The sequence below is a fragment of the Faecalibacterium sp. OM04-11BH genome (assembly GCF_003482185.1).
In the GTDB taxonomy this organism is placed as follows: Bacteria; Bacillota; Clostridia; order Oscillospirales; family Ruminococcaceae; genus Faecalibacterium; species Faecalibacterium tardum.
In genome coordinates, this window is record NZ_QULS01000017.1 from 1 (window position 1) to 53,983 (window position 53,983).

Here is a 53,983-nt window from a genome sequence, read left to right on the forward strand (position 1 = left end):
CTGCGCCTGCCGCTGCCACGATGACGACCGCACCGCCGCCGTCACCGCCGCCGGTAGAGCCGCCGGGGGTGGTGCCGCCCGGGATAGAGCCGCCGGGGGTAGAGCCGCCGGGGGTAGAGCCGCCCGGGGTCAGACTGCGGACATAGCCGCAGACGTTGCAGGTGGTATCCTTGTCGTTATCGTAGACATGGGCTTCGGTGTCCTGCACCGTATGGCAGATGGGACACTCCATCCAGTGACTGTACTCGTCGTGGGTCATTTCCATCGTGTGGTCGTGCTCAAATCCGCCCGGATTCAGCGACACCGAATAATGCTTTATTGCGCAATATTCCGTATCATCGTTCTGGGTCCAGCTGAACTCTGTTTCCCGTCCGTTCACTGTACAGACGGTATCCTTGCTAAACTTATATCCGGGTTTTGCGTACAGACCCACCTGAAGGGTGTACCGTTTGCCCGGTCTGAAGGTGCCGGTGATCGGCTTGCCGCCTACGCCGTCGCCCTCGACCCAGTAGATCTTGGCGTCACAAACGTCTGCTCCGTTGTCCAGAATAACAACGGTCTCGTCCGGCATTTCGTTCTTTTTGGGGGTGTTTACACGGAGATTCACCTGCTTGATTCTGGTTATGGTCAGCACCTGCAGACTGAATACACTGGTCAGTCCATTGCCGCAATCGTAGGTGTAAGTTACCCGGTCTGCACCCGGGTTCACCTTCAGGGTGTTGCCGCTCACAGTGCCGCCAGCCCATTCACTGGTCTTATTTACGTCAAATCCAGCAGGGAGGGTACTCAAGTCAAACGTACGTTCGGTCTCATCAATGGTAATGGGGTACTTGTTTCCAGAGCACTCGAAGTTTTCTGGCGTTAGCTTGGTGTTGTAGCTTAGGTTCAAAGATGTCAGCTGGTTATTGGAGCAATACAGCTTCTTCAAGTTGCGAAAACACGTAATGCCCCACAGGCTGGTAATATTTTTGTTGCGGACATCGATCGTAGTGACAGCTCTCCATTCGCCTGGCTCCAGAATTCCATTCGGTTCTCCATCCTCCGATCCTCCTTTGTCAAACGTCGTTCTGATATATTCCAGGAACGTTTTGTCCGGAAAGTTTTCGCTGTGCAGGGGAACCCAGAAATCGACTTCATCGTCCGCAAAGGCGCTGAAGGGCAGGAAGGTGAATACCATTGCCAGCGTCAAAAGGGCACTGACAAGGCGCGTTCGGGTTGAGAATCGTTGTTTCATGGGGTGCTCCTTTCTGTTGTAAAAATTTTTTTCAGGGCCCCATTCGGGAGAAGCTGACGCTTCCCCCGAAAAAAGGGCACCCTTTTTCAAAAAGCGGTCATTGCCCGGCAGGGGGCAGAATGATCCTTCGGTTGTCAGCCTCCTGCCAGCTTGCGGTAGGCGTTCAGCACCTGATAGGCCGGGATGCTGCTGCCCGGGGCAAATTTGCCGTTCAGGCGGCGCTTCATCAGGCCCTGCTCCACGCACCACTGGGCTGCCTTGGCGGTATCCGGGTCTGCTACGTCTGCAAAGGCCGGAGCCTCGGCAGGCTCGGGACGGCCTGCGGTGTTCCACAGCAGCAGCGCGGTCTGGGCGCGGTTCTCGGGTGCAGCCACGCCTTCCGGCAGCAGGGCTTGCAGCTTCTGGCCGGAAACATAGTTGTACACGCCGTAGCCTACAACGCCAGCCGCCACTGCGCCTGCCGCTGCCACGATGACGACCGCACCGCCGCCGGTAGAGCCGCCCGGGGTAGAACCACCCGGGGTAGAACCGCCGCCCGGGTTATCGCCGCCGGAGGGAGGCGTTACCGGGGGAACCGTGCCGCCGGTGCCAGTCACATCCAGTGTGAAACTTACGTCCAACATGTTACTTCTGCACTGATAACCGTAGTACACTACGTTTGTGCCTTCATTGACCGTCAGAATGTTCCCTTTGACTGTGCCATTGACCCATCCAGTAACCCGGTTTATATCAAAGTTCCCGGGCAGAGTGTTCAGGTCAAACGTACGGTCAGGGTTCAGGGTAACGGTGTAAACATTATTAAAATCGGAATGGTAAACATCCGTATAAGTGAAATCGAGATGCGGATTGCTATCCAGATTCAGGCTGGTGAGATGGTTATTCTTAAGCACCAATGTAGTCAAGTTTGGACTGCTGCTGACGTCCAACGCGGTCAGCTGGTTGTTGGCGCAGTTCAGTTCCGTCAAGGAAATCATATTGTTCAGGTTTAGCTGAGTCAGCTGGTTGTTGGCACAATTCAGTTTCCTCAGCATTTTGTTCTCGTCCAGAATCAGCGATGTCAGCTGGTTGTTTTGGCATTCTACCCTTACCAGATTGGGTTTATGGGTCACATCTACGTCCAGCACTGTCAACTCATTCTTGGAACAGTCGAGTTCTCTCAGCCACTTACTATTTTTGACATCCAGTTGCTCCAGATCATTGTGCGAGCAATAGAGATACTCCAACTTCAGATGCGACACGTCCAGCTGTTCCAACTGGTTCTCGGAACAATTCAGATAGTCGATATCCGGGTTCTTGCTCAGGTCCAGCTGGGTCAGTTGATTCTTATTGCATTTCAACGTTATCAGCATTGGATTCTGTCTCAGGTCTAATTTCTGGATAGAATTGTTTCCGCAATCCAATTCGGTCAGGTTAGGGAACGCCTCAATGCCTTTTAAGTCACTGATATCCTTTTTATTGATATTGATTATTTTGACTTTGCTTCGTTCTTCCACCGTGAGGACATCTCTGCCACCTGCTATGTTGCCCTTGATGTACTTTCTAAAGTTAGCGTCGGGGAAATTTTTCTCATTGATGGGCAGACTGGTTTCAAAGATGAATGTGGGCTTTACTCCATTGCCGCAATTGTATTGGTAGCTCACCTCATCCTTGCCATTTTCCACTGTCAGAATCGAGCCAGAAACAGAGCCGCCGTTCCAGTTGGTTGCCTTTCCCACGTCAAAGCCGGGCAGGGTGTTCAGGTCAAACGTTCCGTCTGTACGGACAGCAATGGGACGCCTGTTGCCATTAGCCGTTATCGTACCGCCGCTGATTCCAGTAACGTCCAAACAAGCCAACCGATTCTTTGCACAATTCAGGTTATCCAAACTGTAATTTCGGCTCAGGTCCAGCGTTGTCAGCTGATTATCATTGCATATCAAAGATGTCAAGCCGCCATTCTGTTTCACGTTCAGTTCTGTCAATTTATTTTTGCTACAATCCAGCTGTTTCAGCTGCGTCTGGTTCTCGACATCCAACTCCATCAATTGATTTCCAGAGCAATTCAGTTCTTTCAGCTTGAAGCATTGGCTGACATCCAACGCCATCAGGTCGTTGTTGGAACAATCAAATTTGACCAGTTCCCCCACGCTATCCATTACGATATTCCTTATTTCGTTATTGGAGCAATTCACCTCTTCAAGATTCAGCCCATAGAGAATGCCCAGATTCATGTAGGTCAGTTTATTATTGGAGCAATTCAGTTTTTTCAGTCCGCTTGAAAGAATAGGATAAGACTCTTTCAGTTGATTATCGGAACAATCCAGCTCCTTCAGTTTGAAATTTTTGCCAACATTAAGTGTTGTCAAGCCGATACCGTGGCAATCCAGCTTTTCGAGATCTTCAAAGAAACGGATTCCTTCAAGACTTTTGATTGCATAACTGGTTGGAATCGTCATATTCTTGATATCCACATCGAGCTTGCCATCGCCGTTTTTGTCACAGCATTCTTTGAGAAAGCGCCGAAATTCCTCATCCGGGAAATTAAGCTTAAAATCCGGCGAATTAAAATCAATTTCTGTGTTCGCCGCAAAGGCACTGAAGGGCAAAAAGGTAAACACCATTGCCAGCGTCAACAAGGCGCTGACAAGACGCGTTCGTTTTGAGAATCGCTGTTTCATGGGGTGCTCCTTTCGTTTTTCGTGTTGTTATTGCTGTGCGGTAAAGGGGTTCAGCCGGTCTGCGCGGTAGAGGGCAGGATGGTCATTCTGCCGTCCACGGCGGCATCCAGCATCTCGTGCTCCCGGAAATACTCCATCAGGATATCCTGACAGGAGGTTGCCACGCTGCGGGGCTTCTGGAGCTTGCAAAGGGTGTCGTAGGAGATGTTGAAAAAGCTTTCGATGTTTTTAAAGTGGTAGTTCTGCAAGCCCACGGTAAACAGGGCGTCATCGCCGATCTCCTTGCCCACCTCCCTGCCACAGTAGGTAAAGTAATCAAAGTCGCCCTTGCGGCGGTCGTACCGCAGGCGCAGGGTGGAGGGCAGCTGGTAGAACTCCGTATGGCCGGTGTAGGCTTCCTCCCGCAGCATGTAATGGAGCATCTGGCGCAGCTGCTGGCCGGTCACCTTGAACATGAATACGCCGTCATCGTAGGGGAAGCCCTCGATAAGGTCGCCGTAGGTAACGATGGGGCCCAGCTTTTCGGCCCGGATGCTGCCGGAGCCGATCAGCATCACATCCACCCCAAGGCTGCGGGTAAAGATATCGGCAAACAGGTTGCCAAGCTCGGTCTCCTGCGTGCGCTGGGGGTGGGTAAGCTCCCGGCGGAAGCGCCCTACGATGTGGCTGTACTTTTCGTCCACCTGACTGGTGAAGCGGTGCAGCACCTGCTCCATGGCGGGATTGCGGGGGCAGGTCTCGGCGCAGATGGGCACGGTGCGCCATGTGTAGGAATCGATGCAGTTGTTGTCCGTGTCCACGATGATGTCAAAGCGCCCGATCTGGTCGGTGCCGGTGCCCGCCTGCGCAATGACCACGCCGTTTTCCTCCACCGCGTGCTCCGGCAGAGTGTGGCTGTGCCCGCCGATGATCAGATCCACTCCCCACGCCGGGTCCAGCTGGCGCGCCAGATGCTTATCCTCCTCAAAGCCGATGTGGGTCAGCAGCACGGTAAAATCAATATCGATGCTGTTGTGGGCGTTGCAGATCTTGCCCACCTCGGCGGCAGCTGCGGCGGTGTCCACAAAGGACCCTACCAGAGATTCGGACTTGGTCTGGTTGATCACGTCCTGCGTGATGATACCGATGAACAGGATGTTCATGCCGTCCATCCGCAGGATCTTGTAGGGTGTGAACAGCCGTGTGGGGGTGTTTTTGATGTAGAGGTTTGCGTTGATGATGGGAAAGCGCGCGCATTTTTCGATGAACAGCAGATGCGCGATGCCGTAGTCCACCTCGTGGTTGCCTATGGTGACCACGTCCGGGGCAAGGGCGTTCATGATCTCGATGGTGGAAAGCCCCTTGTATTCGGAATCAATGACCGAGCCCCGGAACATATCACCTGCAATGGCGTAGATGGTGTTGGGCTGTTCTGCCCGCACCTTTTCGATGTAGCCGGACAGCATGGAAACGCCGCCCACCAGTTTTTCGTCCACCTGCTCTGCCAGAAAGTCTCCGTGCAGATCATTGGAGTGGAGGATGGTGATCTTTTTGGTTTGTTTCATGGTACATTCCTCCCGGTGTTGGGGTGCGCGCCGGTCAACCCATGGCCTCCTGCCGTGCAAAGTAGACGGTATTGACAAGGCTCAGATAGCTTTCCTGGCCGTCCAGATAGACCTTCAGGGCAAGGGTGTCCTCGTCCTCCAGCGTGATGGCGTAGCGGTCGCCGTGGGTCCCGGTAAAGGTGGCGTACCACTCCTGATTGGAGCGGAAGGGTACCTCCGGGGTGCCCTCCTGATAGAACAGGTCGGCTTCCTCCACGTTCAGCTCCGGGTAGGGGGTGATGTAGCTGGCGGTCAGGGGCAGCTGGCTGCCCTCGGTGTCGGCGTCTGTGGGCAAAAAGCACATCCGGTCGGCGTCTGCGGGGTCGGTGTCAAAATAGCCCTCGTCGGTGTCGCGGCCGGTCTCCAGCCAGTTGCCTTCCAGCGACCATGGGCTGGTGGTGGTCTCCCAGTCGTCCCCCTCCGGGTAGATGGTAAAATCGCACACGCCCTCGGCTTCCACCACATGACCGTTCTCGCCGGAAAGGAAGGGGCTGAATACCAGCTCTTCGCCGGTGCTGGGGTACAGTTCCACCTCGGTGTTGGGGGCGATATCGCTGATGTTGCACAGCAGCAGGATGGGCTGGCCGTCCTCGCTATAATAAAGCTGCTTGCCGCGCTGGAGCGGGTTTTCGGCATCGTCTGTCAGGCTCGTCTCGTAGACGAACAGGGTGGCATCCGGGTCCTGCGGGAAGATGCAGTACAAATCGCACCCGCCATCCGGTGCCACGACCCAGTGATCCTGCGGGATGTCGTAGACAAAGCCCCACAGATCCCGCAGATTGGTCTGGCTGTCCAGCACCTTCTGCACATCGGTTGTCACCTCGTAGGAGCCGCCCAGATACAGCACACAGGCGCGGTATTCGTCCTCCCCTGCCAGAAGGCGCATGTAGGTCACGTCCTCCGGCTCGGTGTACTCCTGTTTGGCGGAGGACGATGCGATCATGTTGTCTCCGTCCAGCATTTTTTCGGGCTTGGAGCTGGACGCGCTGCTGCCCTTGGACGACCCGCCGCAGCCTGCAAGGCCGATGGTCAGCGCCAGCAGGGCTGCCAGAAGTTTCAGGTTTTTCATAAGTTCTCCTTTCTCATGCCCTGCCGGGGCGCACCTCAGGGGGCAGCGCCGGGCGTTGGGTGTTGGGAAAAATCGTCTACGCCCTCCACCGGCACAGGGCGGCCGGTCTCGGCGGAAAGTTGCGGGTTCCAGTCCAGTGAGCGACCGGTGCTGCAATAGACCGTTACCATGGTGTCGGGGGCATCCCTGCTGCCGTTGCACAGCAGCAGAATAGGCTGGCCACCCTGCCTGCCGTAAAGTTCTTTCCCCAGCTGCGCGGGATACGCGGGATCCTGCTTTTCATAGACAAAAAGCGTATCCTCCCTGCGCACGGCAAAGATGCAGTACAGCTCCCGCCCGCCGCCCGGCGCTGCGACCCAGCGTTCTGCCGGGACGTCCGCAACGAACTGCCACGGCTGTTCCGGTAAGCTGTCCAGCACGGCATGCACATCGGTGGTGCGCTCCGGAACGCTGCCCAGATAGAGCACCCCGGCAAGGTCTCCGTTTTCCCCGGCCAGCTGCCGCATTGCGGCAAGCTGCTCCGGCTCAGCGGAATCTGCACCGGAAGCCGCTATGCTGCTGCCCTGCCCGGCGCTGCCGGGAGCGGGGCGGACGGGGTCGCCGTCCACCGCACCGCACCCTGCCAGACTGAAAGCCAGTGCAAGCAGTGCTGCAAAAGTTTTCATGGCTTTCATGTCAGCCCCTTTGTTTTATGCCCACGGGTCGGCAGACGCCGGGATGCGGATGCCGGTCATCAGATACTGCTCCCACAAGAACCACTGCCCGTCACCCTTGCGGCGCAGCTTGATGGGGCGGGGGCTGTCGGCGCCGCCGCAGGGGATGAACAGCTTGCAGTAGCCCTCCTCGGTGTTGGAGGTGTGGTTGCTGCCCACCAGCAGGGTGAAGGGCTGGCGGGGGGTATAGCCGTTTTCCGGCGATGCACCCACAAAGTAGGAGAACGGGATATAGCTTTTGCCGTCCCGGAAGCGGTCGTTCAGGAAGGAGATTTCCTGCCCGTTCATGGGGCGGGGGCCCCGCAGCCAGTTGAGCATCTCCAGCCCGATGTTTTTATCGGCACCGTAGGCGCACAGTGCGCAGACGGTGAGAGCTGCGGTCTTAAAAGGGGTGTCCAGACTGGCCTCCGGCAGTGCCTGCATCTGGGCAAGGCTTTCCGGCAGAGCCTGAAAGGTAAAGGTGACGGTCTGGTTGCCGGAAACATTTGCGGTGGCCTGCTTCATCTTATCAAAAAGTCCCATGAAAATACTCCTTTCTGTTTCAGCTGTGAGGGTTCAGCTCCGGTTCGGGTCATGGCGGGGCACGGTCCGCCTGCGGACGATCTTCTGGTTCAGATCCAGACTGAGGTTTACAAAATAACCGTTTTCAAAATACCATGCAAGGTCCTTTGTGTCCATGCCAACGCTGTTGCACAGCCACCGCAGGGGCACCTCCGGCCCGGAGTAGCTCTCCACCCTGCGGGCGATGGTCCTTGCATGGTAGCGGCGTTTTTCGTTGCGTGCGAACAGAACAAGGGGCACTGCGCCCACCACGATCCAGAACACATACCCGACAACGTGGGAGGTGTCCTTAGCCTGCAGATCCAGGCAGAGGGTATACAGCCCGCCGACAGAGCAGAACACGCAGAAGGCAAGCCCCGCGTTCCGCAGCCATTTGAGGACACGGGGAATCTCGCCGCGGGCTTTTTCCGAAAGATAAGGGTTCATAAACATACTCCTTTCAGAACGAGCCGCCTCCACCGCCGTGGGTGGTGCCGCTGGAAGAGGTGTGGGTGGAGCTGCCGCCGGAATCGCTGGAGCTGGACTCCTTCGGCCGCTCGGTGCGGTGCACGTCACGGTACAGGAACAGCTCCCGGCTGTTGGTCAGATTCATGCTGCCCTCCCGCACATAGCTGGCGGCATTCTCCTGGAACGCCACGCTGCGCAGCTGGCTTTTCATCACATGGACGACGACCCATGCCAGCACAAGGCCGATGCCCAGCGCAAGGAACAGGTACATGAGAGACAGCGGCTCCCGGGGCAGGTTATTCACATCGTAGGGGTGGCCCGCCCGGGCAGCATCGATGTAAGTATCCGACCACTGGACAAAAGTGCGGAAGGCACCGGCGTAGTCTCCATCGGCCATGAAGGGGGTCATCTGCTCGCCAAGGTACTGGATGCCGGCATCCGTAAAGGCGGTGATGCCGTAGCCGCAGGTGGAGATGTGCCATTTGCGGTCGCCCACGCTCACCAGCAGAAGCACGCCGTCCATATCGGAGCCGTAGCCGAACTGGCAGAAGTCATACAAGTCATCAGCATAGGCCTCCATGCTGTCGTAGTCCACGCTTTCCAGCGACTCGATGGTGGCAATGACCACATCAAAGCTCTGGCGGACGCTCAGCTCCTCCAGCGAAGCCTCCAGTTCATTATCCTCGTCCTCGGTCAGAACTTCTGCGCTGTCGTTCATGCGGTAGTACAGGTCGGCAAAGCCGCCCTCCACCGCAAAGGCCGGAACAGCCAGCGCCGCCGCAAGAATCAGTGCTGCCAGCGCCGCAAAGAGGGAGTGCAGTCGGTTGGAAGTCTTTTTCATCGTTCGTCCCTCCTTTACAGGATCCGTGCCAGCCACAGCAGCCACATCACGCCGTAGGACGCGGCGGAAAGGGCAGCCGTAAGGCCCAGCATCCACTTGCGGGCAGCGCCCTTGTCCACGGGCAGGTCACCCACGAATTTGCCGGTCTGACCGTTCATGGCAAACAGGTAGTTTTCACCCCGCCAGCTGGTGCTCAGCAGCCAGACCGGGAACAGAGCGTACTTTGCCTTGCCGCCGTGCAGCTGGATGCTGCTGTTATCCACCTTGACCGAATCGTAGCCAGTAACGGTCTGCTGGAATGTCTCCTCAGTGGAGCGGCGGATGCGCTTGTTGGCCCGCTCGATGCTGTCCTCGGCGCTCACATCGTATTTATCCGCCACATAGCCCGCCAGATAGGCCGTCTGGAACGGGATGGCGTCCTGCATGGCAAAGGGCTCGATGGATTCCATCAGGTCGTCCTCGATCTTGGACGAGCCGTCCACCGGCACGGCATCAAAACCCAAGGTGCCGTCCCGCCGGACGGAGTAGTAGTTGGTCTCGGTATAGTCGTATTTGCTGTCCGACCAGCAGCGGGTCCGGGTGGCGGTAAAGCGCAGCTGGGCGTCGGCGTCGCTGTCAAAGAGCCAGAAGGGCACATACACGCCCTTGATCTCATCGATGTGGTTCTGGCTGCGGAACACCCGGGGCAGCAGAGTCTTGCCCTTGAGGTGCTCCTGCAGCTTTGCCTTGGCGGCCTTTTTGTCCAGCTTGAAGGGGATGATGAGGTCGGGCCGCAGGGCCCCGGCAAACTGTCCTGTGAGGACGATGGGGTTGCCGCAGAAGGGGCAGGCGGACGCGGCCATGGTGTCGTCGCCCACGATCTCGCCGCCGCAGCTCTTGCAGCTGTAAGTATGCAGACCGGCGGTCTCCCCTTCTGCCCAGCTGCCGCCGGGGGTGGTCCACTCCATCTCGCTGGGCTTTTCGTCCTTCAGCTCCTCGTCATAGCCCTTGAGGGTATCCACGTCGAACTCGGTGTCGCAGTAGGGGCATTTCATCTTCTGGGTGGCGCTGTCAAATTGGATGGCGCCATCGCAGCAGGGGCACTTGTATTCCAGCATTCCTGCCATAGCGTTTCCTCCTGTTGTTCCAAAGGGGGCCGAGGGCTTTTCCCCGGCCCCGCTGTTTTTGCGTTGGTCTTCCCGTCGAAGCGGTCGGCTCAGAAATCCGTAGTGATGCGGAACACCACCGGCTCGGTGGCTTTGCCGTGGTGGCCCACTGCCAGGAAAGCGTTTTCTTCCAGCGGCAGGAAAACATCAAAGGTGCAGAAGTCGCCGCACAGCTGGCACAGGGTCTCGCGCTCACCCACGGGGAGGGACTTTTCCAAAAAAGTGCCGTCCGGCGCGTACAGCTCCCACATATAGCCCGTGTCCAGCAGATAGCCGTTGGGGCGCTTCATCATCACGGCGTCAAAGCTGCCCACCGGCTGCGAGCTGCGGGCCAGCTCATTGCCGTCCAGATCAAAGGCGGCAAAGTAGTAGTCTCCGCTGGAGTCCGGCTCGCCCACCGTCAGCAGCTCGTCTCCGCTGAGGTTCAGGGAGGGCATGCTGCAGAAGGGGCCGATCTCGTTGTCGCCCTCCAGCGTCAGCTCGGTGTACTCGCCGTCCTGCACCAGCACCGGCGCGGAGTCGGTCCAGTAGATCACGGTCAGATCCCGGTCCTTGGAGGAATAGCAGCTGCCCGAGTAGTCCAGTGCGTCGCTGGGCTCCTCCGGGTCGCTGCTGTTCAGATCGTAGCAGTAGACATCAAAGTTGTCCATGGCGTACAGGATGCCATTGCGGTCGATGCTGAGGGCGTTGCTGCCGTCAATGTTGTACTCTGCCACCGGGGTCAGCCGGTCGTCCTTGATGGCATACTCGAAGATCTTGGCAGACTGCTCTTCATCGTCCTCGTTGTAGAAGCTGAAGAAGTAATTGCCCCGGTAGCTGTCCGCATGGATGCAGTGATGCGCTCCGTCCAGTTCCCGGCGGACGTCAAAGGGGATGTACTGTGCCTTGAAGGTGTAGTCGCCGATGGTCAGCTCCCCGGTCTGGAACTGGGTCACAGGGGCCCCTGCAGGGGCGGCTTTGTCCACTGCTGATTCCGGCTGTGCCGAAGCGGACGGGGCACTGCTGCTGGAAGCCGGTGCACTGGAAACGCTGGATGCGCTGGCGGCACCGGAGCCGCCGCAGGCGGTCAGCCCGAGGGCGGCGGTGGCAAGGCCCATGGCCTTGAGGAAATCTCTGCGCTGGATCTTTCTCATATCCGTTCCTCCTTTTGGGGTCACTGCACTTTTGCAAAGGCTTCGTCAGCACGGCGGCTGTACAATGCCATGCCGCCGGTCTGGGCGTCGTTTGCCAGATTGATGTTCTCCACAAAGCGGGCCTTTTCCTGCTCAGAGAGCTGCCCGCCCTTCATGGCGGCAGATGCCACGGCACCCATGGCACCGATCATGCCCATCTGGCCCTTCAGCTCCCGTTCCTCGGCCTTGGACATCCGGCGGCCGAACATGCTGGTCTCGTTGTCGTGGACTCCGAAGATGTGATCCAGATGCTGCCGTGCGATGTGGGCATAGCCGATCTCCCGCCGGTCCCGCTTGCTGAAGCAGATGACCAGCTCCTGCTTGATGTAGGGGTGGGGATGCATGCCCCGCTGGGTCTGGGCCTCGGTAATGCCGCGGGGCTGCACCAGCTTCAGCTTCAGGCCGCCGCCGTTGAGGGTAGGTTCCTGGCCCGGCTCCTTGGCGGGGGTCTCGTCCAGATACTCCTCATAGCTGGCGATCTGGTCGTAGCGGATCAGCTCCGGCATCTTGCCCCGTCCGCCGGTGCGATCGTCGATGTACAGCATTCCAAGCTCATCGCAGAACACCAGCCCCATTTGCGTCGGGGTGGAGGGGTATGCGTTGACCCGGAACTCGGTCTTGTCGAACACCTCGTCGAACACCCGCTTCATCCGGGCCATATACTCCATGTGCTCCTTGGCCTCGTCCAGCGTCAGCTCGCTGAGCCGGATATATTTGGAGCACTTGTTGCCGCAGTCATCGCAGAGGAACTGTCCGTCCCGCAGCTTGGAGCGGTGCAGGGTGCCGCACTCCTTACCGCAGACGGCGCAGTTCTGTTTTGCGAACAGGTTGGAAAAGAATCCCATCATGGTATGCTCCTTTCATTGCTCTGTATTTGTCAGATCAGGTCTGGTCGCTGTCGTCAAAGGGGTCGCCGCACTCCGGGCAGAACTTGGGCGGGTGAGCGGGGTCTGCCGGCTCCCAGCCGCATTTGTCGCACTTATATTTGGGCGTACCGGCGGGCTTGGGTTTGCCGCACTCGGAGCAGAACTTGCCTTTGTTCACCGCGCCGCAGCTGCAAGTCCAGCCTTCTGCTGCCGCCGGGCGGGGCTTGCCGCATTCCGGGCAGAACTTGCCCGTAACGGTAGCACCACAGCTGCAGGTCCAGCTGTCCGCAGCGGGCTTCGGCTCCGGCTTTTTGCTGCCACATTCCGGGCAGAATTTGCCGGTAACGGTAGCACCGCAGCTGCACTTCCAGCTGTCTGCCGGGGCGGGTGCGGGGCGGCTGACCTGCTGGGGCGCGTCCACGCTGTCCGGACGGGCCTGCTGGCCCATGGCAAACAGGTTCTGGGCGCTCATGCCGCCCATGCCGCCTGCACCGGCTGCCATGCCCATGCCCATAAAGCCGGTCATGGCACCGGCGGTGTTGCCGGCGGCGGTCTTCATGGCGTCGATCTGGCCGCCCACCAGACGAGCTGCGGCGGTGGTGGGGTCGGTGGTCATGGCGTTTTCTTCCCATTCGGTGATCTTCTTCTGCTGCTCCTCCGGGATGGACAGGGAGTTGATGTTGAAGGAGAACACCTCAATACCGCGCTTCTTGCGCCAGACGTTGGACAGCTGCTCGTTGAGGGCGTCCGAGATCTCCAGCGTGTGGGCGGGGATCTCGTAATACTGCACCTTGTTTGCCGAAAGGGTGGCAAGGGCAGGCTGCAAGGCGTTCATCAGTTCACTCTTCAGGCGGGGAGCGATCTCGGATGCGTCATACTGGGTGGAGACGTTGCTGCACACGTTGGTGTAGAACAGCAGCGGGTCGCAGATGCGGCAGGTGAAGCTGCCGTTGCAGCGCAGGTTCACCGAGAGCTTGTAGCCCCGCTCCTCGCTGACCACCACCCGGAAAGGGATGGGGGTGGCGGTGCCGTACAGGATCTCGCCCAGCTCCTTGGTGTTGATGTAGTACACCCGCTGGTCCTTGCCGGTGTCGCCGCCGTAGGTAAAGCGCTTGGCTACGGTCTGGAAGGTAGCAGCCAGACTATCGCCGAAGTTGCCGGTGAACACGCTGGGCTCGGTGGATGCGTCAAAGGTGAATTCGCCCGGTTCGGCGCACACCTCCACCACGCGGCCCTGCTCCACGATGAGCATGCACTGTCCGTCTGCCACGGCGATGCCGCTGCCGTTGGTGATGATGTTGTCCTCGCCGTTGTTGGAGCTGCGGCGGGAGGTGCGCTTCTGGCCCTTTACCATCAGCACATCTTTGTCCAGAGAATCGCAGTAGAAAAATTCCTTCCACTGGTCTGCAAGAGTTCCGCCCAGTGCGCCCATACCTGCTTTGATAAGACCCATAGTAATTTCCTCCTGTATGTTTTATTTGTGTAAGCGATAACTTTCTGTTATCGCACGGTTTCCGGTTTCGGTCACGGTACAAGGGTTAGATCCGGGGAGTCGTTTTTCCAGTAAACGGGACGCGTGTCCCGATCAAACAGTACTTCTCCGGCGCGGTATTTCAGGCTGCAGCCGCTGGGGCTGCCGTCATCGTTCAGCAAAATAGCCCAGAACTCGCAGGGTCTGCCGTTCTGGTCGGTCAGCGTGAAGTACAGCTCGGTACCGTCCTCGGTGCGGCCCTGTGTTCCCTCGGCGGTGCCGGTCAGAATGCCGTTCCACCCGACCCATTCCACGCTCATGCAGCAGCTGCCGTCCGGCAGGAAGGTCATCCAGCGGATGCCCTTTGCAGACTCGTCTCCGGCACGGTAAGTGCCCCACAGCCTGCGGGGGATGGCGGTGAAGCCGATGTCGTCCCATGCCTCGGTGCGTTGAAAAACGTACCAGACCTCACTGCCCTTTTTGGGGCCGGTGGACTGCATCCGCAGCGAGCCGTCCTCCATCATGGAGATGGTCCAGCGGCTTCTGCCGTCCTCGCTGAGACATTTCAGGTTCCAGCCCTGACTTTTTTCCCCGTCCCAGCCGGTCACAGCGCCGGCGTTCAGCTCTCCGGTGCGGGTCTCGGCAGCGGACTGGATCTGCGGGCTGACGTATGTTTCCCGGATGAAGGAGACGGTCACCGTGCCGGTGATCTCGGCCTTTTCCAGCCGCAGGGTGCAGCTTTCGTTGCGGTCGGCGGGGGCATAGCTTTCACCCTGCGTCACCGCCGTGACTGCCATCCACTCGGCCAGCACCTGCTGCTCCCAGTCCTGCGGCAGCGGCTGCGCGTCCAGCGGGATGGTTGGGGCATCGTTCACATACTCCTCCCGGGAGGCGCTAAACCGGCGGACGAAAAAGGTAACGTTTCCTGTTTCGTCAAACGAAAGCGGCAGCTCATCCAGTGTAGCCCACCATGCGGTGTTTCCCTCTTTCAGGCTGCCGGGGGGCAGCAGCCCCCGCTCACAGGCGGTCTGCCGGTCCAGCTCATCCCGGCGCTTTATGTCGCGGTACAGCGCTTCTTCCAGCGCGGCGGGGTCTGCCCCCATGCGCTGCAGCAGTTGGGTGACGGTGAGCTGTTTTCCGCTGTCAAAATCGAAGCACCAGCCCTGATGGAAGGGTGCATCGGTACCGCCGTAATCACTGCTGACCACAAGGCTGACGCAGTCGCCGTACCAGCTGGCGTTCCAGTTCATCTCGATGCAGATGTCCCACGATTCCGGGTCGGCTGCCGCCGGGCAGTCGGCATACTCCTGCACATCGTATTCGTAGAGCCGGGCGATCTCGGCGTTGATGCGGGCGGCATCGGCGCTGTCGCTTTCCAGCCGTGGCAGATGGATGTTCAGCCGAACCTTGCCGCCGTTTTCCGCCCGCACCACCTTTTCAAGGGTGTACTGCTCGGTGATCGCTGCGGTGGCGTGCATGGAATCCGGCGGGGTCGATTTCAGTTCCCGGCTGCCAGCCGGGCGGGCAGAGGCTGCGGTCTTTGCCCCGCAGCCTGCCAGCAGCGCTGCCAGCAAAACTGCCGGTATCCAGCGGAATGCTTTGTGTTTCATGGTGGTTCTCCTGTGTTCTCAGCGGCTCCCGCCGTGGTCAGTTATCCGGGCAGCGGGTCAGCTGCAGCTGGGTCTTTCCCTCGGCAAAGGGTTTTTGACCGTCGAGCATGGTCAAGGTCAGGGTCTCGTTGTACAGGTCGTACTTCATCGCCGCCACAAAGGTGATGCCCGGCATCCCGTCCGCCGTCTCGCTGGTAGAGACACCCAGCACCATGCCCTCCGGCACCACGCCCAGATAGTCGGCGTAGCCCTGATAAAAAACGTTGTTGTCCTGCACGCCCATCTGGACGGAACCATTGCTTTTCACGTCCATCCAGTCAAACTGGTTGTCCGACATGTCGTTGAAGGCACCGACAGCCTCCGAGGGGATCTCCTGCGCGTTCCACTCTGCCGTCAGGGGAGCAAGCTCCAGCACAGAGCCATCCTCCTGATGCAGAATTACCTCTTTGCCGCTGCGTTCCAGCGCCACGCCCTGATTTGCAATATAGATAGGGTCCTGACAGACCAGAGCATTTCCGGATATAAGGCAGCGCAGCACATCCACATACTCCACCACGCCGTCCTTGGTCAGCAGATAGACCACCGGGTGGAAGGACGCGCCCAGTTCTCCGATGCACACATCCACATACTCATTGTAGATGCCAAGGATGGGGTAGGTGCGGTCCTGTTCCAGCCGGATGCCGTAATCCGCGTCCCATGCGGCGGTCTCCGGCGTGCGGCGGAGGGTGATGGTGCCCTGTGTTCCCTCCAGCTGCACCGAAGCGCTGCCGTAGGTATCGGTCAGCACCGTCTGCGGTTGCGGGTCAGCAGCCTGCAGCGGAATCTCCACATCCAGCTGCCGCCAGCCCGACCCGGCGGTGGAGCTGCACCCGCCCCGGAGCACCAGCCGGTCCTGCTCCGGCAGCAGCAGGCACAGGTCATCCAGCTGGTTGTTTTCCAGCGTGTTCATCCGCATGCTTGCCAGATTGCCGCCGCTGAGCAGGCCCTCGTAGTAGCCGCCCTGCGCCATGCGCCGGTCAAAGGTCTGCATGGCCCCGCGCAGCATCTGCTGCTGCACGGCATCCGGGTCCAGACCCATGCGCTGCAGCATTTCGGTCACGGAGACCTGCTTTTCGGTGGCAAAATCGAAGCACCAGCCCCGGGAATACCCCGGGTCGGAGCCGCCGTCGTAGCGGAACACCACAAGGCTTACGCAGTCGCCGTACCAGTAGGCGTCCCAGTTGATATAAATCTCCGGGCTCCACTCGTCCTGCTGCGGCTCGATCTCCGGGCTGTCCTCGTACTGTCGGAAGTCTGCCGCATACATGGCGGCAAGCTCATCGTTGAGATAAGCAGCGTCCGGGCCGTCGCACACCAGCTGCGGCACATGGATGGTCAGCTTCTGGGTGATGCCGTACTCGTCCCGGACGGTCTTTTCCAGCGTGAACTGCTCGGTGATGCGGTCTTTTTGTGCTGTCTGCACCGCCGTATCTGCGGCGCTTTGGGAAGCTGCGCCGGAGCCTGCGGGGGCAGCGGGAGCCGCCGCGCCGCCGCAGCCGGTCAGCCAGAAAGCCGCCGCCAGCACCGCAGCGGCAAGGCGTTTGTGTTTCATGGTCGTTCTCCTGTGTTCTCAGCCGTAGCTGCGGGTCATCTGCAGCTGGGTCTCGCCCTCGGCAAAGGGGTTTTGCCCGGCAATCATGGTCAGGGTCAGGTTCTCGTTGTACAGGTCGTTCTTGAACGCCGCCACAAAGTCGATTCCCGCATCCGTAGAGATGCCCAGCACCACGCCCTCCGGCACAACGCCCAGATACGCGGCGTCGCCCCGATCGATGCGGCTGTTGTCCTGCACGCCCAGCTGAACGCTGCCGTCGCTGCCCAGATCCAGCCAGTTCCAGCCGGTTTCGGCGGTGTAGTTGTAGGAGCCGATGACGGAATAGGGGATCTTCTGCGCGCTCCACTCTGCCGACAAGGGAGCCAGTTCCAGCACAGAGCCATCCGCCCGGCGCAGATTCACCTCGCTGCCGCAGAGTTCCAGCGCCACACCGTTGTTGGCAAAGTAGATGGGATCCTGACAGATCATGGCATTGCCAAACATGAGGCAGCGCAGCACGTCCACATACTCCACCACGCCGTCTTTGGTCAGCAGATAGACCACCGGGCGGAAGGATCCGTCCTCCTGCTCCCCGATGCACACATCCACATATTCATTGTAGGCGCCAAGAATGGGGTAGCTGTGCTCCTGTTCCACCCGGATGCCAATGTCTCCCCATTGGTCGGTCTTTGGCGCGGGGCTCAGGGTGATGGTGCCCTGCGTTCCCTCCAGCTGCACCTGCACACCATCGTAGGTATCGGTCAGCACCGGGGTGTCAGCGGGGGGCAGCGAGAGCTCCATATCCAGCTGCTGCCAGCCTTCTTCGCAGCTGTACTTTCCCCGGAGCACCAGCTGATCCTGCTGTGGCAAAAGCAGGCACAGGTTTTCCAGTTCATTGTATTCCAGCGTATCCATTCGCATTTGCGAGAGCTCCCCGCCAAGGCGCAGGCCCTCGTAATACGCGCCCTGCGCCATCTCCCGGTCAAAGGCCTGCATGGCCTGCCGCTGCACCTGTGCCTGCACTTCGTCCGGGTCCAGACCCATCCGCTGCAGCATCTCGGCCACGGTGATCTGCTGACCGGTGGCAAAATCGAAGCACCAGCCGCTGTAACGCCACGGGGCGGTGCCGCTATAGCGGCTGCGCACCACCAGGCTGACGCAGTCGCCGTACCACCAGTCATCCCAGTCCACACCGATCAGCGGGGCTTCACCGTCCGGCTGCCCGGCCTCCTCGCTGTTCTCGAACTCCCGGAAATCCGCCGCATAGATGGCGTTCAGCTCATCGTTGATGTAGGCGGCATCCGGGCTGTCGCATTCCAGCTGCGGCACATGGACGGAAATGCACTGCACCGCTTCCTCCCCCCACACGCCCGAAACGTTCTTTTCCAGCGTGTACTGGTCGGTGATGCGGTCTGTCTGGGCGGCCTGCGCCACCGCGCCGGGGGTGCTTCGGCTGCTGTCGGAGCTTTGGTCGGCAGCGGCGCTGGGGCTGCTCTGGGTGCCGCCGCACCCCGCCAGCAGCAGGGCCGCAGCCAGCACAAGGGCCGCAAAGCGTTGGTATTTCATAGTAGGCTCCTTTTCTATGGTATGGCTCAGCCGTCTCCTATGCCTTGCCACTTGTCGATGATGTAGGCGGCCCAATAGGTCTTGTCGTTGATATCCACCACAGTGATGCCTACCTTATTCACCACCGGGTCGTCCTCATGAAGCCCCGGCACACCGCCGTAGTCCTTGATCAGTTCATCCACCAATTGCTGGAACTGGGCCTCGGTGGCGGGGTAGAGACGATCCATGCTGTAAAGGTGCTTTCCTTCGTAGTCGAAATCCACGCCTACCCGGTACTGATTGAGCATACCGAAGATAGCCGTGGAGCCGGAACTATAACCAGCCTCGTGCAGACCATCCCACATCTTTGCGGCATAGTCGCCCTCCATCCGCAGCCTGAGCCCCTCTTCCGCTGGGAACTCCGGGCTGCCGTTATCCACAAACATCTGCACATCTGCCTGAATGGCGTGTTCCAGACCCTTGCTGTACTCGAACTTGATGTTCTCCACCTTTCGCCGGGCCAGCTCTGCGTTGAAAATGGTCAGGATCTTCTGCCCGTCCCGGATCACAGGGATCGGCGGCGAGGGAGGCGTTTCTGTGGCAGAGCCGGAGCTTGTGGAGCCGGAGGCGCAGCTATCGTCACAGGCTGCCAGCGCCAGCATCACCGCCGATGCGCCGGAGAGCTTCAGGAAAGTCCGTCGGTCATATCGTTTCATGGGGGTGCTCCTTTCTATAAAGCCCCGGACACAGGGGGAGTGTGCCCGGGGCAAAAGGGGGAAGTCTGGTTATCTTATGCCTTGTTATTTCGGAACACAACAGCGGTCATGTAGGTCTTGCCCTGAACCACCGGGCAGTAGATGCTGATGAACTCTGCCTTGGCGCTATTAGAATTGTCCAGCAGTTTTGCTACAAAAGCCCGAACGGCAGCATCCTCGCAAGAATACGCATCCTCCAGAGCCACCACCCTATTGGGAGACGGTTCGGAGATGCCGGCCATACCTGCCAAACTGTCCTTGCCATACTTGTTCCGTATCTTGTCCTCAAGTCCATTGAGTTCCCCAAAAATGAGCTTGTTGTCAGAGTCATTAAGCGTATGCGGTGTCTCGTTGGCCTCTTCAAAAACACGTCCGTAGCACCTTATGGCACCCACCGCATCCTGATTGAGGGTCAACTGCTCGTGGACAACCGCCCCTGCATCGTGCTTTTCCTTCCAGACCTTGTTGATGGCTGCCACCAGCTCAGCTTCCTTGCTGCCAGCGGGTACTGCGGGCGTGGAAGGGGTGCTGCCGCAGGCAGCCAGTGCCAGCAGGGCGACCGATGCGCCGGAGAGGGCGAGGAATTCGCGTCTGTTCAGTTCTTTCATGGGGGTGCTCCTTTCGATACAATATTATTATAGATTACGGTTCGGGACTTGCGGGAAGTCCGTGCATCCCTGCCCCGCTTCAGATCGGTGCAAAGTTTACCATTACCGCCACCGTATAGGTCTTGCCCTTAATGGTGGGGCAGTAGAGCCCGATCATCCACTGCTCGGGATGCAGACTCGCCAGTCCATGCCCGGCCAGACGCCGCACAAACTCCCTGACCTCGCTCTGACTATTAGGATACAGTTGATTTAATTGCATACCATCATGGGTGTTGTTAGAAACTCCCACAGTCCCCCGATAGCTTCCGTTTCCATATTTGTTCCTGATTTCCTGTATCATTTCAGACTCACGGAGTTGGTACTCGTGGAATACATCATCAGGCAAGTTCCATTTGCGGTAATCCTCTTCGTCTACTTCAGGTTCATAGATTTCAAAGGGGCTGGCTGTAAACTTTGCGAGGTCGGCAGCCTCCTGACAGTAGACCACAGACTTGCAGATCTGAAGTTTGGGATTGGGGACTACTTCTCTGTTGACTTCATACCAGACCTCGTTGATGGCTTTGAACAGGGCCATCTCTTTGCTCTCAGAGGCCGGAGGTGCGGGAGGTGCGGAGGGCCCGCCGCAGCCTGCCAGCGAGAGCGCCACCACGGCTGCGCCGGAGAGGGTGAGGAATTCGCGTCGGTTCATCTCTTTCATGGGGGTGCTCCTTTCTCTTTGTCCCCCTGCTTTTTAGGGGGGCTGGTTTGGGTATTCTCTGCACTTGCAGTCCGCTCCATCTTATGCTATTCTTATGAATAGAATCCGCAGTTGCCCGTTGACACGTTTTGTGCACAGCGACAGACTTTCTGCACCGGCGCGGGACCTCTTCTGTTTGTACTGTATCATACCCGGGAAAAAAATGCCCCCTCAGAAAAGCCGTTTTTGGGGGGGCAATTCCAAAAAAATTTTTGGGGTTTTGGCCTTCCCCCTCAAAAAATCCCCCCAAAAAGCCCAAAATTGGGGGGATTTGGGGGTGTTTTCCCCCTCAAAACAGGCAGCTGCAGCCCTGCCTGTGCCGGTTTTCCCCCTCTGGCTGCAATGTGCGGAAAGGAGTCATGAAAAATGGAACGAAGGACATTTTTGAAGCTTGCGGCGCTTGTCCCCGGTCTGGCACTTGCGGGCTGCGGCGGCAGCAAGACCCTGCTTTCTCCCAAGGACCCCACCATGCTCAGCATCTGGCATGTATATGGCGAACAGGCGGACTCGCCCATGAACCGCCTGCTGACCGAGTTCAACGACACGGTGGGCAGAGAGAAGGGCATCCTGCTCAACGTGACCAACATGACCAACAGCGCCGCCATCGGCGGCCAGCTGCAGGACGCCAAGGCCGGCAAGCCCGGCGCGCTGGACCTGCCGGACCTGTTCTCGGCCCACCCCGCGGACGCCAGCGCTCTGGGCATTGAGAACCTTGTGGACTGGAACGACTGGTTCACCGCCGAGGACATGGCGGCCTATGTGCCCGGCTTTGTGCAGGACGGCATCATTGACGGGAAGCAGGTGGTGTTCCCGGTGTCCAAATCCACCCAGCTCATTTTTTTGAACGGCTCCCAGTACGCCCGGTTTGCGGCGGACACCGGGGCGCAGCTTTCCACCCTTGCCACATGGGACGGCTTTTTTGAAATGGCGGGCGCCTACCGGCAGTGGTCGCAGGGCAAGCCCTTCTGCGCGCTGGACTACCCCCTGCGTCTGGTGGAGCTGAACGCGCTGGAGCAGGGCAGCGGCAAGCTGTACAAGGGCAGCTGGTACGATCTGACCAACGAGACCTTCCGCGCTTCGTGGATGGAGTTTGCCCGGGCGCTGGTGCAGGGCGATATTCTGATCTCGGACCTGTACTCCAACACGCAGGTGATGACCGGCGAGACGCTGGCGGGTCTTGGCAGCTCTGCGGCCATCCTTTATTACAATGATTTCGTCACCTACCCGGACAACACCACCGAGCCCACCGACCTGCTGCTGGCTCCCCTGCCCCACGCCGCAGGCACCGCCACGCCCCTGATGCCGCAGGCCGGTGTGGGCCTGTGCGCCTTTAAGACCACCGACCAGAAGGCCGAAGCCGCCGCCGTGTTCCTGCGCTGGCTCACCGAACAGCAGCGCAATCTGGAATTTGCCGCCGATACCGGCTACATGCCGGTGTCCAGCGCCGCCTTTGACGCCATTGCGGACTATCCCTTTGAGCAGCAGAGCTATCAGCGGCTGTACGACGTCTACAACGAAATGCGCATCCAGAACACCCCCCTGTCCGAACCGGGCATCGTGGGGTACCACGCCAAGGCCAAAACCTTGTACGACAGCCTGCGCCAGCGCCAGAAGGACTACCCCCAGCGCCTTGCGGACGGCGAAACGCTGGAAGCCCTTGCCGAGGAAACATGGCAGCTGCTGTGTGACAATGCCTGAGCCTGCCGCTCAGCCGGAAAGGAGGGACTTTGATGCACTTTGTTGACCGGCACCGTGAAAAGATCCACCAAAGCCCCATGAGCAGCCGGCTGCTGTGGGCCTGCCTGCTGCTGGTGGTGCTGCTGGTGTTGACCTTTGGTGCGGCGCTGTTCCTGTTTGCCAGCCTGCACAACACCAAAAAGGACATCAGCCGCAGTCTGCAGATCCAGTTTTCGGTGTTCCAGAACGATATGGAGCGCTATTTTGAGCAGCTGGCGGTCATGGGCGTGAACCTGTCCGAGGACATGAGCGCAGAGGTGGACAAGGAGCTTGCTCTGCGGCAGATGTCCTTTGCCCAGCTGAACGACTCCCCCGAGGTGCTGAACGCACTGGAGGAGAAAATGCTCGAGCCGCTGTGCCGCTGTCTGCGCCAGACCGGCTGTTCCGGCGCTTTTGTGCTGCTGGATGCCACCGTCAACACCCGCATGGAGGGAGCAGAGCATTCCCGCGCCGGGCTGTATGTGCAGAAAAGCGGTGCCGACACCCCCACCGTGCCCCTGCTGCTATACCGGGGCAGTGCGGAGGTGGGCAAGACCCACAGCGTGATGCCCCACCGCAAGTGGCGCATGGAGTTCCAGACCGACCAGTTCCCGAACTACGACCGCTGGATGACCCCCGGCAGCGCCCCGCTGTACCAGTCTTACACGCTGACCGAGCGGTTCGAGCTGCCCGGCACCTCGGAGGAGGTGCAGTTGTTTTTGCTGCCCCTGCGGGGGCGGGACGGCACGATGTACGGGCTGTGCGGCTTTGAGATCAGCGAGAGCTACTTCAAGCAGAACTTTGCCCAGCCCACCGGCTTTGACCGGCTGAGCTGCCTGCTGGCCCCGGCGGGGGACGGCCTTGCCGCCGATGCCGCCCTCAGCAGCGGCACCACCGGCGGCTACTACCATGCCCCCCGGAACACGCTGGTGCTGCGCAGCATGGGCGGCGGGCTGACCCAGTTGACCGGCCCCGACAGCGCCTATGCGGGCATCTCCCAGCTGTGCCGCCTGAGCGAGAGCCAGTCCTACCGGCTGGCGGTGTGCATCCCCATGGCAGACTACCGGAGACTGGTCTTTTCCGGCAATCTGCAGATGCTGCTCATCGGCCTGTTCATCGCCTTTTTCGTGGTGTTCTGCTGCATGAACTTCCACCGGCGCATCCTCTCGCCGGCGTTCCGGCAGTTCGAGGAGGACCGGCGGGAATCCCGGCGGCGGATGGACGAGCTGCAGCTGGAACGCCAGCAGATGCAGACTGAGCTGTCCCGGCTGGCGGACGTGTGCCGCAACGAGTCGGTGCCCGATGCCTTCCAGACCTTTGTGGCGGGCATTCCCACCCTGACCAAGACCGAACGCCGCATCTTTGACGGCTACGCCGCCGGGCTGCGCACCCGGGAGATCGTGGAGCAGCTGGACATCAAGGACAGCACCCTGCGCTTCCACAATAAAAACATCTACGAAAAACTGGGTGTAAGCTCCCTCAAGCAGCTGCAGCAGTTCGTGGCGATCCTGAACTCCGGCAGCGGCAGCGCCCCGGATGAAAGCGACCCCAAGAAGGCCCGCTGAATGGAACGTTCCCGCACCGCAGCTTTCACCGGAAACAAGCAAAAATGAAGGGGCTATTGCAAAATAGCCCCAACGAATAAAAACGCAGCGCACCCCAATTCTATGGGCTGCACTGCGTCTGGCGTCTGGCTTGATTCAATTATTCTGCTATTCTGCCGCCAATTTCAAAAATTTCTCGTCCGACTGGATGCTCTGGGTCACAAACTTCCCATCCCGGAACAATGCGTATGTTGTAACGGGTGCAGGTACATTCTGAGCCGTCTCTTTCTCGGTGATGTGAACGGCTTTGAATGGGATCCCATGTTCCTTTGCAGCCTCCTGCACCTTTGGCACCCAATAATAGGTGTAGGGGCACTGGTCGGTATAGTAAAGGACAAAGCCGTTTTCCTCCACCTTGGGATGCTTGGCACAGTCTTTGAATTTTGGCGGCTGGGCACTCTCTGCAAGGGGCAGGCACATGAGGCTGATCCCGCAATCGGAGATGTCCGAAACCTTGAAGCCCTTATGGGTCAAAAACTTGGGGTCAGCGAGAAACTCTCGTTTGCGCCCCTCTGCACACAGAATGCAAACGCCGTTTTTGCCCTGTGCCTTGGCATCCCGAAGGCATTCTTCCAGCAGCTCGCTGGAATAGCCGTGCCCTTTCAGGGAGCCGGAGACCCACAGACAGTTGATATAAAGCCAGCCTGCCGCATCAATGGGCACCCATGCGTTTTCTGCCGGGATGTACTCGATAAAGCACTTGCCGCGCTCTGCGCTGCGGTAGAAAACAAGCCCCTCCGCAAATCGCTGCTTAAGCCATTCCTTCTTGGCAAGGCTCTGTTTGCCGGACATGGCACAACAGATGTGTTCCTTGTCGATGTTTTCTTTGGTAACTCTGATATAGTCCATCTTGCAGTTCCTCCTGCGGCTTACCGCATCCGTCCATCGCCGCCCATCAGGGCAGTCATTTCTTCAATATAGTCCAGCGGGAACGGCGGAGAGCACAGGGGCTTCATGGCAATGCTCATGAGCTTCATGGGGTTGTCGTCTGCCGCCACCCGGTTGGAGCTGAGCTTTCCGCAGCGTTTGCAGCGGTGGATGATGGCCCACTCGCCGCCTTTGCGTACCCAGACGGCCACCGGCTCCATGATGCCGCCGAAGTTGTCTCCAAAATCGCACCAAAAATGGCCTGTTTGCTGGGGAAATGGTTATAAAGTGACGGTGCCTTGATGCCGACCGCCTTTGCAATTTCGCCCACGCTGACCGCATCATACCCTTTGGTCGAAAACAGTTCCAGCGACTTTTCCAGAATGCGCTGCTTGGTATCTTCCATTTTCCTTTGCCTTTCGCTAACTAACATTTGTTAGTTTTACTATAATCAAAAAAGTTTCCATTGTCAAGAGGTTTCAAATACAATGGAAATAAAATCGTGCCCGCAGCCTAGCGGCATCCATGATTGATTCAACGCTCTCCACCGGCTGGCATCCCCAGTTATGTTCCGGGGCTCAAGATTCCCCCAGAATGCGTCTTGCATCATATAGTACCTCCTTGCGGCTATTTACAACTAACCCTATAAAAAGCATCCTACGCTCCGGCAAAAAGGTCAAGGGCTTTGCAGCAGAGCGGGTGCGGGCGGCTTCTTCTGCCGAAAAATTAGCTTCCATAAACATCCCTGCTTTTTCTTGACATTCCTTTGTATGCGTGTTATCTTAATTTCCGTCAATTAGCTTACCCTAACCATCTGAGGGGCTTTGCCCCGCAGGTTTTTCTTTGCGCGCAATGTTAGGAGTAGCTAACTATATGGCAACGATTTTCTGCCACTGCGATAAAAGGAGCATTTTCATGAGAACAAAGAAATTTCTTTCCCTGCTGCTCTCAGCGGCTATGGCGTTCAGCCTGCTGACCGCTACCGCCTTTGCAGCAGCCCCCGCCGAGGAGGAAAACAGCTTTTTCGATTTTCTGCTGGGCAAGAAGTACACCTATCTTTATGCTGCCCTGACCTGGGACGAGTATTGGGCAAACGAGAAGGTCTATGCCGCCGGCAGCACCGCCACTTCTGCGCAGCTGGACAGCCACGAGGAGCAGGATCTGGGCGCATTTGATGCAGTTTCCCGCGCCACCGTCAACCACGGTCTGCACCGTGGCAGCTTCCAGAGCACTGCTGTGATCTACGCCAAGGACGGCAGCACCTACACCGTTTCCCACTGGTCGGACGATGGCAAGACCATCTATCTGGCCGATGGCACCACCGTAGGCTGGAACCGCGGCACCATCACTAAGGCCGACGGTTCTACCGTGCAGATGGATCACTACGAGGTACTGGGCACCAAGTATGTGCCGGTGCGCGTGGCTACCAGTGACCTTGCAGATTTCTGCTCCAAGTACACCGTGGTGGAAAACGGCGGTCAGCTGGTGGGCGGCTACTCTGAAAAGAACCTGACCGCCTACACCCTGACGGCTGCGGTGGACAAGAACACCAACGGCCTGAAATATGCAACCAAGAGCGGCGATGGCTACACCTTCTCTGCTGCACACACCGGCACCGGTTCCGGCGTGGCAGAAGCCGCCCAGAAGGCTGCCGATGGTCTTACCGTGAACCTGCGCAGCGGCAGCGACGTGGGCAGCTTTGGCGAGTTCATCCGTGTGGACCTGAACGGCAACTACGGCGAGCTGGGCTCCCGGATGCAGTCTGTGGTGTGGACCTACTACGGCAACGACAGCACCTACACCCACGCCAAGGCCTCCTACGGCACCAAGTTTGCAGCCGACAACTGGATGCACAAGTCCATGGGCATCCAGCTGGGTCTGAGCGATTCCGCCCGCTGCCAGCTGCCGGAGGGCACTGACGGCACCGGCTACTGGACCATCACCATCCGCGCACTGGGCTACGCCGACACGGTGGTCAAGTTCCAGACCACTGCCGAGAACCTTGCCAAGCATGAGCTGGCAAGCGATGCCGACCGCGCCGCCCTGCAGGCTGTGGTCGCCGAAGCACAGAGCAAGGCAAAGGCCGCTTACACCGCCGACAGCTATGCCAATCTGGAGACCGAGCTGGCCGAGAGCGTGGAGCTTTTGAGCCGCGAGACCCTGTATAAGGCCGCTGCACTGGAGCAGGTGACCCACCTGACCGATGCCGTGCAGAACCTGAAAGCTGCCTGATCCGGCAAAAAACAGAACATCAAAAAGGCAAGGTCGCTTTATGCAGGCGGCCTTGCTTTTCCGTGTCAGGAGGAGTTGGAATGAACAAAAAACGATGCAACACACTGCTGCCACTGGTGCAGCTGCTCCCGGCGGTGGCAGCAGCGGCAGCTGTGCTTTTTGCGCTGCCGCGCACCGCGCCGGTGCTGGCTGCCGTACCGGAAAGGCTGACAGCCGTGGTGGAGCAGCCGGTGGAAGCCGCTTCCGTTGAAGCGGAGGAAGAAGCCCTGCCCAAGCTGCCCTATGCCGACGGCGTTTACGTTGGCTCTTCCCGGGGCTACGGCGGTGCCGTCCGGGTGCAGGTGACCATGGAAAACGGCAGCATCGCGGAGGTCGAGATTCTGGATGCTTCCCACGAGACCAAGCAGTTTCTGCGGCGCGCAAAGCGGCTTTTGACCACCGTAATGGATGCCCAGAGCTGGGAGGTGGACGCCGTTTCCGAGGCGACCTACACCAGTCGGGGCATTCTGGGCGCGGTACAGAACGCCCTGACCGGCGAGGTGGTGAATAATCCCCTGCCGCCGCAGCCAAAGCCTTCCGCACCGCTGGTGGTGGAGGAATTTACTGCACCATCCACCTACCGTGACGGCATCTACACTGCCGAAGCCATAGGCTTTGAGGGCAAAATTACGGTACAGGTCACGGTGGCAGAGGATAAGATCACCGATATCACGGTTTTGAGTGCTGAGGATGAAGAAGAATATCTCTCCCGGGCAAAGCGGGTCATCCCCGCCATTCTGGAGGGACAAAGTCCCAACGTGGATGCCGTTTCCGGTGCCACCTACTCCTCCACCGGCATCCTGAACGCGGTCAAGCTGGCGCTGGCAAAGGCAGCGGTTGCCCCGGCAGAGGAAACCACCCCGGAGCAGACAGCATCGGAAGAAGTGGTGGAAGAAGCCGCGCCATCCGAAGCAGCAGAACCCGAGGAAACGCCGGTCACTGCGCCCACCGTGGAGGTGGTGCAGCCGAAGGAAAAGCGCACCGTTCCTGCATGGCTCAAGGAAGTATGGCAGCAGCTTTTCCCGGCAGAAACACCGGACGATTCTGAACCGGAACCGGCATCTTCTGCGGAGGTGCTGCTGGCATCCGAGGCGGTGCTGCCGCCGGAAGAAACCGAACCTGAAACGGAAGGAGCAGCGGAATGAAATACAAGAATTTTCTCCTCCGGGCGGTGAACCTGCTGCTGATTCTGGGGATTCTGTGGCAATACCAGCAGGTGGCGTTAGTCCGGGCTGCGGCGGTGAGCCAGCGCAAGCAGGAGATTGCCGAGGTAGAAGCCTACAACACTTCCGTTTTGCAGGCGCAGAGCGCAGCGCAGGCAGAGCAGACCCAAAGCGGCTACCAGGACGGCACCTACGAGGGCAGCGCCTTTGGCTTTGGCGATGTCATCCGGGTGTCGGTGACCATCCAGAACGGAAAAATGACCGATATTGCGGTGCTGGACGCTTCCGGTGAAGATAAGCCCTACTATAAACAGGCACTGCCTTTGCTGGACGAGATGCTGGATGTGCAGTCTGCCGAGGTGGACACTGTTTCCGGCGCTACCCTCACGGCAGAAGGACTTATCGGTGCAGTAGAGGACGCACTGGGAAAGGCGGCAACATAATGGAAAAAACACAGACAAAGCCTTTAACGGCGGCGCAGCAGCGTCAGCGGGACAAAAAGCACCGCACATGGCTGCGCGCCGGGGTGCAGCTTTTCTTCTTTGTGACCATGCCGGGCGCATTCGTAGCTGGTTTTTCCGGGGTAAAGCAGATCTTTCTGCACATCGGCGCGGGCGAGGTGCTCTCGGCAGATAGCTTCACGCTTTCCCTGCTGGGGCTGTGCGGCTTCACCCTTTTGTTCGACCGGTTTTTCTGCGGGTACACTTGCGCCTTTGGCAGCTTGGGCGATGCCGTCTGGGCGCTTTCTGGCCTTATCCAGAAAAAGCTGCTCCGCCGCAAAAAGCAGCTCCGGCTGCCGGAGCGGGCGGTGCTTTGGGGGCAGAAGGTCAAATATCTGCTGCTGGCAGGGCTGGTGGCTCTGTATGTGACCCGGCAAGAAAAGCTGCTGACCGGCGCAAGCCCGTGGGAGGTGTTTTCCCGCCTGACGGCTCTGCGTCTGCCGCCGGAGGGCTTCGGCGTAGGCATCGCGCTGCTTGTGCTTATTTTGCTGGGCATGGCAGTGCAGCCCCGGTTCTTTTGTCAGTTCCTCTGCCCCATGGGTGCGGTGTTCGCCCTGCTGCCGGTGCTGCCCTTTGCACGGCTGCACCGGCAGAGCGATGGCTGCATCCCGGGCTGCAACGCCTGCAAGCAGCAGTGCCCGGTGTGCCTAAAGCTGGAGGAAAGCAGCCTGCGCAGCGGGGAGTGCATTTCGTGTGAAGCCTGCGTGGGCACCTGCCCCAAGCAGAACATCCACCGGTGGGATTTGGCTCTGTGCAAGCGCCCGTGGCTGCCGGTGCTGGGTAAGGCGCTGCTCTTTTTCCTGCTGGGCTGCTGGCTGGGCTTCTGCCGGTTTATCTGAAACAAAAAAGGGAGGCTGCTGCACAGTATTTGTGCAGCAGCCTCCCTTTTGGCTAAGACGATTTTGAATGCCCTCCGCTATGCTCTGGGCATTTTCATCGGAAAAACTATTTATAATTTCGGAACGCCGGAGCGTCTGCGGACGCTCCGGCGTTCCATTTTCACGGTAAAGGCTTCTGCTCCAACAGGTCTGTCATGCTGCGCAGACTAATGCCAAGGGTAGAAAGGTTATGCAGCATCGCGCTGGTAGCTGGGGGCAGAATGCCCAGTGCGCCCAGAAGGATGAGCGCGGAGTTGAAGCTGAGGACAAAGCGGTAATTGCTGCCCACCCGCTTTTGCAGGGCGTTGGCAATGGCTTTTAAGGTCACCAGCTCTTCCAGACTGTCGGCACGGATGGTCACATCTGCGATCTCCCGGGCGATGGCGGCACCGGAATGGATGGCGATGCCGATATCTGCCGCCGACAAAGCGGGCGAATCGTTGATGCCGTCGCCGATCATCACCACCGTATGTCCTTCGGCCTTGGCGTCACGGACAAAGGCGGCTTTATCCTCCGGCAGCACCTCCGCAAAGCAGCGATCCACCCCCACCTGCGCTGCAATGGCGCGGGCGGTGCGGTCACTGTCGCCAGTCATCATGACGGTCTGGGCAATGCCCAGCTTCCGGAGCTTATGCAGCACCTGTGCCGCCTCCGGGCGCAGGGGGTCTGCGATGCAGATGACCCCCGCCAGCACCCCGGATGCAGCCAGATACAGGTGGGAATACTGCGGGTCCAGCGCATCGAATTTTGCCTGTTCCCCTGCCGGGATGGTGCAGCCCTCGTCCTCAAAAATGAAGTGGGCACTGCCGATGACCACCCGCGTGCCGCCCACCCGGCTGGCAATGCCGTGCGCCACGATATACTCCACCTCGGAGTGCATCTCTTCGTGGGAGATGCCCCGCTCTCTGGCAGCACGGACAACGGCGTTTGCCATGGAATGAGGGAAATGCTCTTCCAGACAGGCGGCAAGCTGCAATACCTCCTGCTCCTCACAGCCGGAGAAAGGCACCACCTGCACCACCTGCGGGGTGGCGCGGGTGAGGGTGCCGGTCTTATCGAACACGATGGTGTCCGCCTTTGCCAGTGCTTCCAGATACTTGCCGCCCTTTACGGTGATGTGGTATTCCCCGCACTCCCGCATGGCAGAAAGCACCGCCAGCGGCATGGAAAGCTTCAGCGCACAGGAAAAGTCCACCATCAAAATGGAGATGGCGCGGGTGACGTTGCGGGTAAAGGCGTAGGTAGCCACCGTACCGGCAAGACACCACGGCACCAGACGGTCGGCCAGCTGCAAAGCCCGGTTCTCGGTACCGGACTTGAGCTTTTCCGATTCCTCGATCATCGCCACGATCTTATCGTAGCGGTTGGCGCCGCCCTCTGCCTTGGCCACAAGGACGCACTCGCCCTCTTCCACCACCGTGCCTGCGTAGACGGTGGCACCGGTGGTCTTGCGCACCGGCATGGACTCACCGGTCAGGGCGGCTTGGTTCACCATGGCCTCGCCCTCCAGCACCATACCGTCCAACGGGATCATGTTGCCGGAGCGCACCACTACTTCGTCCCCGGCGTGAACGTGGGTCAACGGCACCAGCACCTCGCCCTGCGGGGTGCGCACCCAGACCTTATCCACGTTCAGTGCCATGCTGCGGGCAAGGTCATCCAAGCTCTTTTTCCTTGTCCACTCTTCCAGCAAGCTGCTCACCGTCAGCAGGAACATCACCGACCCTGCGGTGCTGTAATCCCCCCGCAGAAGGGAGGCGGTGATGCTGAGCGCATCCAGCACCTCTACTTCCAGCTTGCGGTGCAGCAGGCAGCGGATCCCCTTCCAGATAAAGGCGATGGAGCGCCACACCGTATAGGCCGCCGCGATGGGCGCAGGCAGGAACACCTTGCGGAACGCCCGGCCCGCCACAAGGCTGACCATCTTTTCCTGATATTCCTGATTGATCTTCCGGCTGTCGTGGGAGGTGACCAGCACCTCTAATTCTTCGTTGTCAAAGCGGTAGGCCGCCAGCAGGGCGGCGGCGTCCTTCCGGCTGCCCCGGTAGGTCAGCACCACATCTCCGGTGCGCTCGTAGACGGTGGCTTTCTGGATGTTGTCCTGCCCGTTCAGGTAGGCTTCCAGCACGTCTGCCCGGTGCAGAGTCATGCGCACAGCGCAGACGTGCACCCGCATCCGTCCCTTGCCTTCATGTAAGATCGTACATTTCATTGCTTTTCTTACCCCTCTGCGTAAAAAAGAGCCGCCCAAAGCGGCGGCTCTGCTGCGCTATATCACTGTGCGGTCTGCTCTGCGGGCTGCTCTTCTTCAGCCGTATCCTCGATGACCTCCTGTGCAGCCTCGGCGGCGCGGCTCTCATTAATGGCCTTTGCATCGGCAAGGATGTCACCGGCCTCCTCCTGCACCCTATTCACGGTCTGCATAGTGCAGTCCTTCATCCGCAGCACCGCAGCGGTGGTCTGGGTGTAGACCTTTTTGGCATCCTTGCTGGACAGCACCTTGAAGCCGGCAGAGCCGAACACCACACCGCCCAAAAACAGTGCAAGCTTTTTTGTATCAAACATATTTACCCCTCGTTTCTGTATTTCCTATCTGAGCACCCATCCCCTTGAGCGGGGCGGGTTCTTTATCTTTATATTTTAGCACGCTTTTGGGGGTTTTCAATATTTTCTGACGATGTTAGGACGTATTAACATTGTTAGCAGTAGTTTGATACGGAGGATCTTTTTGGTCATGCTCCCTTGCAGAGAGCAACAGGCCGCAGCCTATATTTGTTTTGGGTATCCTCTTGTTTTCAAACCGCCATCGCGGGTTCCGGCTGGCTGCTCTGCAGCAGCGCTGCCAGCTTTTTCATCACATCCAGCGGAAGCCCGCCCTGAATCTTGGGTGCTTCTTGATAACAGGCAGCCTGTGCTTTTTCCACATCTGCCGCAAAATTCGGAGAATAAGCCGTTTCCATCAACCGGGCGCTGTTGTAAGCATCCCACGAAGCGTAGGTGAAATATCGGTAGTTCCCGGCATACCATCATAAAAATCGTTGCCGCCTGTCAGCCGATAGGCACCGCGGATTGCTTCTTTTCGTTCCACGCTCCGTCCTCCTTACACTATTTCACCGCTTTTGCGCCGTAACGCACAGCCAGCCCTTTTTATTTTTGTAGCTTTGGATCTGACAAAATCCTGCTTTTTCCAGATACTCTTTCAGTGCAGTAGCCGTATAGATGGCCATGCCATTGATGATCTGCGTCCATCTGTCGTCTTTTGTCGTTTCGCCGTTTGCTTCATTGCAGATGAAAAAGACCCCGCCGGGCTTCAGCACTCGATAAACCTCTCTGAAATTCTGCGCAAGTTCCGGCCAGAAGTAGACCGTTTCAAAGGCGGTCACCACATCAAACTGCTCCGCTTTAAACGGCAGTTCTGCCACACTTGCCTGCTGCACGGTACACCGTCCTGCCGCAATGGCTCTTGCATTGACCTTTCGCGCTTTTTCTACACTGACTGCCGAATAGTCGATGCCCTGCACCTTGCCGTTGGGGCACAGTTTCAACAGTGTTTTAATGTTCGCTCCACCGCCGCAGCCGCAGTCCAGCACCATGGCATCCGGGGCAGGCTGTAAAAAACGCAGCCCCCATTCTGCCATTGCGCTGTGTCCAAAGTTCATCATAGCAACCATGATCTTCCCGCCAAGGCCTACGGGCTTTCGAGTGTTTTCAAAAAAGGACATAACGCCACCCTCTTTCTGTTTACCGTTCACAATGCAATGCTTTTTACCAGATGCGCCCACTGCTCCGGGTGACAGGCCAGCAATTCCTCGTGCTGCAAGTTAGGCAAAGCTAACTTTCAGTCTTATAAAAAGCCGCTTCTCAGCGGTCCTTCTGCCAAAATAATACGCCCTGCTGTTGCCTCTGTCAAGAAGTTTAGGCATTTTCGGAGATTCCGAAAAAGATTTCGCCTTCGAGGGCTCCAACCGTCACCCCAGTGCCACATCCAGCACCATCATCACGCTGAAGCCCACCGCAAAAAACACCGTGCCAACGTTGGAGTGCTGTCCCTGCGACATTTCCGGGATCAGTTCCTCCACCACCACATACAGCATGGCTCCGGCGGCAAAGCTGAGCAGATAGGGCAACGCGGGCACCACGATGCCTGCCGCCAGAATCGTCAACACTGCCCCGATGGGCTCTACGATGCCGGACAGCACACCGCCCCAGAATGCCCGGCCTTTTTTCATTCCTTCCGCCCGCAGTGGCATGGAGATGATGGCACCCTCCGGGAAGTTCTGGATGGCAATGCCAAGGGAAAGTGCCAGCGCCCCGGCGGCGGTGATCTGAGCAGTTCCGGCAAGGTATCCGGCATAGACCACGCCCACTGCCATACCCTCCGGGATGTTGTGCAGCGTCACCGCCAGAACCATCATGGTGGTGCGCTGGAGCTGGCTTTTTGGCCCTTCGGCCTGCAAACTGTTCTGGTGCAGATGCGGGATGAGATGGTCCAGCAGCAGCAAAAACAGGATACCCAGCCAGAAACCCACCGCCGCCGGGAAAAATGCCAGCCTGCCCAGATCTGCGGCCTGCTCCATGGCCGGGATCAGCAAGCTCCATACCGATGCCGCCACCATCACTCCGGCGGCAAAGCCCGTGAGGGCGCGCTGGATGCCGTCACGCAAAGCGTTTTTCAAAAAGAACACACAGCCTGCCCCAAGGCTTGTGCCCAGAAAGGGGATCAATATCCCCCAGAATGCGTCTTGTATCATGTAGTACCTCCTTATGGTTATTCATGACTAACTATATAAAAAGTATACTGCGCTCCGGCAAAAAGGTCAAGGGCTTTGCGGTATAGAGGATGCAGATCGTTTCCTGCACCGAAAAATTTACCTCTGCAAACTTGCCGGTTTCTACTTGACAACGCCCGGTGGGAGTGCTATTTTTACTTCGCGAATTTGTTTTGCCTAACCATCTGAGGGGCTTTGCCCCTGCATTTTTTTGCATCAATTGTTAGGTAAAGCTAACTGTTTTTTCAAAACTGAGATAGAGGTGTGTTACCATGAGATTGAAAAAAGTATTTGCAGGTGCACTTGCGGCCGCTATGCTGGTATGCGCTGTGGCAGTCCCGGCCTTCGCTGCGGAAGAGGTGGAACAGGAAAACTGCCTGACCTCCAGCTATGTCCAGATGAACATCCCCTACGCCGACTTCTACAAGGCTGCCGGTGTGGACAACGCATCTGAGATCGACGCTGTGACCAGCGCCACCAAGAACAAGACCCGTGCGGGCAAGCTTGCCGCCGGTTCCTACCACGTCAACGCAGATGGCACTGACATCACCGGCGTTTCCTTCCCGGTCAAGGTGCTGACCCCGTGGGCGCTGAAGAACGCAAAGCAGGTCACCGATGCCGACAGCTACGACATTACCGTTACCCTGAAGGGCAAGGAATCCACCACCACCTACACCGGCGCAGATGCCTTGTTTGAGAACGAGAGCTACGCTTACTACAAGCTCAGTGAGCCCCCTGCCTACTACATCACCGCATGGTATAACCTGCTGAGCGGCAAGTGGGAGTTTGGCAAGGTCCACGCCACCGAGACCACCGTAGAGGGCACCACTGTGGAGCTGAATACCAACGGTCACCACACCACCTACGAGATGAAGCTCTCCGGTTTTGATCTGGACTACAAGGCCAACAAGGTCTACGGCGTAGTTCTGACCACCGCCGATGGCAGTGAGTACGGCCTGCATCATGTGACCAACATCTGGCATGGTACCAAGCTGGGCTTCAATGCCGATGATCCTTACTTTGCATCCATCATCGGCAAGACGATTACTCAGATCACCTTCTACGCCGCCGACGGCGTGTATGTCCTGCCGGTCAGCGTGGCGCTGTAAGTTTGCAAAAGGCTGCCTGATTCAGCCAACATATAGCACAAAACGGCAAGGTTTCTTGATTGCGAGAGACCTTGCCGTTTTATAGCAACTTGCGTCTTTATGCAATTCACGGTTGTTGCCAACAAATCAAATCGTGAATTGCGATGGCAGGGTGCGTCCTATTCAGGGGCGCACCCTGTTTTTGTTTTTATGGAAACTCCTGCTGTTCCATCATCTTTTGCAGGATGTCTGCCATATCATCCTTGTGGACGCAGGCTCTTTCATCGTACTTCATGTTTGTGTCCTTTCCGCCTTACGGCACTCTCACAGTGGTCTGTCGTGCTTTCTTATGATAAGGTCTAGGACGTTTTTCGATGGAAGCAAGGAATTCATTCTGTTTTCCAAAGAATATAAAAAAAACCGAACCTTTCTCCTATCGGAAAAAAGTTCGGTTTTTGCAGCGAAAAGCACCCTCTGCACGGTTTGAAACCGTGCAAAATCCGTGCAGAAACCGTGCACTTACTCTCCGACAAACAAAATTACCCTCTCCCCCACCGACTTGATGGCATTGGTTTGCGTGGTCACACACCAAAAATCAAGTCCAGGAGGGGCATTCTACCTCACGCCGTGATCAGAGCCATGAGGTAGAACTCCGTGGGAGCTTCATCTTCTGTGGGCAGAATGGTGATCTCCACGGTATGGGTCTTCTGCTCGCCATGGTGGAGGATGGGCTGAAGATACAGGCAGTCGCCCCAATCCTCATCGAAGTTGCCGTCCAGCACAGCGGCGTGGGCGGTGTCACCGTCCAGCACCAGCTGTGCCCGCAGCGCCGGACGGCGGATGGTCTTGCGGTACTGCACTGCAATGCAGGAGGCATCCACTTCAAAGGTGATCTTATCCCCGGGCTTCTGGCCGATCCAGCCGTTTTTCCAGTGGTCCAGATGCCCCAGCTTTTCCTCCGGGTCTGCCCGGAAACCCTCCAGCTTGGGGGAGAGCTCCCGGATGGTCAGCCGCCGGGCGTTCTCGTAGGCGTTGGCGGTGAGCGGTGCCGGGAAGGCAGGCTCCTGCTCTGGTTCTTCCCGGTGGGCGTTGACTGCCTCCAACAGCTTGATGATCTCCCCTGCCACCAGACCGTGGCCGTAATCGTTGGGGTGCAGCCCATCAGGGCTGAGCAGGGTGCGGCTGGCATACTTACCGGCACGCAGATCCTTGTAAACGCTGTCCCGGATGCTGACGTGGGGCACACCGTAGTGGTCGCCCACGGCGTTGTGCTCGTCCTGTGACGTCTCGCCGGTATCATAGTAAATGTTGTTCAGCAGCACCACCGCCGGGTGAGAGGGCCATGTCAGCAGCTTGCGGACAACGCCCTCGTAAGTCTCCTGCCGGAAGGGGACTTCCAGATCGTTGACGCTGAAATCCACCGCCACAAAATCCGGCTGGTACATCAGCACATCGGTCACGGCACGGGCAACGCCATAGTGGGAGCTGGTGCCGCCGATGCCGCCGTTGACATAGTAGAACTTCGACTGCGGAAAGGTATCCACGAACCACTGGTACACCCGGAAAGCGTAGGCATTACCGGGCTGGGTGGAAAGGCTGCCCTGCGTGATGGAACCGCCCAAAAAGGCAATGGTCAACTCCTGCCCTGCTGCGGCACGGCGGAACAGTTCTTTCAAGCGAGCAAAATTGGACGTATTCATTCTAAAACTCCTCCCTGATATGCGCTATGGATAATTTTTGCCGCCGGACGGCCGGACACGGCGTAGGCACTGACTGCTCTGGTGTCGGCAGGCCAGTCCCACACGCCAAAGCCCATGACCCACGGACGCTTGGCGCAGGCGGAAAACATTGCCTCATACCAATCTGCCTGCTCCAGATCATTCCGTGTTCCCTTCAGCTCCCAGTTGTTGGGCACAGCAGAAGAACCGGTGATGTTCATGCAGCCTGCCTCGCTGAAGAGGACGGGCTTTTTGTATTTTTGGCTCACCGCCTCGATGCGATCCAGCTGGTTTTCCCAGTCCTTCAGGGGGTAGTAGCCGCTGGAGGCGATGCAGTCCACGGCATCCCACCAGTTCACATGGTCCTCGCCGTATTTATCGCAGTTATAGCTCACCGGGCCGTGGTACTGCTGCCGCACAGCGGCAATGAGGGCGCGCCACTCTGTTTCCCGGTGCTCGGTCATGGTCATTTCGCAACCGGTCAGGAACAGCCCACAGCCTTCGGCTTCGGCAAGAGCCGCGTAGTGGGTCTGGAAGGCGGTGTAGTTGGCAAACCATCCGCTCCACTGGGTCTCGCAGGGCACATCGTGGTCAAAAAAGCTGATGCGCGCCCGCCACACGCCGTTGGCACAGTTGACGGTGGGCTTCAGCGCCACCTGCAAGCCCAACTGCTTGGCAAAGCGGATGGCACCGCACAGCTCCTCGTCTGTGGGGGTGGCATCGGTGTTCCAGTTGATCTCCTCACTATAAGGGTCAGACTGTATTCCAGAGGGCGACAGGATGACCCAGTTGGCGGCGGTGGCTTCCACCATGGCTGCCATACTGCGTTGGGCAGTCTCGCTGCTCAACACGCCCCGTCGGGGAAAGGGTGCAAAATTCACCCCGTAAAAGTTATGTTCCAGCTCCATGACATCTTCCTCGTTTTCTCAAAAATCAACGTCAGATTGCACAACAAGTATAAGACAGTTTTGGAAGTTCCGTCAATATGCCGCTTCATTTTCAGCGTATGGTACAAGGAGAGGGTCAAAGCACTGGTCAACCTGACCCGAAAAAAGCCCCTGCACCGGGAAGTGCAAAGGCTAAACTAAATTTTAGGTTTTTATTAGCTTACAGATTTAGCTTGCGATTTTGGGTAGAATCTGCTATGCTTCAGGCAAAAAACCAAGGGGAGGAACAGAAAATGGAGCAACTTACAACTGCGACGCTGGCCCAACTGCCGCAGGTGCGGGCGCTGGGACGGCACGCCGGGCGTGACCCGCTGACCCTGTTCTGGACAGCCAGCGGCATGGAGCTGGAATTTACCGGCAGCGAACTATGGGTGGATCTTTTCGCCGACTATGAGATGGTAGAGCCGTGGGTCAGCGTAGAGCTGAACGGCGCATGGGTGGCACGGTTTGCCGTGAACCCCGGCAAAAGCCGGGTGTGCCTGTTCCGGGGCATGACACCGGGCAAGGCAAAGCACCTCCGGCTGCTAAAGGATGTGCAGGCCATGCATGATGACCCGGCGCATCTGTTGCAGATCACCGGGCTGGAATATGCAGGCGGCGAATTTCTGCCCCTGCCGGAGCCGCAGTATCGACTGGAGTTTGTGGGCGACAGCATCACCAGCGGCGAGGGCGCCATCGGAGCCAAGCCGGAGGAGGACTGGGTGGGAGCCTTTTTCTCTGCGGAGAACCACTACGGCCGCCTGACCGCCGATGCACTGGGAGCCGAATACCGCTGCATCTCGCAAAGTGGCTGGGGCCTCGTGACCGGCTGGGACAACGACGTGCGCCATGTGATGCCGCCCTACTATACGCAGGTGTGCGGTGTAGCTATGGGGCAGCGCAATGCCGCCCTTGGCGCACAGCAGGAAAACAATTTTGCTGCATGGAAACCGGATGCTGTTATCGTCAACCTGGGCACCAACGACACGGGCGCATTTGATAACCCGCCGTGGCAAGACCCTGCCACCGGCAAGCCCCACCAGCTGCGGCGGCTCTCCAATGGGGACTTCCACCCTGCGGACGCCCAAAAAGTGGCAAATGGTGTACAGCATTTTCTGACGCTGCTCCGGGCGAAGAACCCCGGGGCAAAGCTGGTGTGGTGCATCGGGATGCTGGGCAGCGAGCTGCTGCCGGTATTGCGGCAGGGCATGGAGCAGTACAAGGCCATTACCGGAGACAGCTCTGTCTATCTGCTGGAGCTGCCCAATACCACGCCGGAAACCGTGGGTGCCCGGCAGCACCCCGGCGCAGAGAACCACCGGCAGGCGGCAAACGTCCTGACCGCCTTTCTGAGAACGATCCTGTAAAAATGAAAACGGGATGCCGGAGCGTCCGCAGACGCTCCGGCATCCCCAATATAAACTCTATTTTCCGCTAAAGGGGCTGATGCACAAACCTTCGTGCATCAGCCCTTTTTTATCAGGTAGATTCTCTTCTTACAAAGCCGCCGGGCACGATGACGGTGGGAGCAATGGCAGGCTTATGCGCCATTTTGCGGCGCAGCTGCGCCACCACCGTTTTTGCCATGCCGTCCAAGTCCACCCGGTAGCTGGTGAGCTGGGGGCTGCAAATAGTGGAATAGCGGTAGTCGTCGTAGCCGGTCACTGCCACATCCTGCGGCACCCGGTAGCCGTTGCGCTTGAGGGTCTCCACCAGATTATAGGCCACCGCATCGCAGTTGCAGACAAAGGCGTCCGGCATTTCGTGGGGCAGAGAGAACGGCATGAACTTGCCCTGATCATCCCGGTCCTCCAGCCGCCAGTCGTCCCGGATGGGCAGACCGGCACGGAGCATCGCCTTGACATAGCCCAGATACCGGTCCATGATGGAACTGGTGGACAGCACGCTGCCAACAAAACCGATGTTCCGCCGCCCGGTGGAGATAAGGTGCTCGGTCATCGTGTAGCTGCCGCTGGTGTTGTCGCTGAGCACGCAGTCGGCGGCAATAGCATCGTCGTAGAAGTCCAGCAGCATAAAGGGCACGCCGGTCTGCACCGCCGTAGCAAGGTAGCGGCGGCTGATCTCGCCCATAAAAATCAGGCCGTCCACTTTCCGGTTTACAAGGAAGGTGGGCATATTGCAGCTTTTTTCTGCCTGCGGCAGAACGATCTCCATCAGAACCGAGATGTCCTGCTCGGTGGCAGCTTTCAACACGGCACGGTACAGATTGGAATAAAAGGCATTCTCGTTGAAAAAGCGGTCTGCCACCAGAATGCCGATGCTCTCACCGCCGGGGTGGGCGTTGGTCCGGGCGGGGGGCTGGTAGCCCATCTCCTCAGCGGTGGCAACGATCTTGGCACGCATCTCGGCGCTTACGCCCTCCTTCCCTGCCAAACCCTTGGAAACGGAAACGGTGCTGATGCCCAGCCGCTGTGCAATGTCCGCCATGCGTACTGCTTTTGCCATGTTCCTGACCAGCTTTCTTCTTGATTTGGTTATGAGGTAAATAAAATTCCGATTAACTTTATAACTAGCATAACAGTTTTCGGTAGTTTCGTCAATAAAGACCTTTGAAAAACCTTCAAGCTAGCCATTATTTAGGCTAATTTTCTCTATTTTGTTAGCTAATAAAACATTTTAAGTTTAATTTTCGTGTTGTATCCCGGATTTGCAGGTCAGTTTTCACAAGAAAATCGCCGAATTGCCACCAAAACACCGAATCTTTTGGGTGATATTGACAGTGCGCTGTGAAAAGACTATACTCAAATCACGGGAAGCGAGAGTTATCAATTAGCTAAATCAAGCTAACGGAAGCTTTCGCAAATCAGAAAAAGGTTCCACATAAAGAAGGAGGACATTCCTATGCGTAAGATCAATCGCCGTAACTTCCTGAAGGTCACTGGTGTGTTGGCCGCAGCCTCTGCTCTTGCCGCCTGCGGCGGCAGCAGCACTTCTACCGCCGGCTCCACCGGCAGCACCGCCGGTTCCGCTGCCAGCGCAGACGGTGCAAAGGCTTACAACGAGCTGACCGTCGGCACCGACAACACCGACCTGAAGGCCGATCTGAAGTTCGTCAGCCACCGCACCGACCTCATCGAGGACGGCACCTTTGACGGCTACGTTGCCGCATTCCAGAAGCTGTATCCCAACATCACCATCAAGTACGAGGGCATCACCGACTATGCCACCGACATGACCACCCGTCTGACTTCCAACGACTGGGGTGATCTGTGCATGATCCCCACCAACATCCCCCTGACCGAGTTGGGCGACTACTTTGAGCCTCTGTGCGCACTGAGCGACATTGAGAACGATTACAACTTCGCTTCCAACCGCGCTTATAACGGCAGCGTGTACGGCATCCCCTCCACCGGCAATGCACAGGGCATCGTCTACAACAAGAAGGTCTTTGAGGCTGCCGGCATCACCACCCTGCCCAAGACCCCGGACGAGTTCCTGGATGACCTGCAGAAGATCAAGGACTACGATCCTTCCATTGATCCCCTGTACACCAACTACGCCGCCGGCTGGACCATGACCGCATGGGATGCTTACACCAGCGGCGGCGCAACCGGCGACCCGAACTGGATGAACATTACCATGCCCCAGACCAAGGATCCGTTCCAGAAGGGCATTCTGGGTGCGGACGATATGGGTCCCTACGCTGTGTACTACATCCTGTACGAAGCAGTGAAGCGCGGCCTGACCGAGGCCGACCCCACCACCACCGACTGGGAGGGCTCCAAGCCCCGCATCAATAACGGCCAGATCGGTGCCATGGTTCTGGGCAGCTGGGCCATCGTGCAGATGCAGGCCGCCGGTGACCACGCCGACGACATTGGCTATATGCCGTTCCCCATCACCGTCAAGGGTACCCAGTACGCCAGCGCAGGTGCAGACTACTGCTACGGTGTGAACAAGAACACCACCGATGACAAAAAGCTGGCTGCCATGCTCTACATCAAGTGGCTGACCGAAAGCTCCAACTTTGCTTATGATCAGGGCGGTGTGCCGGTGCTGAAGAGCCAGGAATACCCCGATACCCTGAAGGCATTTGACGGCATCGACCTAGTCGAGGATGCTCCCGCCCCCGCAGAGCTGGCAGACCTTGCCACCGAGGTGCAGCAGGAGGCTGAGCTGATGCTGAATGCCGACCAGACCCACGTCATGCGTGTGGTGGAGGCTGGCATCAACGGCGACGAGACTCTGGACGACATCGTAGCCGACTGGAACGCTGCATGGGACGCAGCTGTGGATGCCTGCGCACCGCAGTAAGCGATCTATCGTTATAAATCAGCAGGGCGGGCCCATGTCCGCCCTGCTTTTGGTGAAAGGAGGTCTTTTACATGGCATCTTCCGCAACCGTATCCGCGCCTAAAAAGCGCAAGAGCTTCAGCGAATACTTTCACAGTATGCGCGGGCAGCAGCTCATCGTCACGCTGGTGTTCCTGTTCGTTCCGCTGGTACTGCTGTTCATGTTCACCTATCTGCCCTTCTTCAAAATGGTGGAGTTCAGCTTCTTCAAAATGAAGTACATCGGCAGACGTACCTTTGTGGGTCTGCAGAACTACATCTCGGTCTTTACCCGCAAAGACTGCTTCCATGCTCTGAGCCTGAGCCTTTACTACATGGTAGGTTCGGTGGTGCAGATGGCGCTGGCGCTGCTGTTTGCCACCATCCTGAGCTTCAAGTGCAAGGGCAGCAAGTTCTTCCGTGGTGCACTGTACTTTCCTTGCCTCATCTGCGGCATCTCGGTGGGCTTCATCTTCAAGTTCTTCTTCACCCACGGCTTTGTGCTGGATACCCTGCTGAGCTGGGTGGGCTTCAACGTGGATAAGCTGCCCTTCTGGCTCCGGGATGAGTCCATCAACAACGTCGTGCTGGTGGCCTGCTCTATCTGGAAATACATCGGCCAGAACATCGTCATGTTCATCGGTGCTATCGCTTCCGTGGACCCCGTTCTGTACGAGGCTGCTGAGATCGACGGTGCCAACGCATGGCACCGCTTCAAAGACATCATCCTGCCCTCCATCAGCACCATCGTGGTGCTGAACCTCATCATCTCGGTGTCCGGCGCACTGTCCGCCTTCGAGATGCCCTATGTTGTCACCGGCGGCGGCTTCAACACCTCCACCTACTTCGTGGTCATGGACAAGATCGCCCATACCGACCAGAAGGTGGGTCTTGCATCCGCCATGGCTGTGGTTCTGCTGCTGCTCATCGTGATCGTCACCTACGCCCAGAAGGCTGTGGAAAAATGGCTGGAAAACCGCAGCAGCGGCGTAACCAAGTGAAAGTGAGGCAGAACGTATGAACGCAATCAAAATGAAGCGCATCCTCATCAATATCTGCAAGTATGTGCTGCTGATCTTTGCCGCTTTCGTGGCACTGGTGCCCATCGTGTCCTGTATCTTCACCGCCTTTAAGACGGAGGAAGAGTATGCCAGCACCAACGTCATCACCCTGCCCAAGAACTTTTTGAACTTCGATAACTTCATCATCGCATGGAACAAGGCCAACATGGGCAAGGCGTTCCTCAACAGCTTTATTATCCTGATCTGCGTGCTGGCAGGCAGCATTATGATCAGCGCCATGCTGGCTTATGTGCTGAACCGGTTCAAGTTCCCCGGCAATAAGCTGATCCGCAACCTGTTCACCATTGCCACCCTGATCCCCGGCATCGCCTCCCAGGTCACGGTGTACCAGATCATGACTGCTCTGCATCTGGTAAACTCCATGCCCGGCTACATCATCCTGATGATGGGCACAGACGTTATCACCATCTATATCTTTTTGCAGTTCTTCGAGAACCTTTCTCCCACGCTGGACGAAAGCGCCATTCTGGATGGCTGCACCTACTTTGGTGTGTTCTTCAAGATCCTGCTGCCCCTGCTGAAGCCCGCCATCGTCACCAGCGCCATCCTGAAGGGTGTGTCCACCTACAACGAATACTACATGGCAAACCTGTATCTGCAGGATAAGACCAAGTATCAGGTGGTTGCTACCTCGCTGTATGTGTTCTCCGGCCCCATGGGCAACCAGTACAACTACATCTGCGCCGGTGTCATCATCACCATCATCCCCGCCCTTATCGTGTTCCTGCTGTGTCAGGATCAGATCTACAGCGGCATGGCTGCCGGTGCTGTGAAGGGCTAAAATTGCGACATCCACATTTTTCCTTCATCATCTGCTGCTTCTCCCGGTTTCTGTGCAGGAGCCGGGAGAATACAGCAGAAGGAAAACAAACAATCTTCTATTACAGGAGTTTATCTTATGAGCAACGTAAAAATGTTCTGCGATGCACTGCCCAACATCCCCTGGCAGGAAAAGCCTGCCGATGTTACCGCCCCGGTGTGGCGGTACAATGAGAACCCCATCATCGACCGCAACCCTGTGGAAGGGGTGGCACGCATCTTCAACAGTGCCGTGGTGCCCTACGAGGGCAAGTTCATCGGCGTGTTCCGTGGCGAGCAGATCGACGGCATCCCCTACATCTATCTGGGACGCAGCGAGGACGGCATCCACTGGAACTTTGACAAGGACAAGATCCCCTTCGTCAACGAAAAGGGCGAGCCGTTTATGCCGGTGTACGCCTACGATCCCCGTCTTGTGAAGGTGGAGGACACCTACTATATCATCTGGTGTCAGGACTTCTACGGTGCGTCCATCGGCATCGCCAAGACCACCGACTTCAAGACCTTTGTCCGCATCGAGAACCCCTTTATCCCCTTCAACCGCAACGCCGTGCTGTTCCCCCGCAAGATCAACGGCCTGTACACCCTGCTGAGCCGCCCGTCTGACAGCGGCCACACCCCCTTTGGTGACATCTTCCTGAGCCAGAGCCCGGATATGGAGTTCTGGGGTCGTCACCGCCATGTAATGAGCAAGGGCTCCAACTGGTGGGAGAGCGTGAAGATCGGCGGCGGTGCTGCCCCCATTGAAACCAGCGAGGGCTGGCTGCTGTTCTACCACGGCGTTACCGGCACCTGCAATGGCTTCGTCTACTCCATCGGCGGTGCCATTCTGGATAAGGACGAACCCAGCAAGGTACTGTACCGCTGCGGCAACTTCCTGCTGACCCCGGAAAAGTGGTATGAGGAGCGTGGCTTCGTGCCCAACGTCTGCTTCCCCTGCGCCACCTTGCAGGATGCCGACACCGGCCGCATCGCTCTGTACTATGGCTGCGCCGACAGCTATGTCGGTCTGGCCTTCACCACCGTAGACGAGGTGGTGGATTACATCAAGACCCACGATAACGCAGGCCCCACCGACCACGAGGTGGGCATCCGCTAAGCGTCAAGCGTAACCCTCTCTGTCAATGCTTTCGCATCGCCATCTCTGCAAAAAGAGATTTTACGTCCCCTACCGGGCGCTGGCACGGCGCAAGCCGTGACCGAGAGGGTTTTACTTTGTACAGAAAGGAAGTTCTGTATTATGTCTTCCATCAAACAGGCAGCAGAAGAAATGCTGCTGCAAACCATCATTCCCTTCTGGAAAGGGCTGCGGGACGAGGAAAACGGCGGCTTTTACGGCTACATGGATTTTGACCTGAAGCTGGATAAAAAAGCCGAAAAGGGCTGCATCCTGAACAGCCGCATTCTGTGGTTCTTCTCCGAGGCGGCCATGCTGACCGGCCGGGCAGACCTTGCCGAGGATGCCCGCCACGCCTACCAGTTCTTCCTGAAAAACTGCTACGACGAGGCAAACGGCGGCGTGTACTGGAGCTGCGATTACACCGGCAAGCCGCAGGACACCACCAAGCACACCTACAATCAGGGCTTTGCCATCTATGCCCTTTCCGCTTACTACCGGCTGACCAAAGACCCCGTTGCGCTGACCTACGCAAAAAAGATCTTTCATCTCATCGAGCAGCACTGCACCGACAGCGAGGGCTATCTGGAGGCCTTTACCATCGACTGGAAGCCGGAGAGCAACGAAAAGCTCTCCGAAAACGGTGTCATGGCGGCAAAGACCATGAACACCCTGCTCCATGTGTTCGAGGGATACGCCGGGCTTTATCAGGCAAGCCGTGACCCGGAGGTGGAAAAAGCCCTGCGCCGTATCCTTGATATCTACGAGCACAAGATTTACAGCCCGGAACTGCACCGGCAGCTGGTGTTCTTTGACCAGCACTACAACTCCATCATCGATTTGTACAGCTACGGCCACGATATCGAGTCCAGCTGGCTCATCGACTGGGGCTGCGATTTACTGGGCGATGCAGCGCTTTCCAAGCACATCCACGCCATCAACTCCGACCTTGCCGCCCACATCTACAAGGAAGCTTACATTGACCACTCGGTGGTCAACGAGTGCGACCGGGGCAAGGTGAACACCACCCGTGTGTGGTGGGTGCAGGCCGAAAGCGTACTGGGCTTCGTGAACGAATACAACAAGAGCGGCGATGCAAAATACCGCGATGCCGCCGCCGATATTTACCACTACATCTGCAACGTGATGGTAGACAAACGCCCCGGCAGTGAATGGTTCTGGGAGGTGGACGCAGACGGAAAACCGTCCAGCCGCAAACCCATCCTTGAGCCGTGGAAGTGCCCCTACCACAACGGCAGAATGTGCATGGAACTGATAAGGAGGAACCCCGATGTCACAGTCTAAACTCCACCCCGAATACCTGCGCCAGAAGGCTTTGCAGGATGCCTACCTGGCCCGCAAAAACAAAAAGACCGATTTCTACAACGGCATCTATGACCGGTGGGAAAACCCGGTGCTGACCCGTGAGAGCATTCCCCTTTCGTGGCGGTTCGATCTCAACCCGGAGACGAACCCCAACTTTATGGAGCGTCTGGGCGTGAACGCCGTGTTCAACTCCGGTGCCATCAAGCTGAACGGCAAGTATTACCTTGTGGCACGCATCGAGGGCAACGACCGCAAGAGCTTCTTTGGCGTGGCAGAAAGTGACAGCCCGGTGGAGGGCTTCCACTTCTGGGAAAAGCCCATCCTGCTGCCGGACACCTGCCCGGAGGAGACCAACGTCTACGATATGCGCCTGACCCAGCACGAGGACGGCTGGATCTACGGCGTGTTCTGCTCCGAGAGCAAGGACAACAGCGTGAATGACCTGTCCGCTGCCGTGGCTGCCGCAGGCATCGTCCGCACCAAAGACCTCAAGACTTGGGAGCGTCTGCCGAACCTTGTCACCAAGCGCAGCCCCCAGCAGCGCAATGTGGATCTGCTGCCGGAGTTCGTCAACGGCAAGTACGCCTTCTACACCCGCCCCATGGATGATTTCATCGACACCGGTTCCGGCGGCGGCGTAGGCTTTGGTCTGTGCGAGGACATCACCCACGCCGTCATTGACGAGGAGATCATCACCAGCCCCCGCCGCTACCACACCATCACCGAGGCAAAGAACGGCGAGGGTGCCACCCCCATCAAGACCGAAAAGGGCTGGCTGCACATTGCCCACGGCGTGCGGAATACCGCCGCCGGGCTGCGGTACGTCATCTATGTGTTCGTCACCGCACTGGACGACCCCAGCAAGGTGATCGCGGAGCCCTCCGGCTTCCTGATCGCTCCCCGGGATTGGGAGCGTGTGGGCGACGTTTCCAACGTGGTGTTCACCAACGGTGCCATTGCAGACGATGACGGAAGCGTGTATATTTATTATGCAGCCAGCGATACCCGTCTCCATGTAGCTTCTACCACCATTGACAAGCTGCTGGACTTCGCCTTCAACACCCCCGCCGACCCGCTGCGCAGTGTGGACTGCGTAAAGCAGCGGTGCGCCCTCATCGACAAAAATCTGGAGTACCTCAAGAGCATCGGCGAGTAAACCGCCCCTCTGAGCCCTCCGCCCGAAAGGAAACGCCATGAAAAAGACCAACATCGACAGCCCCTTCTACCGCACTATGGGGAAGATCGGCGATCTGCTTTTTGCCAACCTTCTGTGGCTGGTGTGCTGTTTGCCCATCGTCACCGCCGGAGCCTCCACCCTGGGGCTGTTCACGGTGGTGAACAAGATGGCGGCAAAGGAGGACTACACCGTCCATACCGACTTTTTCAAGGCGTTCAAGCGGGATTTTAAGCAATCTACTGCCCTGTGGCTGGTGCTTTTGCTGGCAGGCTTTGCCGCCCTCACCGGGCTGCGCACCGCCACCGCACAGGACACCCCCAGCACCGGCATTCTGGCGGCAGCGTCCTTTCTGCTGCTGGTGCTGGCGGGCTGCTGCGGCAGCTGGGGCTTTGCCCTGCTGGCACGGTTCACCTATCCCGGCGTTCTGCCGGTGCTGGCGGACGGCGGCCGCATGACCCTTGCAAACCTGCTGCCCACTGTGGGGAATCTGGCTTTTCTGGCGTGGTTTCCCCTGCTGGCAAAAGCCGCCCCTGCGTGGTTCGTCTATCTGCTGCCCCTGTGGCTGCTCATCGGCGGCGCAGGTTCTGCCCTTGGCATGGCAAGCCTGATGCGCCCCGCCTTTGCTCAGCTGGAAAAAGCCGGGCGCAAGGAAGAGGAACCGGAAGAAGAGCCTGACACGGAGGACAGCGTGCAATGATCGTCTGCACCGAAACTGTCTTTATTTGAAGGAAGAAAGTGTGATCCTATGGAAGAACGAATCAAACAGCAGTATGACCGCTGGCTTTCCCAGCCCGGGATGCCTGCCGACCTTGCCGATGAACTGAACAGCATTGCAGGCAACGAGGATGCCATCACCGACCGCTTTTACCGGGAGCTGGAATTCGGCACCGGCGGTCTGCGGGGTGTCATCGGGGCAGGCACCAACCGAATGAACGTCTACAACATCCGCAAGGCAACCCAGGGGCTTGCCAACTACCTGAACGCCTCCGACCTGCCCAAAAAGGTGGCCATCGGCTACGACAGCCGCATCAAGAGCGATGTGTTCGCAAAAGAAACGGCGGCTGTTCTGGCTGCTAACGGCATCAAGGCGTACATCTACCCCCGTCTGGAGCCCACCCCGGCGCTAAGCTGGGCGGTGCGGTACTACGGCTGCGGTGCAGGCGTGTGCGTTACCGCCAGCCACAACCCCGCCAAGTACAACGGCTACAAGGTCTACGGCGCAGACGGCTGCCAGATCACCCTTGAGGTGGCAGCAAAGATCCTTGCCGCCATTGAAGCAGTAGACTGCTTTGCCGTACAGCCTGCGGACTTTGACGCAGCCCTTGCCGAGGGCAAGATCGAATACAGCAGTGAGAAATGTCTGGACGACTTTGTGGATGCCGTCTATGCCCAGCGTGTGGGCGATGGGGCTGGCACCGCCGACCTGAAGCTGGTGTACACTCCGCTGAACGGCTCCGGTCTGGAATGCGTGAAAAAGCTGCTGACAAAACTGGGCGTCACCCATGTGACCGTGGTACCGGAGCAGGAAAAGCCGGACGGCAACTTCCCCACCTGCCCCTACCCGAACCCGGAGATCCGGGAAGCCATGCAGAAGGGTCTGGAGCTGTGCGACAAAGTGCACCCGGATCTTTTGCTGGGCACCGACCCGGACTGTGACCGCTGCGGCACCGCCGTGCCGGACGGCAAGGGCGGCTACCGGCTCATCACCGGCAACGAGATGGGCATCATTCTGCTGGACTACATCTGCCGCACCCGCAAGGCATTGGGCACCATGCCGGAGCATCCGGTGGCTGTGACCACCATCGTCTCCACCGATATGGCCACCCCGGTGGCGGCAAAGTACGGCGTGGAGCTGCGCCGCACCCTGACCGGCTTCAAGTTCATCGGCGAGCAGATCGGTCTGCTGGAAGCCGCAGGTGAAGCCGACCGCTACATCTTTGGCTTTGAGGAGAGCTACGGCTACCTGTCCGGCGCTCACGTCCGGGACAAGGACGCCGTCAACGCCACCCTGCTGGTGTGCGAAGCCGCTGCATGGTACGCAAAGCAGGGCATGACCCTGCTGGATGCCATCAACAAGCTGTACGCCGAGTTTGGCTGCTACCGCAACGCCCTGCACAGCTTCGCCTTTGAGGGCGAAAGCGGAATGCACACCATGGACGCCATCATGAAGCAGCTGCGCCAGACTCCGCCCACCGCCATCGGCGGCATGACCGTGGAAAGCGTAGTGGACTACAACACCGCCGGCACCGGACTGCCCAAGGCAAACGTGCTGGAGTTCCGTCTGGCGGGCGGTGCCAAGCTGATGGTACGCCCCTCCGGCACTGAGCCGAAGATCAAGGTGTATCTCTCTGCCGTTGCTCCCACCGAAGAAGCAGCCGATGCCATCAACGACACCCTTGGCAAAGCTGCCTCTGCCCTGTTGAAAGCATAACCCCCTGCAAACTGGCTGCCTCGTTCCCGCCGAAAAATGGACGGGGCAGCTTTTTGCACCCTTTTTCGGAAAAATCGTTGTGTTCAATTTCAGGCATATTCGAGGTATATAAAATGAAAACGATTCAGCTTACTCCCAGCTGCAAAGACTACCTCTGGGGCGGCGAAAAGCTGCGCACCGAGTACGGCATCCAGAGCGAATTACACCCCCTGAGCGAGGCGTGGATGCTGTCCTGCCACCCGGACGGCCCCAGCTACCTGCCGGACGGCTCCACCTTCCAGCAGTACATCAACACTCATCCCGGCTGCCTTGGCACCCACTGCGAAAAGTTCAGCGAGTTCCCCGTACTTGCCAAGCTCATTGATGCCAAAAAAGACCTGTCCATTCAGGTACACCCCTCCAATGAATACGCTTTGGAGCACGAGCACCAGTACGGCAAGACCGAGATGTGGTATGTGCTGGAAGCAGAGCCGGGTGCCTCCCTCTACTACGGCTTCACCCATGAGATCAGAAAGGAGGAGTTTGAACGCCGCATTCAGGATAACACCCTGACCGATGTGCTGAACGCCGTGCCGGTGCACAAGGGGGACTGCTTCTTCATCCCCTCCGGCACGCTGCACGCCATCCGCAAGGGCATCGTGGTGGCAGAGATCCAGCAGAACTCCAACGTCACCTACCGCATCTACGACTACAGCCGTCTGGGCGCAGATGGCAAGCCCCGGCAGCTGCACATCCCGCAGGCGCTGGATGTTACCCTCCGGGAGCCGCCGAAAGCGCAGGACTTCCACGGCCATCTGGCGCAGTGTGATTACTTCACGGTGGATGCCGTAGAGGGTGGCTTTGAGGATATCTGCGACGAGACCTCCTTCACCTCTCTGCTGGTACTGGAAGGCAAGGGCACCCTGACCGAGACCGCCACCGGCGAAAGCCTGCCCATCCGCAAGGGGCAGAGCCTGTTCCTGCCCGCTGGCACCGGGGCCTACGCCGTAACCGGCACAGACCTCAAGTGCCTGCGTACACGGGTGTAAATAAAGCATGAAAAATTCCCGGGCAGTCTGCCGCTGCCCGGGAATTTGTGCTATGATAGATGCAGAAAAACAGACGAAACGAGGACACAGCCATGGCATCCTACCGCTACGAACGGGATATCAAACCCGAAGACCTGATCCAAGAAACGCCCCCTCCCCTGACCCCGGCGCAGCAGCGTGCCAACTGGTGGCACTACCACTGGTATTATGTGGTGCTGATCGCTGCTGCCCTGCTGGCGGTGGGGTATTTCGTCTGGAACCGGGTCACCGAAGTGCAGCCAGACTACACCGTGGCAGTGGTGAGCCGCACCGACCCGGACACTGCCTTTCTCAGCCAGCTGGAGACCCAGCTGGAAGCCCTTGCCGGGGACGTGAACGGCGATGGCAAGGTGAAGGTCACGGTAAAGGGCATCTGGCTGGCACTGGACTTTGAAACGCAGGATGCCTCCCTGCAGCGGCTGATGCAGTCCAGCGAGGACAAGCTGAACTCTGATTTTTATCTGTGTGAGAGCACCCTGTTTATCGTGGACGACCCCGCCGCCATGGAGCAGCGGTATGGCTGCTTCCAGACGCTGGACGGCACCGACCCGGAGGAAGGAGACGTTCTGTCGGTGGCAGACTTTGCTCTGCCGCTGCAAGACACCACCCTTGCCAATGTGCAGAGCGAAAGCTCTACCCTCTGGTACGCTGCTCGCCGCCTGAACGAGGGCATGGATGCGGATACTGCTGCCGCATTGAATGCACTGTGGGAGAAGCTGGTTTGAGGATTGCGAAAGCATCCAGCCTGTACCCGCCGCAGGCGAACCAACCATCTCTATGACTGCTCTGCTGGAACTTTTGAAGAATGCAGACCACGAAGTAAAGGCGCAGCTCCGTCTGGCTCTGCTGACCTGATGCAAAATTTACCACACATTTCAAAGCAATTCCAGCCCATGCAGAGGATTCCAACGAAAAAGCCGACCGTGCAAAAACCGTGCATTGACCGTGCAGGCCCCGATTTTTCGGGGTTACATAGCAAAAAAGAACGTCAAATCTTACGATTTGACGTTCAATATCTGGTGCACCTCGCGCACTCATATCCGAACTTTTCTCCGCTTTCACAGCTTCCCCGAAAGCGACCGTTTCTGTACCTTCCTTATAATTAAAGGTAATGAGAACCTTATCATCGTAGAGATAGATGGCATTGATGAAGGTATCCGCCAGTGCCTGTCGCTGCTCCGGCTGGGTCATATCCAGCTTGCGGAAGCGAAGCAGCCAAAACCGGACGAACTCCTCTTTCATCTTCGGCTTGGCAAGCCGTTCCTCGGCAATGCGGGCTTGCAGCTCCTTCCGCTGTTCTTCCCGAGCTTCCAGCCGCTCTTTGGTTGAACTGGTCAGAATGCCCATCTGGATAGCGTTCAGCATATTGGTGATGCCGACTTCCGTTTCCTTCAGCTGCTTTTCGTAGATGGGCAGGTCTGTGCTTTCCTGATTTTGCAATTCCATGACTTTGGCAATGATGGCATTCATGGAAGCGTCATCTTCCACCAGCTTCATGGTCTCGTTGACCACCAGATCTTCCAGCCACTGTTTCCGCACGGCCTTTTTATCGCAGGTCTTTTTCTTCTTGGCGGCGGCACACTTGTAATAGGTATACATTTTCCCGGTGTGGCTGACACCGCTTTCTCCGAACATCAGCGCTCCGCACTTACCGCAGTACAGCTTGGTGGTGAGCAGATAGCTTTCCTCTGCCTTATGACGGGCAGGGGCCTTTTTATTTTTCGCCAGCTTTTCCTGCAATCTGCCCATCTTCAATTTGAATGATCTTCCTTTATACGCCGCTATTCCCACGAGAACTGACGCTCATTGGCGGTGTTGCACTATAAAATGCTTTGCCGTTTACGGTGCTCTGCGTCATGCCAATTAAATCGATCAGCTGATCCTCAGAATATGCAACCGGACAGTTTTTCAGTTTCTTGGTGCTACACGAATAGGCTCCATCTGTTAAGGTGACTACACCCATCCGTTCCAGACTTGCCAGCATCTTTCCAAGTTCTTTTCGGTCACATTTTATTCCTTTTTCCGAAATAGCTGTTGCAATCTGGGATGCCGACAATGTTTTTTCAGTTAGCAACATAGCCAATGCAAACTTTGCTCCTTTTAAGTAGTAGGGGATGATTTTATTGCGTATCCAAATTCCCTTTTTCATGTTGCAGTTCTCCTCTCAGAATCTGTCCATCCTCGATCCGAATGACTTGCTGCGCCTTCTGCGCAATTTCCGGGTTGTGGGTAACAACGATAAGCGTTTGCCCGAACTCCGCAGCGCATTCCATCAGAAGCCGCATCGTATCCTCGCCCGTCCGCGTATCCAAATTTCCAGTAGGCTCGTCTGCAAAAACGATGCGGGGTTTTGCGATGAGTGCACGAGCGATTGCCACACGCTGCTGCTGTCCACCGGAAAGCTGTGCGGGGCGGGAATGCAGCTTGCCCGCAATGCCCAAGATCTCAGTCAGCTTGTGAAGCATTTGCTCATCCGGTGCTCTATGGTCCAGATAGAACGGAATCAGAATATTATCCCGCACCGTGTACTCCGGGAACAGGCGGAAATCCTGAAAAATAAAGCCGATCTTTTGCCGCCGCACCTGTGC

At 58.0% G+C, this 53,983-nt stretch carries 47 protein-coding genes and 4 pseudogenes; 18 read left to right on the forward strand and 33 right to left on the reverse strand.

Annotation, left to right across the window (positions count from 1 at the left end):
* From DXB44_RS14470 to DXB44_RS12485, 18 genes and pseudogenes are all read right to left on the reverse strand, one after another.
* Positions 1-1,234 (reverse strand): annotated as a pseudogene (locus DXB44_RS14470) (hypothetical protein); the annotation flags it as partial.
* Positions 1,235-1,368: 134 nt separating this feature from the next.
* Positions 1,369-3,891, reverse strand: coding sequence for a leucine-rich repeat domain-containing protein (locus DXB44_RS12405; RefSeq protein WP_118658918.1), 2,523 nt, complete (start codon positions 3,889-3,891; stop codon positions 1,369-1,371).
* A 50-nt stretch (positions 3,892-3,941) separates the two neighbouring features.
* Positions 3,942-5,435 (reverse strand): bifunctional UDP-sugar hydrolase/5'-nucleotidase, encoded by a 1,494-nt coding sequence (locus DXB44_RS12410; protein WP_118658919.1) that lies wholly within the window; start codon positions 5,433-5,435, stop codon positions 3,942-3,944.
* 34 nt (positions 5,436-5,469) lie between these two features.
* On the reverse strand, positions 5,470-6,543 hold the full coding sequence (locus tag DXB44_RS12415) for a hypothetical protein (protein ID WP_118658920.1): 1,074 nt from the start codon (positions 6,541-6,543) through the stop codon (positions 5,470-5,472).
* A gap of 35 nt (positions 6,544-6,578) precedes the next feature.
* Positions 6,579-7,208, reverse strand: a complete 630-nt coding sequence (locus tag DXB44_RS12420) for a gamma-glutamyltranspeptidase (protein ID WP_243111152.1) — start codon at positions 7,206-7,208, stop codon at positions 6,579-6,581.
* A gap of 24 nt (positions 7,209-7,232) precedes the next feature.
* Positions 7,233-7,778: a hypothetical protein gene (locus DXB44_RS12425; RefSeq protein ID WP_118658922.1), complete on the reverse strand. Its 546-nt coding sequence runs from the start codon at positions 7,776-7,778 to the stop codon at positions 7,233-7,235.
* A gap of 33 nt (positions 7,779-7,811) precedes the next feature.
* Positions 7,812-8,243: a hypothetical protein gene (locus DXB44_RS12430; protein ID WP_242965737.1), complete on the reverse strand. Its 432-nt coding sequence runs from the start codon at positions 8,241-8,243 to the stop codon at positions 7,812-7,814.
* 13 nt (positions 8,244-8,256) lie between these two features.
* Positions 8,257-9,105 carry a TPM domain-containing protein gene (locus tag DXB44_RS12435; RefSeq protein WP_118658923.1) on the reverse strand — a complete coding sequence of 283 codons (849 nt, stop codon included), beginning with the start codon at positions 9,103-9,105 and terminating at the stop codon, positions 8,257-8,259.
* Between the two features lie 14 nt (positions 9,106-9,119).
* On the reverse strand, positions 9,120-10,211 hold the full coding sequence (locus DXB44_RS12440; RefSeq protein WP_055185702.1) for a hypothetical protein: 1,092 nt from the start codon (positions 10,209-10,211) through the stop codon (positions 9,120-9,122).
* Between the two features lie 89 nt (positions 10,212-10,300).
* On the reverse strand, positions 10,301-11,383 hold the full coding sequence (locus DXB44_RS12445) for a twin-arginine translocation signal domain-containing protein (protein ID WP_118658924.1): 1,083 nt from the start codon (positions 11,381-11,383) through the stop codon (positions 10,301-10,303).
* Between the two features lie 20 nt (positions 11,384-11,403).
* Complete coding sequence (locus DXB44_RS12450; RefSeq protein WP_118658925.1) at positions 11,404-12,270, reverse strand: DUF4428 domain-containing protein; 867 nt, start codon at positions 12,268-12,270, stop codon at positions 11,404-11,406.
* Between the two features lie 34 nt (positions 12,271-12,304).
* Positions 12,305-13,741, reverse strand: a complete 1,437-nt coding sequence (locus DXB44_RS12455; RefSeq protein WP_118658926.1) for an SPFH domain-containing protein — start codon at positions 13,739-13,741, stop codon at positions 12,305-12,307.
* Positions 13,742-13,812: 71 nt separating this feature from the next.
* Positions 13,813-15,369 (reverse strand): hypothetical protein, encoded by a 1,557-nt coding sequence (locus DXB44_RS12460; RefSeq protein ID WP_118658927.1) that lies wholly within the window; start codon positions 15,367-15,369, stop codon positions 13,813-13,815.
* A 37-nt stretch (positions 15,370-15,406) separates the two neighbouring features.
* Positions 15,407-16,960: an acid-shock protein gene (locus DXB44_RS12465; RefSeq protein WP_118658928.1), complete on the reverse strand. Its 1,554-nt coding sequence runs from the start codon at positions 16,958-16,960 to the stop codon at positions 15,407-15,409.
* Positions 16,961-16,978: 18 nt separating this feature from the next.
* Positions 16,979-18,505, reverse strand: coding sequence for an acid-shock protein (locus DXB44_RS12470; protein ID WP_118658929.1), 1,527 nt, complete (start codon positions 18,503-18,505; stop codon positions 16,979-16,981).
* Between the two features lie 26 nt (positions 18,506-18,531).
* Entirely contained in the window at positions 18,532-19,200 is a 669-nt protein-coding gene (locus DXB44_RS12475) for a twin-arginine translocation signal domain-containing protein (RefSeq protein WP_118658930.1), read from the reverse strand.
* A 74-nt stretch (positions 19,201-19,274) separates the two neighbouring features.
* Positions 19,275-19,847 carry a twin-arginine translocation signal domain-containing protein gene (locus DXB44_RS12480; RefSeq protein WP_118658931.1) on the reverse strand — a complete coding sequence of 191 codons (573 nt, stop codon included), beginning with the start codon at positions 19,845-19,847 and terminating at the stop codon, positions 19,275-19,277.
* A 79-nt stretch (positions 19,848-19,926) separates the two neighbouring features.
* Entirely contained in the window at positions 19,927-20,544 is a 618-nt protein-coding gene (locus DXB44_RS12485; protein WP_118658932.1) for a twin-arginine translocation signal domain-containing protein, read from the reverse strand.
* Between the two features lie 405 nt (positions 20,545-20,949).
* Between DXB44_RS12485 and DXB44_RS12490 the strand changes: the two genes are divergently transcribed.
* Both DXB44_RS12490 and DXB44_RS12495 read left to right on the forward strand, forming a co-directional pair.
* The gene (locus tag DXB44_RS12490; RefSeq protein ID WP_118658933.1) at positions 20,950-22,281 is read left to right on the forward strand and encodes an ABC transporter substrate-binding protein; all 1,332 of its coding nucleotides are present in this window, start codon (positions 20,950-20,952) and stop codon (positions 22,279-22,281) included.
* A gap of 32 nt (positions 22,282-22,313) precedes the next feature.
* The gene (locus DXB44_RS12495) at positions 22,314-23,864 is read left to right on the forward strand and encodes a helix-turn-helix transcriptional regulator (RefSeq protein ID WP_118658934.1); all 1,551 of its coding nucleotides are present in this window, start codon (positions 22,314-22,316) and stop codon (positions 23,862-23,864) included.
* Between the two features lie 147 nt (positions 23,865-24,011).
* On the opposite strand, the gene DXB44_RS12500 is transcribed toward DXB44_RS12495, so the two are convergent.
* The 3 genes and pseudogenes from DXB44_RS12500 to DXB44_RS12510 form a co-directional block, all read right to left on the reverse strand.
* Positions 24,012-24,752 (reverse strand): N-acetyltransferase, encoded by a 741-nt coding sequence (locus DXB44_RS12500; RefSeq protein WP_118658935.1) that lies wholly within the window; start codon positions 24,750-24,752, stop codon positions 24,012-24,014.
* 20 nt (positions 24,753-24,772) lie between these two features.
* Positions 24,773-25,000: pseudogene (locus DXB44_RS12505) on the reverse strand (RNHCP domain-containing protein); the annotation flags it as partial.
* Positions 25,001-25,026: 26 nt separating this feature from the next.
* A pseudogene (locus DXB44_RS12510) lies at positions 25,027-25,203 on the reverse strand (TetR/AcrR family transcriptional regulator); the annotation flags it as partial.
* A 482-nt stretch (positions 25,204-25,685) separates the two neighbouring features.
* On the opposite strand from DXB44_RS12510, the gene DXB44_RS12515 reads away from it, so the two are divergent.
* The 4 genes from DXB44_RS12515 to DXB44_RS12530 all read left to right on the forward strand — a co-directional run bounded on the left by DXB44_RS12515 (position 25,686) and on the right by DXB44_RS12530 (position 29,543).
* On the forward strand, positions 25,686-27,002 hold the full coding sequence (locus tag DXB44_RS12515; RefSeq protein ID WP_118658936.1) for a penicillin-binding Tp47 domain C-containing protein: 1,317 nt from the start codon (positions 25,686-25,688) through the stop codon (positions 27,000-27,002).
* A gap of 80 nt (positions 27,003-27,082) precedes the next feature.
* Positions 27,083-28,186, forward strand: a complete 1,104-nt coding sequence (locus DXB44_RS12520; protein ID WP_118658937.1) for an FMN-binding protein — start codon at positions 27,083-27,085, stop codon at positions 28,184-28,186.
* A complete protein-coding gene (locus tag DXB44_RS12525; protein WP_118658938.1) occupies positions 28,183-28,647 on the forward strand; it encodes an FMN-binding protein in 465 nt (154 codons plus the stop codon). The genes DXB44_RS12520 and DXB44_RS12525 overlap by 4 nt, the downstream gene beginning before the upstream one ends.
* Complete coding sequence (locus DXB44_RS12530; protein WP_243111154.1) at positions 28,647-29,543, forward strand: 4Fe-4S binding protein; 897 nt, start codon at positions 28,647-28,649, stop codon at positions 29,541-29,543. The genes DXB44_RS12525 and DXB44_RS12530 overlap by 1 nt, the downstream gene beginning before the upstream one ends.
* Before the next feature lie 160 nt (positions 29,544-29,703).
* Here DXB44_RS12530 and DXB44_RS12535 read toward each other — a convergent pair whose 3' ends face one another.
* The 6 genes from DXB44_RS12535 to DXB44_RS12555 form a co-directional block, all read right to left on the reverse strand.
* Complete coding sequence (locus DXB44_RS12535) at positions 29,704-31,794, reverse strand: heavy metal translocating P-type ATPase (RefSeq protein ID WP_243111156.1); 2,091 nt, start codon at positions 31,792-31,794, stop codon at positions 29,704-29,706.
* 62 nt (positions 31,795-31,856) lie between these two features.
* Complete coding sequence (locus tag DXB44_RS12540) at positions 31,857-32,147, reverse strand: DUF6110 family protein (protein WP_118658941.1); 291 nt, start codon at positions 32,145-32,147, stop codon at positions 31,857-31,859.
* Positions 32,148-32,377: 230 nt separating this feature from the next.
* Positions 32,378-32,542 carry a hypothetical protein gene (locus tag DXB44_RS14565; protein ID WP_158581896.1) on the reverse strand — a complete coding sequence of 55 codons (165 nt, stop codon included), beginning with the start codon at positions 32,540-32,542 and terminating at the stop codon, positions 32,378-32,380.
* Positions 32,542-32,670: a hypothetical protein gene (locus DXB44_RS15010; RefSeq protein WP_279220779.1), complete on the reverse strand. Its 129-nt coding sequence runs from the start codon at positions 32,668-32,670 to the stop codon at positions 32,542-32,544. Before DXB44_RS15010 ends, DXB44_RS14565 begins: the two co-directional genes overlap by 1 nt.
* A 22-nt stretch (positions 32,671-32,692) precedes the next feature.
* Entirely contained in the window at positions 32,693-33,304 is a 612-nt protein-coding gene (locus DXB44_RS12550; protein WP_118658942.1) for a class I SAM-dependent methyltransferase, read from the reverse strand.
* A 246-nt stretch (positions 33,305-33,550) separates the two neighbouring features.
* Positions 33,551-34,333, reverse strand: a complete 783-nt coding sequence (locus tag DXB44_RS12555; RefSeq protein WP_117950280.1) for a ZIP family metal transporter — start codon at positions 34,331-34,333, stop codon at positions 33,551-33,553.
* Positions 34,334-34,623: 290 nt separating this feature from the next.
* Between DXB44_RS12555 and DXB44_RS12560 the strand changes: the two genes are divergently transcribed.
* Positions 34,624-35,460, forward strand: coding sequence for a hypothetical protein (locus DXB44_RS12560; RefSeq protein WP_118658943.1), 837 nt, complete (start codon positions 34,624-34,626; stop codon positions 35,458-35,460).
* Between the two features lie 599 nt (positions 35,461-36,059).
* Here DXB44_RS12560 and DXB44_RS12565 read toward each other — a convergent pair.
* Positions 36,060-37,139 carry an SGNH/GDSL hydrolase family protein gene (locus DXB44_RS12565; RefSeq protein WP_118658944.1) on the reverse strand — a complete coding sequence of 360 codons (1,080 nt, stop codon included), beginning with the start codon at positions 37,137-37,139 and terminating at the stop codon, positions 36,060-36,062.
* A complete protein-coding gene (locus tag DXB44_RS12570; protein ID WP_118658945.1) occupies positions 37,136-38,065 on the reverse strand; it encodes a 1,4-beta-xylanase in 930 nt (309 codons plus the stop codon). The genes DXB44_RS12565 and DXB44_RS12570 overlap by 4 nt, the downstream gene beginning before the upstream one ends.
* Positions 38,066-38,337: 272 nt before the next feature.
* Here DXB44_RS12570 and DXB44_RS12580 point away from each other — a divergent pair, with 272 nt between their 5' ends.
* Positions 38,338-39,450, forward strand: coding sequence for an SGNH/GDSL hydrolase family protein (locus DXB44_RS12580; protein WP_118658947.1), 1,113 nt, complete (start codon positions 38,338-38,340; stop codon positions 39,448-39,450).
* 112 nt (positions 39,451-39,562) lie between these two features.
* Here the strand turns inward: DXB44_RS12580 and DXB44_RS12585 are convergent, their stop codons facing one another.
* Entirely contained in the window at positions 39,563-40,549 is a 987-nt protein-coding gene (locus DXB44_RS12585; RefSeq protein ID WP_118658948.1) for a LacI family DNA-binding transcriptional regulator, read from the reverse strand.
* Between the two features lie 396 nt (positions 40,550-40,945).
* Here DXB44_RS12585 and DXB44_RS12590 point away from each other — a divergent pair, with 396 nt between their 5' ends.
* The 10 genes from DXB44_RS12590 (at position 40,946) to DXB44_RS12635 (ending at position 52,120) form a co-directional block, all read left to right on the forward strand.
* Complete coding sequence (locus DXB44_RS12590) at positions 40,946-42,358, forward strand: ABC transporter substrate-binding protein (protein WP_118658949.1); 1,413 nt, start codon at positions 40,946-40,948, stop codon at positions 42,356-42,358.
* A gap of 71 nt (positions 42,359-42,429) precedes the next feature.
* A complete protein-coding gene (locus DXB44_RS12595; protein WP_005922707.1) occupies positions 42,430-43,377 on the forward strand; it encodes a sugar ABC transporter permease in 948 nt (315 codons plus the stop codon).
* 16 nt (positions 43,378-43,393) lie between these two features.
* Complete coding sequence (locus tag DXB44_RS12600; protein ID WP_118658950.1) at positions 43,394-44,239, forward strand: carbohydrate ABC transporter permease; 846 nt, start codon at positions 43,394-43,396, stop codon at positions 44,237-44,239.
* A gap of 117 nt (positions 44,240-44,356) precedes the next feature.
* A complete protein-coding gene (locus DXB44_RS12605) occupies positions 44,357-45,376 on the forward strand; it encodes a glycoside hydrolase family 130 protein (RefSeq protein ID WP_015537563.1) in 1,020 nt (339 codons plus the stop codon).
* Positions 45,377-45,517: 141 nt separating this feature from the next.
* Positions 45,518-46,699 (forward strand): AGE family epimerase/isomerase, encoded by a 1,182-nt coding sequence (locus tag DXB44_RS12610; protein WP_118658951.1) that lies wholly within the window; start codon positions 45,518-45,520, stop codon positions 46,697-46,699.
* The gene (locus DXB44_RS12615) at positions 46,686-47,876 is read left to right on the forward strand and encodes a glycosidase (RefSeq protein WP_118658952.1); all 1,191 of its coding nucleotides are present in this window, start codon (positions 46,686-46,688) and stop codon (positions 47,874-47,876) included. The genes DXB44_RS12610 and DXB44_RS12615 overlap by 14 nt, the downstream gene beginning before the upstream one ends.
* A 37-nt stretch (positions 47,877-47,913) precedes the next feature.
* The gene (locus DXB44_RS12620; protein ID WP_118658953.1) at positions 47,914-48,594 is read left to right on the forward strand and encodes a YesL family protein; all 681 of its coding nucleotides are present in this window, start codon (positions 47,914-47,916) and stop codon (positions 48,592-48,594) included.
* Between the two features lie 48 nt (positions 48,595-48,642).
* Positions 48,643-50,328: a phospho-sugar mutase gene (locus tag DXB44_RS12625; RefSeq protein WP_118658954.1), complete on the forward strand. Its 1,686-nt coding sequence runs from the start codon at positions 48,643-48,645 to the stop codon at positions 50,326-50,328.
* Positions 50,329-50,441: 113 nt separating this feature from the next.
* Positions 50,442-51,356 carry a type I phosphomannose isomerase catalytic subunit gene (locus tag DXB44_RS12630; RefSeq protein ID WP_118658955.1) on the forward strand — a complete coding sequence of 305 codons (915 nt, stop codon included), beginning with the start codon at positions 50,442-50,444 and terminating at the stop codon, positions 51,354-51,356.
* 92 nt (positions 51,357-51,448) lie between these two features.
* Positions 51,449-52,120 (forward strand): hypothetical protein, encoded by a 672-nt coding sequence (locus DXB44_RS12635; RefSeq protein ID WP_242852926.1) that lies wholly within the window; start codon positions 51,449-51,451, stop codon positions 52,118-52,120.
* Here the strand turns inward: DXB44_RS12635 and DXB44_RS14825 are convergent.
* The 3 genes and pseudogenes from DXB44_RS14825 to DXB44_RS12650 all read right to left on the reverse strand — a co-directional run.
* Positions 52,029-53,135, reverse strand: a pseudogene (locus DXB44_RS14825) (recombinase zinc beta ribbon domain-containing protein); the annotation flags it as partial. The gene DXB44_RS12635 and the pseudogene DXB44_RS14825 sit on opposite strands and share 92 nt — an antisense overlap.
* A 31-nt stretch (positions 53,136-53,166) precedes the next feature.
* Positions 53,167-53,544 carry a hypothetical protein gene (locus DXB44_RS12645; RefSeq protein ID WP_118658956.1) on the reverse strand — a complete coding sequence of 126 codons (378 nt, stop codon included), beginning with the start codon at positions 53,542-53,544 and terminating at the stop codon, positions 53,167-53,169.
* Positions 53,516-53,983 (reverse strand): ATP-binding cassette domain-containing protein (locus DXB44_RS12650; protein WP_118658957.1); only part of this gene is annotated, 468 nt, incomplete at its 5' end. The genes DXB44_RS12650 and DXB44_RS12645, both read right to left, overlap by 29 nt.

Coding starts and splice junctions, on each gene's coding strand:
- DXB44_RS12405 (WP_118658918.1), bottom strand. CDS start 3,891: ATGAAACAGCGATTCTCAAAACGAACGCGTCTTGTCAGCGCCTTGTTG.
- DXB44_RS12410 (WP_118658919.1), bottom strand. CDS start 5,435: ATGAAACAAACCAAAAAGATCACCATCCTCCACTCCAATGATCTGCAC.
- DXB44_RS12415 (WP_118658920.1), bottom strand. CDS start 6,543: ATGAAAAACCTGAAACTTCTGGCAGCCCTGCTGGCGCTGACCATCGGC.
- DXB44_RS12420 (WP_243111152.1), bottom strand. CDS start 7,208: ATGAAAACTTTTGCAGCACTGCTTGCACTGGCTTTCAGTCTGGCAGGG.
- DXB44_RS12425 (WP_118658922.1), bottom strand. CDS start 7,778: ATGGGACTTTTTGATAAGATGAAGCAGGCCACCGCAAATGTTTCCGGC.
- DXB44_RS12430 (WP_242965737.1), bottom strand. CDS start 8,243: ATGAACCCTTATCTTTCGGAAAAAGCCCGCGGCGAGATTCCCCGTGTC.
- DXB44_RS12435 (WP_118658923.1), bottom strand. CDS start 9,105: ATGAAAAAGACTTCCAACCGACTGCACTCCCTCTTTGCGGCGCTGGCA.
- DXB44_RS12440 (WP_055185702.1), bottom strand. CDS start 10,211: ATGGCAGGAATGCTGGAATACAAGTGCCCCTGCTGCGATGGCGCCATC.
- DXB44_RS12445 (WP_118658924.1), bottom strand. CDS start 11,383: ATGAGAAAGATCCAGCGCAGAGATTTCCTCAAGGCCATGGGCCTTGCC.
- DXB44_RS12450 (WP_118658925.1), bottom strand. CDS start 12,270: ATGATGGGATTCTTTTCCAACCTGTTCGCAAAACAGAACTGCGCCGTC.
- DXB44_RS12455 (WP_118658926.1), bottom strand. CDS start 13,741: ATGGGTCTTATCAAAGCAGGTATGGGCGCACTGGGCGGAACTCTTGCA.
- DXB44_RS12460 (WP_118658927.1), bottom strand. CDS start 15,369: ATGAAACACAAAGCATTCCGCTGGATACCGGCAGTTTTGCTGGCAGCG.
- DXB44_RS12465 (WP_118658928.1), bottom strand. CDS start 16,960: ATGAAACACAAACGCCTTGCCGCTGCGGTGCTGGCGGCGGCTTTCTGG.
- DXB44_RS12470 (WP_118658929.1), bottom strand. CDS start 18,505: ATGAAATACCAACGCTTTGCGGCCCTTGTGCTGGCTGCGGCCCTGCTG.
- DXB44_RS12475 (WP_118658930.1), bottom strand. CDS start 19,200: ATGAAACGATATGACCGACGGACTTTCCTGAAGCTCTCCGGCGCATCG.
- DXB44_RS12480 (WP_118658931.1), bottom strand. CDS start 19,847: ATGAAAGAACTGAACAGACGCGAATTCCTCGCCCTCTCCGGCGCATCG.
- DXB44_RS12485 (WP_118658932.1), bottom strand. CDS start 20,544: ATGAAAGAGATGAACCGACGCGAATTCCTCACCCTCTCCGGCGCAGCC.
- DXB44_RS12490 (WP_118658933.1), top strand. CDS start 20,950: ATGGAACGAAGGACATTTTTGAAGCTTGCGGCGCTTGTCCCCGGTCTG.
- DXB44_RS12495 (WP_118658934.1), top strand. CDS start 22,314: ATGCACTTTGTTGACCGGCACCGTGAAAAGATCCACCAAAGCCCCATG.
- DXB44_RS12500 (WP_118658935.1), bottom strand. CDS start 24,752: ATGGACTATATCAGAGTTACCAAAGAAAACATCGACAAGGAACACATC.
- DXB44_RS12515 (WP_118658936.1), top strand. CDS start 25,686: ATGAGAACAAAGAAATTTCTTTCCCTGCTGCTCTCAGCGGCTATGGCG.
- DXB44_RS12520 (WP_118658937.1), top strand. CDS start 27,083: ATGAACAAAAAACGATGCAACACACTGCTGCCACTGGTGCAGCTGCTC.
- DXB44_RS12525 (WP_118658938.1), top strand. CDS start 28,183: ATGAAATACAAGAATTTTCTCCTCCGGGCGGTGAACCTGCTGCTGATT.
- DXB44_RS12530 (WP_243111154.1), top strand. CDS start 28,647: ATGGAAAAAACACAGACAAAGCCTTTAACGGCGGCGCAGCAGCGTCAG.
- DXB44_RS12535 (WP_243111156.1), bottom strand. CDS start 31,794: ATGAAATGTACGATCTTACATGAAGGCAAGGGACGGATGCGGGTGCAC.
- DXB44_RS12540 (WP_118658941.1), bottom strand. CDS start 32,147: ATGTTTGATACAAAAAAGCTTGCACTGTTTTTGGGCGGTGTGGTGTTC.
- DXB44_RS14565 (WP_158581896.1), bottom strand. CDS start 32,542: ATGGAAACGGCTTATTCTCCGAATTTTGCGGCAGATGTGGAAAAAGCA.
- DXB44_RS12550 (WP_118658942.1), bottom strand. CDS start 33,304: ATGTCCTTTTTTGAAAACACTCGAAAGCCCGTAGGCCTTGGCGGGAAG.
- DXB44_RS12555 (WP_117950280.1), bottom strand. CDS start 34,333: ATGATACAAGACGCATTCTGGGGGATATTGATCCCCTTTCTGGGCACA.
- DXB44_RS12560 (WP_118658943.1), top strand. CDS start 34,624: ATGAGATTGAAAAAAGTATTTGCAGGTGCACTTGCGGCCGCTATGCTG.
- DXB44_RS12565 (WP_118658944.1), bottom strand. CDS start 37,139: ATGAATACGTCCAATTTTGCTCGCTTGAAAGAACTGTTCCGCCGTGCC.
- DXB44_RS12570 (WP_118658945.1), bottom strand. CDS start 38,065: ATGGAGCTGGAACATAACTTTTACGGGGTGAATTTTGCACCCTTTCCC.
- DXB44_RS12580 (WP_118658947.1), top strand. CDS start 38,338: ATGGAGCAACTTACAACTGCGACGCTGGCCCAACTGCCGCAGGTGCGG.
- DXB44_RS12585 (WP_118658948.1), bottom strand. CDS start 40,549: ATGGCAAAAGCAGTACGCATGGCGGACATTGCACAGCGGCTGGGCATC.
- DXB44_RS12590 (WP_118658949.1), top strand. CDS start 40,946: ATGCGTAAGATCAATCGCCGTAACTTCCTGAAGGTCACTGGTGTGTTG.
- DXB44_RS12595 (WP_005922707.1), top strand. CDS start 42,430: ATGGCATCTTCCGCAACCGTATCCGCGCCTAAAAAGCGCAAGAGCTTC.
- DXB44_RS12600 (WP_118658950.1), top strand. CDS start 43,394: ATGAACGCAATCAAAATGAAGCGCATCCTCATCAATATCTGCAAGTAT.
- DXB44_RS12605 (WP_015537563.1), top strand. CDS start 44,357: ATGAGCAACGTAAAAATGTTCTGCGATGCACTGCCCAACATCCCCTGG.
- DXB44_RS12610 (WP_118658951.1), top strand. CDS start 45,518: ATGTCTTCCATCAAACAGGCAGCAGAAGAAATGCTGCTGCAAACCATC.
- DXB44_RS12615 (WP_118658952.1), top strand. CDS start 46,686: ATGTCACAGTCTAAACTCCACCCCGAATACCTGCGCCAGAAGGCTTTG.
- DXB44_RS12620 (WP_118658953.1), top strand. CDS start 47,914: ATGAAAAAGACCAACATCGACAGCCCCTTCTACCGCACTATGGGGAAG.
- DXB44_RS12625 (WP_118658954.1), top strand. CDS start 48,643: ATGGAAGAACGAATCAAACAGCAGTATGACCGCTGGCTTTCCCAGCCC.
- DXB44_RS12630 (WP_118658955.1), top strand. CDS start 50,442: ATGAAAACGATTCAGCTTACTCCCAGCTGCAAAGACTACCTCTGGGGC.
- DXB44_RS12635 (WP_242852926.1), top strand. CDS start 51,449: ATGGCATCCTACCGCTACGAACGGGATATCAAACCCGAAGACCTGATC.
- DXB44_RS12645 (WP_118658956.1), bottom strand. CDS start 53,544: ATGAAAAAGGGAATTTGGATACGCAATAAAATCATCCCCTACTACTTA.